Source organism: Flavobacterium sp. UBA7663 (assembly GCF_002483315.1).
Lineage (GTDB): Bacteria > Bacteroidota > Bacteroidia > Flavobacteriales > Flavobacteriaceae > Flavobacterium.
The window spans coordinates 1-57,671 of the sequence record NZ_DLHR01000028.1; the positions used below are offsets into that span (position 1 = coordinate 1).

Genomic DNA, 57,671 nt, shown 5'->3' on the forward strand with positions numbered 1-57,671 from the left:
GGACCAAGAGTTTTATGGAATACTGAACGCCTGCTTCTAAAAATTAATCGAAACGTATTGCTTTTACTGGAGAAATCTTAGTAATAATGTAAGATGGGATTAATAATACCAATAAACAAACGATTACTGTTCCTACATTTAATAGTGCGATGTGGAGTAAATTAATACTAACAGGCGCTTGATTTACGTAATAGTTTTCGGGATTGAGTTGGATTACTCCGAAGAATTTTTGGATTAATAATAAGGAAATAGCAATTAGATTACCCCAAAATAATCCGCGGGCGATTAAATAGAAAGCGTTGTAAAGGAAAATTTTTCTGACATTCCAATTGTTAGCACCCATGGCTTTTAGAATTCCAATCATTTGGGTGCGTTCTAAAATTAGGACTAACAATGCAACTACCATATTAATGGTAGCCACTACAATCATTACTATTAAAATTACTAAAATATTAAAATCGAATAATTTTAACCATTCGAAAATACTATAATACTTTTCTTCGATGGTGACACTATTATAAGTAGGCGGAATTTCTTTGTAGACTTCCTCGCCTTTTTCTTTGATTTTTGAGAAATCATCTACAAAAACTTCGAATGCACCGACTTCTGTTGGTTGCCATTTATTAATAAGTTGCACGTGGCGAATATCTCCTATTATATAGGTAGCATCGAATTCTTGAAAACCTGAGTTGAAAATTCCCGTTATTAGGAAGTTTCTTTTGTTCGGAAGTTTTCCGTTGTCTTTCATGAAAAAGGTTAGAAACTTATCGCCTACTTTTAATTGTAGTCGCTTAGCTAAGTATTCCGAAATCAAAACTTCGGTATTTAATTCGGATTTTAGATTTGGGATTTTACCATCAACCAAATATTCTTCTAAATTGGTGAAATTATAATCTTTTCCGACACCTTTATATATGATTCCTTCGAAAGCTTTTTCTGTACGTATGATTCCAGCTTTGCTTGCTACGGCTTGTACATGACTAATACCTTCTACATTTTTGAATTTGGGATAAAAACTTTGATTAATGGAAATAGGTTCAGTGGTGACTTGTGATTGATTGTCATCAAAATTAGAAATAATAATATGTCCGTTGAAAGCAGAAACTTTCTCTCGAATTTTATCTTGAAGTCCAACACCAGTAGCCACAGCCATAATCATCATAATAATTCCGATGGCAATTGCCGTAATCGCAATTTTTATAATTGGCGAAGAAATACTACTTTTATAACTTTTAGCAGCAATTAGTCTTTTGGCTATGAAATATTCTAAATTCAAAGTTTTTATGACATCTAAATTATTTTTCAAAAGTACATTATTATTTTTTTCTTTACTAATCGTTTCGTGTGGAAGTAGTAAAAAGGCTATTCCGCAGGTAAAACCGAGTACTGATAATGTGACTTTGACTTCCTCTTCAACAGATGTCACTTTTAAAACCGGTGCCGAAAACTTTGAAAGTTATTTACCTTTATTGAAAGACAAACGTGTTGGAATAGTTACGAATCAAACGGGAATTCTTTCGAAAGAGAAACATTTGGTGGATTTTTTAATCGAACAAAATATCAATCTTCAGAAAATTTATGCACCTGAACATGGTTTTAGAGGAACAGCTGATGCTGGTGAATTAATTGTAGATGGAAAAGATACTAAAACAAATTTGCCAATCATTTCCCTTTACGGAAACAACAAAAAGCCAAAACCTGAGCAATTAGAAGGAATTGATATCTTGGTTTTTGATTTGCAAGATGTGGGCGTGAGATTTTACACTTATATATCGTCGTTGCATTATGTGATGGAAGCTTGTGCGGAAAACAATATTCCGCTTTTGGTTTTAGACCGACCAAATCCGAATGGAACTATTATTGATGGTCCGATATTAGAAAAGGAACACAAGAGTTTTGTTGGGATGCATGAAATTCCAGTTTTGCACGGGATGACGATTGGTGAATATGCCAAAATGATTAATGGCGAAAATTGGCTAAAAGACAGTTTGCAGTGCGAATTAAAAGTAGCACCTTGTTTAAACTATTCGCATGAAATGAAATATATTTTACCTGTGAAGCCTTCGCCAAATTTACCTAATGATCAATCGATTAATTTATATGCTAGTTTGTGCTTTTTTGAAGGTACGAATGTTAGTTTAGGTCGCGGAACAGAGAAACAATTCCAAATTTATGGTTCGCCTTTCTTACCTGAAAGTGAGTTTGATTTTAGTTTTACTCCGAAACCCAATTTTGGCGCAAAAGATCCCGTTCATAATGGAAAGTTATGTTTTGGAGAAGATTTAACCGAAATTAGAAAAGTGCACCGATTGGAATTAAAATGGTTATTGAAAGCTTACGAAAACACTGCTGACAAGACTGTTTTCTTCAATGATTTCTTCACCAAATTAGCCGGAACCAAAAAACTCCGTGAACAAATTGAAGCCGGAATGACCGAAAAAGAAATTAGAAAAACCTGGCAAGAAGGTTTGGAGCTATTTAAGGAGGTTAGAAAGAAGTATTTGATTTATGAGTAAAGAGAATAGAAAAAAGATGAAAGAGAAAAGACTGAAAATTGACTCAATAAGAATAATCATTTTAAATATTGTTATTCTACTATCAATTGTTTCTTGCAAGAAAACAAATAAAAAAGAGGATGAGTTTTCAATTTCACCTAACGAGTCATTTATAGAAAAATTCGGAAATACTAATTTAACCAATAGTCTTAAGAGTAGAATTCATAAAGGAGATACGATTGCTTATGGTAATCTAAAAGAAATATACTACTTAAGTGGTTACAAAAAAGAATTCTTCTTCTATTCGTATTATATGGCAAAAAACTTCAAGTATATTGATGCATACGAAGACTGTTTCTCAAATTTAAAACATACAAAAAATGATAATTCAGATGCAGTTTTAAACAAATCAACGGAATATTTTTTACTAAAAGCTTACGAAAAAAATCCAAAATCTCTTGAGCATCTAGTTACAGAATTTTATGGAGAAAAAGAAAATATTCCAAAATCTGATTCAATCTTAGTAATCAAATAACTACAAAGGCAACTTCTCCTTCATTTTCTCCACAATATTAAACGCCGCTGGACAAATCGCAACATTTAGTAAAGTTAAATCGGTGATTTGATTGAATTTTTTTCTGTCCGTGTGAGGGAATTCTCGGCAGGCTTTTGGGCGGACATCGTAGATGAAACATTTGTTATCGCTATCTAAAAACGTACACGGCACACTTTTCAAAACATAATCTTTATCTTCATCAATGCGAAGATATTGCTCAATAAACTGCTGTGGTTTTTGACGAAAACTCTTTGAAATTCGTTCAATATCGGCCGAAGTAAACAACGGCCCAGTTGTTTTGCAACAATTAGCACACTCCAGACAATCCGTTTTTTTGAATTCGGCATCGTGTAAATCTTGCATTACATAATCCAAATTCTTGGGTGTTTTCTTTTTTAGCTTATCAAAATACTTTTTGGTTTCGATATGTGTATCTTTGGCAAGTTTTCCGAGTTCGTTTAAATTTGGCTTTAGCATGAATTAATTTGTTTCAAGTTTCAGGTTTCAAGTTAAGTCACTTTATGTTTTTTATATACGAAAACCCACTGAAGGCAAAGTTAACAACTTGAAACTAAATAAACCTGAAACTTTAAACAAAAAAAGATGAAAGACCTTTTCGGAAAAGCCATTTTAGATTACCAAACGAATAATTCTCCCGAAGATATAATCACAGAAACTTCTATTTCGGAAGCCGATGAAATGAGCGTTGCCTATTTGTTTCGTGATTTTAAAGAGATGCCAAAATTGGAGCAAAAAGCGTTACAATTGGCAAAAGGTAAAGTCTTAGACGTTGGTTGCGGCGCTGGAAGTCACGCACTATATTTACAAGATAAAGGTTTTGATGTTACGGCAATTGATATTTCAGAAAATGCAATTAAAGCTTGTGAATTAAGAGGTTTGAAAAACTGTAAAGTTTCGGATGTTTTGGATTTAGATACTTCTGAAAAATTCGACACTATTCTACTTTTAATGAACGGAACTGGAATTTTCGGAAAAATGAATCACATCCCGACCTTTTTACAAAAATTAAAATCGCTTTTAAACAAAGGAGGACAAATTTTAATTGATAGTTCGGATTTAATTTACATGTACGACCAAGACGAAGATGGCGCTTACGAAGTTCCTGCGAATGGTTATTATGGCGAATTAACGTTCACCATTCAATATAAAGGAGAAACCGAAGATACTTTTGATTGGTTATATTTGGATTATAACACACTTCAAAACGCAGCAATTGCCAATGGTTTACAATGCGAATTGATATTAGAAGGCGAGCATTTTGATTATTTGGCGAAGCTATCCATATAAAAACAAAAAATCCCAAAACTAACGATTTGGGATTTTTTATTTATTTAAATGTCAAAGGCATTTTTAAATTTATACTGACTGGCTTTCCTCCTCTTGAAGCGGGTTGCCATTTTGGAGCTTTTCGCAAAACTCGAATTAATTCTATTGCCGAATTAGAACCTAAATCTCTGACAACTTTGATGTTTTTTACTTCGCCATTTTCATTAACAGTAAATTCAAAAACGATTTGTCCTTTTTTCTCTACTGTTTGGGTGTCAAAATTTGCTATTATGTAATCGTAAAATTTATCAATCCCTCCATTTTGAAATTTGGCTTCGATAAATTCACCACCTAAATACACTTCATCTTCTCCTCCTAATTGCGAAAAACTTAAGTTAGAAAACAAAACAAATACTGCTAATACTAAAAACTTCTTCATATAATTAAGGAATATTCAAATATTTATGCGTTTGCAACGAAACTCTCCATTTTGGATTGTTCATCACATAATCAACTATTAAAGGTGTCATTTCTTCTTTTTTGCTCCACTCGGGTTGTAAAAATAAAATGGCGTTTGGATTTACTTTTGCAGCTTGTTCTTCCGCAAAAATGAAATCGTGTTTGTTGTAGATGATTACTTTTAATTCGTTTGCAATATCGTAAGCACTTTGAACAGGTAATTTATTTTTCTTTGGCGACAAACAAAACCAATCCCAAGTTCCCGAAACTTCGTAAGCTCCAGAAGTTTCAATATGCACTTTTAAATTTTGAGCTTTTAGTTTAGAAGTCAACAATGTCATATCCCAAGTCAAAGGCTCGCCACCAGTTACTACAACCGTGTCAGCGTATTTTTTGGCATTGGCAACAATAATATCAGTATTAGTCGGCGGATGCAATTCGGCATTCCAACTTTCTTTTACATCGCACCAATGGCAACCAACATCGCAACCGCCAATTCGAATAAAATAAGCTGCTGTTCCTGTATGATATCCTTCGCCTTGAATCGTGTAAAACTCCTCCATTAAAGGCAACATTTCGCCTTTTTCAACCGCTAACTGTGTTTCTTTTTGTAACATCTTAAAACTAAAATAGTCGGCAAAGATACAACTTGGAAGTTAGAATTTAAGAATATGAAGTTAGAAATTAATTTTCGAGTTGAAGTTGTTCTTGAAATTTCGTCCGATTTTACTACATTTGAAATTCAAAATACATCAAAATGAGCAAGACAGAAGATTTTATCAAACATATAACGGAAGGATATACTTGTAAAGGAGAATTCATCACATTAGGTGGAGGGATTTTAGATGGCGAAGCGGTTCCAAATACACACGTAAACATTCCATTAAAAACTTTAAACCGTCACGGATTAATTGCTGGAGCAACCGGAACCGGAAAAACCAAAACCATTCAAGTGCTTTCGGAACAATTATCGCAAAATGGTATTCCTGTTTTAATGATGGATATTAAAGGAGATTTCTCGGGAATTGCAATGCCTGGCGAAGAAAAATCGTTTATTACAGAACGTCATGCTAAAATTTCGATTCCATACGAAACGAAAGCTTTTCCGGTAGAATTAATGACAATTTCAGAACAAAATGGTGTTCGATTAAGAGCTACAGTTTCTGAATTTGGACCTGTTTTATTCTCTCGAATTTTAGATTTGAATGATACGCAATCAGGTGTGGTTTCAATCATTTTTAAATATTGTGATGATAATAGTTTGCCATTATTGGATTTAAAAGATTTCAAAAAAGTACTTAATTACGCAACCGAAGAAGGAAAAGCCGAATTTGAAGCCGAATACGGAAGAATTTCAACCAGTTCAACAGGTTCGATTTTGAGAAAAATCATCGAATTAGAACAACAAGGTGCAGAATTATTCTTTGGTGAAAAATCATTCGATATTCAAGATTTAATGCGAGTTGACGAAAATGGAAATGGTTATGTCAACATCATGCGATTAACCGATATTCAAGACAAACCGAAATTATTCTCAACTTTCATGTTGAGTTTGTTAGCCGAAATTTACAATACAATGCCCGAACAAGGCGACGCTGGACGACCAGAATTAGTAATTTTCATAGACGAAGCGCATTTGATTTTTGACGAAGCAAGTAAGGCGTTATTAAATCAAATTGAAACGATTGTGAAATTGATTCGTTCTAAAGGAATTGGAGTTTATTTCATAACGCAAAATCCGATGGATGTTCCAACAGGAGTTTTGGCGCAATTGGGTTTAAAAATTCAGCATGCTTTAAGAGCTTTCACAGCTAATGATAGAAAAGCTATCAAAATGACAGCTGAAAATTATCCTGATACCGATTTTTATGAAACCGATGAAGTGTTAACTTCGTTAGGAATTGGAGAAGCTTTCGTAACAGCATTAAGCGAAAAAGGAACACCAACTCCATTAGTGGCTACGATGATGCGAGCACCAATGAGTAGAATGGATGTTTTAACTGAAAGTGAAATTGAAGCAAGTATTGCAAAATCGAAATTAGCTAAGAAATATAATGAAGTAGTTGACAGAGATAGCGCTTACGAATTATTAAACAAAAAAATTGCCGAAGCACAAGAAGTTGCAGCCGAACAAGAAGCAGAAAAACCAACCCGAAAAGCAAAAGAAGAACCAAGCACAACAGAAGTCATTGGAAAATCGATTACCAAAGTAGTGACAAGTGCGAGTTTTATTCGAGGTGCTTTTGGTTTGCTGATGAAGATGTTTAAACGTTAATGAAAGGGATTGTTACCATAGGATTACTTATACTTTCTAATGTTTTTATGACATTAGCTTGGTATGGTCATCTAAAATTTAAAGAATTAAAGTGGTTTGAAAACGCAGGATTAATCACCATTGTTTTAATCAGTTGGGGATTAGCCTTGTTTGAATATTTCTTTCAAGTTCCTGCGAATAAAATTGGTTACCAAGGCAATGGTGGTCCGTTTTCATTAATGCAATTAAAAGTAATTCAAGAAGTAATCACTTTAGTAATCTTTGTGATTTTCTCGATGCTTTTCTTTAAGAACGAAACATTCAAATGGAATCACGCAGTAGGTTTTTGTTTTTTAGTATTAGCGGTTTATTTTATTTTTAAGAAGTAACAAAATGAAAAAATATTTTATCCAAAAAGCACCGTTCGTAGTTCCAACAACTGATGGTAAATTAATTGAAGAACATCACGGATTGGCAACCACAAATAATTCCGCAATTTCGATTGCACATATGATAGCACCACCAGGTTGGAGCGAACCTTTTCAAACACCTGAATTTGATGAATACACGTATATCATCAAAGGGAAAAAGCAATTCATTATTGAAGACGAAACAGTAGTTTTAGAAGCAGGTCAATCCATTAAAATTGAGAAAAATACTCGTGTTCAATATTCAAATCCATTTGATGAACCATGTGAATATTTGGCGATTTGTACACCAGCTTTTAGTATGGATGCTGTAAATAGAGAAGAATAAAAAGAGGCAATTGCCTCTTTTTATTTTAATAATTCTAATATCTTATTTTCTACTTCTTCTGAATTCCAATTTTCTTGAATATTCTCCATTTTCAAAACTTCTTGCATAATTTCATTTTGAAAATCACCAATCGCCATAGCTTCTGAATAAGGTTGTAAACTAAAAGTTACTCTACTGTATAATGGCATCCATTTTTCTGGATGTTTGTCGGAAAACCATTTTTCGATTTTCTTTTGCAATAAAAAATTAGCATCCGCAGTTTTCGCACTCATTTCTTCAAAATTTCTTCTGGAAAGTTCGGCAATGGCATCAGCGTTTGGTTTTCTTGAAATTTCGTATTCTTTGAAAATTCTATCCCAATCATCGCCATATTGTTGCATTAATTCATTCAGAATCGTAATATCTTCAAAACCTGCATTCATTCCGTGACCATAAAACGGCACAATTGCATGAGCTGAATCGCCAATTAAAGCAATTTTATCATTAAATGTCCAAGGAAAACATTTCATAATCGCCAAATAACTGTTTGGATTTCTGAAAAAATCACGCACTAAATCTGGGATTACATCTTTTGTGTCTGGAAAATAATTTGCAAAAAACGAAACTAATTTTTCTTCGTTGGTCAACGATTCGAAAGAATTTTCGCCTTCAATCGGCATAAACAAAGTACAAGTAAACGAGTTGTCTAAATTAGCCAATCCCATTAACATGAAATTCCCTCTCGGCCAAATATGTAAAGAATGAATATCAATTTTTGGAGAACCATCTGCATTAGCTGGAATGTGCAATTCTTTATAACCAATTTTCATGAACTCTTGCGAATAATCAAACATCGATTGACGTTGCATTCTGTGTCTAATTCTCGAAAAAGCACCATCTGCTCCGAAAACTTTATCGTATTTTAACTCAGTCCAATCACCTTGTTCCGTTTCGCCTTCCCACAAAGTTGCGGTGGCTAAGGTTACATCCCAAATTTTACGTTCAAAGAAAAATTCTACTCCTTCAGCTTCAGCTAAATCCACCATTTTTCTATTCAAAACGCCTCTTGATAGAGAAAAAATAGCTTCACCTTCTTTTCCGTAATATTGATAATTTAGTTTTCCATCTTGTAAATGGATGGCTCTTTTATCAACTGGAATTCCGATTTTTCGAATTTCTTCATCTAAACCCACATCTTCCAATGCTTTCCAACCGCGATTTGACATCACCAAATTAATGGAACGACCCGAAAACTCAACCGTTCTAATATCGGGACTTCTGTCGTAAACATGTACTATATGTCCGGCTCTTTTTAAATAGATTGCCAGTAAAGTTCCTACTAATCCAGAACCTACAACAGCAATTTTTTGTGGCGTTTGCATGAAGTTTTTGTAAAAATTTGGACTACAAAAATACGGAATAATAAATTTTAATACCTGACTTTTATCAGATTTTTCATTTTGAAATTTATTTTTGTTTAATTATTTTTAATATTAGTTAAACAAAATGTATCTTTGAATAAAAATTGCTATGATAAAGATTACAAAAGATGAATTATTTTATATGTCTAAAGTTCCTCGATTGAACTTGGTAAATTGTGTTACAGGTTATAAATCGGCTAACTTAATTGGAAGTGTTTCTGTAGAAGGTAATTTAAATGTTGCTATATTTAGTAGTGTTACCCATTTAGGAAGCGAACCACCTTTATTAGGATTTATTTTAAGACCTACAACGGTTCCAAGAGACACTTATAAAAACATAAAAGAATCCGGATTCTTTACTGTAAACCACATTACCGAAGAAATGATTGCTGATGCACATCATACGTCTTCAAGTTATGAAGAACACATTTCGGAATTTGATAAAACGAATTTAGAACCTGAATTCATCGATGACTTGAAAGTTCCATTTGTTAAAGGAAGTCCGGTACAATTACTTTGTAAATATGTGAACGAATACAAAATTGAAGAAAACGATTGTATTCATATCATCGCTTCGGTTGAGACTATTTATGCTGATGAAAAACTATTTCATGATGATAATTGGATGCAATTGGATAGGGGAAATGTGATTACAATTAATGGTTTAGATGGTTATGCTGTTCCAAAATTAGCAGACAGATTTCATTATGCACGACCAGATAAACCTTCAACTTCGATGTTATAATGGCGCATAAAAAAGTAAATCTTCCCGAAAAAATCTGTAAAACCTGTCAACGTCCTTTTTCTTGGCGAAAAAAATGGGAGAAAAACTGGGAAGAAGTAATGTATTGTAGTGATAAATGCAGAATGAATAAAATTTAAAAAATCAAGTTCAAGGGCAAAATCAATAATCAAACAAAAAATAAGGAACACAGATTTAAGAAATAAGAGAAATCTTTAAAATCTTTTATGAACTTTTTCACAAAGTTATTCCGTAAAGAAAACTTATGTGACTTATATGTTTAAAATTATGAACGGACTAATATGGTTTAGAAACGATTTGCGCACGATTGACAATCATTCGTTGTACAATGCTTGTAGAGAAAATAAAAAAGTAATTGGTATTTACTGTTTAGATCCAAGGCATTTCGAAACAACTCAATATGGTTTCAAGAAAACAGAAAAATTTAGAACTCAATTTCTTCTGGAAACCTTAACCGAATTACAAGAAAATTTAGCTGAGAAAAATATCACATTATTAGTTTATTACGGTTATCCCGAACAATTGATTCCAGAAATAGCGGCTAAATATCAAATTGAAACGATTTATATTCAAAACGAATGGACGCAAGAAGAAGTGGATGTAGCAACTGAAGTTCGCAATTTAATTCCAGCGGTAAATTGGAAAACGTATTACGACCAATTCTTATTTCATCCTGATGATGTTCCGTATGAAGATTGGGAGAAAATTCCAGAAGTTTTTACGGAGTTCAGAAAGCAATTGGAAAAGAAAATTCGAGTGCGACCAACCGTTTCCATCTCAGCAAAACCGATTTCTAATTTAATTGAAGAAAAAACTACAATTCCTAGGTTGGTAGATTTGGGATTTGAAGATTTCAAGCAACCGAATAAAACCGCTTTTCCTTTTAAAGGTGGTGAAAATCAGGCTAAAAAACGAATCAAAGAATACTTTTGGGATACTAAAAAACTAGCCGTTTACAAGAAAACTCGAAATGGTTTAGTGGGAAAAGATTACAGTACAAAACTTTCGGCTTGGTTGGCAAATGGTAGTATTTCGGCACGAATGATTTATTGGGAAGTACAACAATTTGAGAAAAAGATTGTCAAAAACGAAGATACATATTGGTTAATCTTCGAGTTGATTTGGCGCGATTATTTCAAATACATTTCGCTAAAACACGGCAACACAATTTTCCAATTGAACGGCATTTTACAAAAAGAATACCTTTGGAATCAAAACACAAAAGCTTTCAACCAATGGACAAATGGGACAACACCAGAACATTTTGTAAATGCCAACATGATTGAACTACAAAAAACAGGCTGGATGAGCAATCGCGGTCGTCAAAATGTGGCGAGTTATTGGGCAAAAGAATGGGAACAAGATTGGCGCATTGGTGCAACCTATTTTGAAAGTATCTTGATTGATTACGATGTGCATAGCAATTATGGCAATTGGATGTACAATGCTGGTGTTGGTAACGATCCAAGAGATAGAAAATTCAACATTAAACGCCAAGCGGAAATGTATGATGGCGACGGTAAATTTCAGAAAATGTGGTTAATTCCTGAATTATTTTAAATGAAAACACTTCGATTAGTATTAGGTGACCAACTTAATTCAGAACATTCATGGTTTGATGAAGTCAATCCTAATGTTGTATATGTGATGGCAGAAATGTGTCAGGAAACGGATTATGTGAAACATCACATTCAAAAAGTAGTGGCTTTTTTTCTTGCGATGCGAAATTTTTCAGATGAATTGATAAAACAAGATCATGAGGTGATTTATTACAAAATTTCGGATGCAAATAATCCTCATAATTTGGAACAATTGATTTTGGATTTGATAGAGAAGAATAAAATCGAGCAATTTGAATACCAATATCCTGATGAATATCGCTTGGACGAACAATTGAAATCCATCTGCGAAAAACTTTCCATTCCAACAAAAGCTGTAGATTCGGAACATTTTTATACTTTCAGAAATGAATTAACGGATTTTTTCAAAGGGAAAAAGCAACTTTTGATGGAAAGTTTCTATCGTATGATGCGCAAAAAGCACCATATTTTAATGGTTGGCGATCAACCATTAGACGGAAAATGGAACTTTGACCATAACAATCGCAATCAATATAAAAATGAAGTTCCGATTCCTTTTCCTTTGGAATTTCATAAAAATGTGAGTGAAATTGTTACCGAAATTGAAAGTCAAAATATTAACACTTTTGGAAGTATTGATAAAGAAAATTTCAATTGGCCGACTTCCAGAGACGAAAGTTTGCAATTGATTGACTATTTCTGTGAACAGTTGTTGGCGCATTTTGGAACGTATCAAGATTCGTTGTTTAGTGGACATAAATTTCTGTTTCACTCGCGTTTATCTTTTGCGATGAATTCCAAAATGATTAGTCCAAAAGAAGTAGTTGATGCTGTAATTTCGTATTATTATCAAAATCAAGAAACCATTGAATTGGCGCAAGTAGAAGGTTTTGTGCGACAAATTATTGGTTGGCGCGAATATGTTAGAGGAATTTACTGGAAACAAATGCCAAATTATGCCCAAATGAACGCTTTGGAAAATTACAATCCATTACCTGAATTCTTTTGGACAGGAAAAACAAAAATGAAGTGCATGCAACATTCGATTTCCCAAAGTTTATCGGAAGCGTATGCACATCATATTCAGCGATTAATGGTAATTGGTAATTTTTCTTTGTTAGCACAATTACATCCTGACGAAGTTGACGCTTGGTATTTAGGCGTTTATATCGATGCGATTGAATGGGTAGAAATGCCAAATACTCGTGGTATGAGTCAATATGCTGATGGTGGCATTGTGGCGACTAAACCTTATGTTTCTTCAGGAAGTTACATTAATAAAATGAGCAATTATTGCGGCAGTTGTCATTACAAAGTAAAAGACAAATTAGGCGAAAATGCGTGCCCGTTTAACAGTTTGTATTGGCATTTTTTAGATGAGAAAAAGCAGCATTTTGCCAATAATCAAAGAATGAGCATGATGCTAGCGCTATTGAAAAAAATGAAACCGGAAGAATTAGCCGCAACGAAAGAAAAAGCGATTTCGATTTTAGAAAAAATAGAAACTTTATAAAAAAACCGAAGCTTTTGAAACTTCGGTTTTGAATTTTATTTATTAAACTTAATCTTATTTCCAACATTCATTTTTTGAGATTTAGCAAAAACACCACACATGTGAAACAACATTCTTGCTCCTACATTTCCATCCCAATCGTCATCGCCTGGCGCTACTTCTACTAAATCAAATCCGATGATTTCTTTATTCGTTTCTGCTAAGCGACTGAACAAATAAGCAGCTTGCTCAAATGAAAATCCACCTGGAACTGGAGTTCCTGTGTTAGGACAATACCAAGGATACATCCCGTCAATATCGAAAGAAATACAAACTTTTTCTGGTAACGAAGCGATAATTTGGTCGCATTGTTGCTGCCATGTTTTGCCTTCGAATGCTTCTTGTTTTAAATCGCTATCAGTGTGAACTAAAACTCTATCTTTCAAAGCTACTTCTACTTCTTGCTCACAGAAATCGCGAATTCCTACTTGAACAATTTTGGAAACTTGAGGAATTTGTAACGTATTGTACATAATGGAAGCGTGAGAATATGTAAATCCTTCATAAGCAATACGTAAATCCATGTGCGCATCTAAATGTAAAATTCCGAAGTTCTCATATTTAGTTGCTAATGCTTGGTAATATCCTAATGGCGTAGAATGATCTCCACCTAAAAGTACTACTTTTTTGCCTTTATTCATCCAATTTAGCGTTTGCTCACGAACGGCTTCCACCATATCAGAACAAGCATAATTGATTTCTTCCAAATCTTTCATTAATGATGGATGATGGTCTAAAATCATTCCACTTTCTAAGGCTTTGATGATTGGAGCAGCTTGCTTCTTATATCTTTTTGATTTCTTTTTTAACTCTTTTGGGGCTTTATCTAAATAAATACCTAATTTCCATAATTCAGGAAATTCTTGGTGATTTAAATCTACTTGAAAAGAAGCATCTAAAACCGCATCAGGACCTTTTGAAGCTCCAGAACCATAACTCACCGTAACTTCCCAAGGCACTGGAATTACAATAATTTCACTTTGTTCTGCCGAAAATGGCAATCCAAAAATAGTAGCATCGGCTAACCCTGGTTGAGAAGGGTCAAAATTTTCTAAAATTTGCTCTTTAGTCATTATTTCATGTAATTCAGTTATACATTACAAAGATAATTCATTTTAACAAAAAAAGCCGAACAAGAATGCTCGGCTTTTAATTATTTATTTGAAATTAATTGTTTCAGAATTTGTCGTAATTAATGAATTCGATATGTAAAATAATGATTTAATGATAAAACTTCATCAATTAAACTTAATATTTACTCATTTGGAATTCATCAAGATAACTACTATTTTCAATTTCTAAAATATCCTCTTGAGAAGGTTTTATTTCATTCTCATTTATATCATAAAAAATCCAAGAGTTCGTGATGTAACCAAAATTTATTTCATCTCCTCCTTCACAACTTGTTTTTTTATGTTTTTTTCCCATTCTATATGTGCCTTTTGTCTTTAAATTTCCATTTTCATGATAGTATTTCCATTCTCCATATTTATAACTATAATAACCATTACAAATTCCACCTGTACAACATTGCTTGTAGGTATCTAGTTTATAATTACCTTCAGATTTTAAGTTCCCATTTTTATAAAATTCTCTCCAAAATCCTACTCTAAAATTATTAAACTCTTTGTGAAAATAATCTATTGCACCAATGCTTTTAATTTCTCCGTTATCGTAATATTCAGAAATTTCGGTTTTATTAAGATATTCAACTTCAGTTCTTGAAGTTCTACAACTTACGAAAAACAAAAAAGTTAACATATATAAAGGTAATCTCATTTTTTTAATAAAATTAAATTTACACTATTTCTCCAATATCAACCTCTTCAATATTTGTCCAAATTCGTACATATCTTCAAAAGAACAATAGAATGGTGCTGGAGCTAAACGAATAACATTTGGTTCTCTCCAATCGGTAATAACTCCATTTTTCATTAATTTATCAAATAATTCTCTCCCTTGTCCATGAAGATAAACAGATAATTGACAACCGCGTTCTTCTTGATTTGATGGTGTTAAAATTTCAAAATCGGCTCCTTCTAATTCTTTGTCGATTTCATGTAAAATAAATTCTAAATAAGCCGTGATTAAATTTCGTTTTGTAATTAATTTATCCATACCTACTTCAGCAAACATTTCTACAGAAGCTAAATAAGGCGCTAATGACAAAATAGGAAGATTACTAATTTGCCAACCATCAGCTCCGTGAACAGGATCAAAATCGGGTTCCATTTTAAAACGACGTTCTTTGTTGTGTCCGTACCAACCAGCAAAACGTTTTAACTCTTTATCATTATGATGCTTTTCGTGAACAAAAAATCCCGAAGCATTTCCTGGCCCAGAATTCATATATTTATAGCTACACCAAGCAGCGAAGTCTACATTCCAATCGTGTAAATCTAATTTGATATTTCCAGCAGCGTGAGCTAAATCCCATCCTACATAAGCGCCTTGTTTTTGCCCGGCTGCTGTTATGGTTTTCATATCGAAAACTTGTCCGGTATAATAATTTACTCCGCCAATTAAAACTAAAGCTAATTCGCTACCTACTTCCTCAATCTTAGCTAAAACATCTTCTAAACGAATATTAGCTTCTCCTTCTCTGCGCTTGATTTCAACAATAGCATCTTTTGGATCAAAACCATGAAACTTTACTTGACTTTGGAACATGTATTGATCACTTGGGAACGCCTTTTCTTCACAAATGATTTTATATTTATGTGGTGTTGGATTGTAAAACGAAACCATTAATAAGTGTAAATTGACTGTTAATGTATTCATTACCCCAACTTCGGTAGGCTTTGCCCCTACGATATCGCTCAAAGGAACTGCAAAACGTTCTTGATAATCCCACCAAGGCTTATCAGAATAAAAATGCCCTTCTACTGCTAAATTTGCCCAATCTGCCATTACCTCATCAACGTAAGTTTTAGTTCTTTTAGGCTGAAGTCCTAGAGAATTTCCAGTAAAGTAAATTACTTGTTTTCCGTTTACATGCGGAAAATGAAATTCATCTCTATATTTTCTCAATGCATCTTGAGCATCTAAGCTTTGTGCGAATTCGCGTGTATTTTGAAAAGTCATTGGTTTGGTTGTTTGAATAGCAAAAGTAGTTAAAAGTTACAACGTGTCAAAGTGATAAAAAATACGAAAATTGGATTTCAGATTTAGAAAAAACTGAAAATAAAAATCCCAACCTTTCGATTGGGATTTTAAAATTATATGATTAACATTGCGTCTCCGTAAGAGTAAAAACGATATTTTTCTTTAATTGCTTCTTCGTAAGCTTTCTTCATTAAATCGTGACCGCAAAAAGCAGAAATCATCATTAATAAAGTTGATTTTGGTGTATGAAAATTAGTAATCATACAATCTGCAAGACTAAAATCGTAAGGTGGGTAAATAAATTTATTGGTCCAACCTGTATAAGGATTTAAAGTTCTTTGAGAAGAAACCGAACTTTCCATAGCTCTCATTGCAGTAGTTCCTACACAACACACTCTTTTCTTTTTAGCTTTTGCGTTATTTACAATATCACAAGCTTCTTGAGAAATAATCATTTCTTCCGAATCCATTTTGTGTTTTGATAAATCTTCTACCTCAACTGGATTGAAAGTTCCTAAACCTACGTGTAATGTAACCTCAGCAAAATCAACACCTTTAATTTCTAAACGTTTTAATAAGTGTTTAGAAAAGTGTAAACCAGCTGTTGGTGCTGCTACTGCTCCTTCTACTTTTGCGTAAATGGTTTGGTAACGTTCTGCATCCTCTGGAGTAACTTCTCTTTCAATGTATTTAGGAATTGGAGTTTCTCCTAATTCAACTAATTTTTCTCTGAATTCTTCATAAGAACCATCGTATAAGAAACGCAATGTTCTACCACGAGAAGTTGTATTATCAATTACTTCAGCTACTAACGAATCGTCATCACCAAAGTATAATTTATTTCCGATACGAATTTTACGAGCTGGATCTACTAAAACATCCCATAAACGTTGTTCTGCATTTAATTCTCTTAGTAAGAAAACTTCAATACGAGCTCCCGTTTTTTCTTTATTTCCGTATAAACGTGCTGGAAAAACTTTTGTATTATTTAACACCATTACATCGCCATCATCAAAATAATCAATAACGTCTTTAAATAATTTGTGCTCGATAGTATTGGTTTTTCTGTTAACCACCATTAAACGAGATTCGTCACGGTTTTCCGTTGGAAACTCAGCTAATAATTCATTTGGTAAATTGAAACTGAAATGAGATAATTTCATTTGAAATTGTTTAAGTGTTTAAAAGTTTAAGTGTTTAAGAATTGTTTTTTATTAAACACAAAAAATTAGTATGCAAATATACGATTATGAAATAGGCGTTGTCAAGTAAAAAGCGGTTTATTTTACAAAACCTTTTGTTTACTGGACAACGCCTAAATTTAAAACAAAAAAACTAACTACTTAATTACAATTTTCTTCGTTGCAATATTGTTATTGATATCTTGAATTCTTACCATATACATTCCGGTAGCTAAATCAGCAACATTAATTTGTTTTTGATTAGACGAAAGTACTTTTTGCCCCTGAATATTGTAGATTTCTATTGATTGAATATCATTTTCGATTTCAATATTTAGGATATCACGAACTGGGTTTGGATATAAAGCAACTTCTAAATTGTTTTGAGTGAAGTTTGATGATGATAAGGTATTGTTTGTGTATAAACTTGTAATATCGGCTTGTTCTAAAGCATAATTGTAAATTTTTAAGTCATCAATTGCGCCCCAAAAAGAACCCGCACCAGCAAAACCAGCTCCAATTCTAAATAAATTATTATCATTTATAGTATTCCATAATTTAGCTTGAGAACCTAACAAAATGCCATCTTTATAAATTTTTGCAGTTGTTCCATCATAAACATACACATAATGATACCATGTTGAAAGAGTATTTGTAGTTGTGACTGTAAAATTATTGTTATAGCCATAAAAAGTAGCTTCTCCAGGTTCGACAGAACCTCCAAACATATTATCAATACTTAAAGTACCATATTGAAAAACTGGATTAATAAAAGAACCAGTATCATAACTATCTAATTTTACCCATAAAGATATAGTTCTCGGAGCATTGCTATATGGCAAATTAGGGATTGTAGCTGTAGTACCTAAGGAATTGCCCATAGATGTTAAATAAATTGCTGCATTTGCATTATTATGTCTATCTGTTGTAAAAGTAGTATTTATATTTGAAGCAAATGGAGCTGAACCTAATATGTTAGCATAGGTATTATCAAAACTATATTCTGCCAAAGCTCCTGTTGGTGCAGGACCTGTTTGAGTAGCAGAGAAATCATCAAAAAAGGCTTGTCTGTCGGGAACATTCATTTGCATTCTAAATCTAACTGAAGAACCATCTGGTATTACACTAGACGCAATAGTGCCAGAAAGTGGTGAACAAGTTGTTGTGATAACAGGGCTTGATGCTAGAAGAACCCATGTACCACTATTATTTAGTTCATAATATAGGTAAACATTTCCAGTACCAGAATATTGGTTAACTCTATAATTAAATGAAACACTAATACTATTTCCATTTGATGTATATCCTGAAGTATAAATAGTGGAAAATGGATTAGAAAAAGGCATAAAAGATGATACTAATTTGTAAGAACCATTGCAAGCCAAACCTGAAGTTGGAGTTGTAGTAATAGATCCTTCAGAAGTCCATCCAACTGGAGCAACTCCCGATTCAAATCCTTCAGTTACGTTAACTTGCGCATTTCCAAACGAAAATGCAAATAATAAAAATAATAGTAATCTTGTTTTCATAAGAGGTAATTTTAAAGTTTGGTTCAAAAGTATTCTCAATCCTACCTTAAATTTTGAACGAGTTTACCAAATCCCTTTTTCGGTTAACGAAAACAAAAAAGGAGTACCATTAATAGCACTCCCTTTTTTTAATAAAGTAAATTTAAAAACAATGTGAGTAAAAAAGTATACAATAGAACCAATAGCAATTCTAATTTATATTCTTCAAGTTTTGATTTTGAATACTTCATAAAACTTACTACTTAATTATGATTCTCTTGGTAGTCACATTGTTTTCAATATCCTGAATTCGAACCATGTACACTCCTATAGCTAAATCAGAAACATTAATTTGTTTTTGATTAGACGAAAGCACTTTTTGACCTTGACTATTGTAAATTTCAATAGATTTAATCTCAAAAGGTGTTTCAATGTTTAAAATATCATCAACTGGGTTTGGATAAACATTAATATTTGAATTTACTTCAATTTTATTACTGTTAGACATATTAGTAATATTTACAGTTACACCAAAAGGGGCACTCCTACAATTACCAATGACATTTACGGCATAATAGGTATTCCTACTTACTAATGATGTATTATTAGATAAAGGGTTTGTTCCAGAAACAGCATTACGTATACTTGAATACCAAACAACATTTGACGGATAAACAACAATATCAGCAAGTTTTTTAGCTTGAAAAACAGTATTTGTAAAATATTGAATAGCATTGCCTGTTGGTGTTACTGGCTGATCAACTTCGATTGTCATAGTAGTAGTTGTAGCATTCTGACCCGCAGCTGGTGTGAAAGTATAAGTGGTTGTTGCGGAATTATTTATAGCGGGTGACCACGTTCCAATAATTCCATTAGTTGATGTGTTAGGCAAAACAAAAGTTGCTCCTAAACATTGGGTAGCTATTTGGTTGAATGTTGGTACTGCTCCTTGAGAAATAACTATATTATCAAGAAAAGCAGATGAAACAGTAATTGACGGTGCACCAACTCGAATTAACACACTAACAAGGCTTCCAGAAGGAATTGATCCCGAAGGAATTGAAAATGTATTTGTTGCTACTGTAGATGAAGCCTGACGAGCCATTAAACCTAAAGAAAACATAGATGAATTATTGACTATATAAATTACCTCATAGCCAATAGTCCCTGAGCCCGACTCTTTAGATAAAAAAGAAATATTTATGGGATTTCCATTTGAGGTATAATTTGATGTAGTTACATTTTGAACACCACTAATAGTTGAAGTGTTTAGCCTTAATGAATAAGAACCAACTATTGGGGAAGTTGAACTTATAGAAACCCCAACTCCATATGTAGTCCATCCAGAAGGCAACGAGCCCGATTCAAAACCCATGTTAACATTGATTTGAGCATTTCCAAGAAAAGAAATAAACAATAATAATAATCTTGTTTTCATAAAAAGGTAATTTAAAAGTTTGGTTCAAAATTATCCTTAATCACATCTTAAATTTTCATTGAGTTTACCAAACTACTTTTTCAGTTAACGAAAAGTAAAGCCTAAAAAAGAATAAAAATTGGTTTCGTTAATTAAAAAAGGGGTTTCATTAACTGAATTTATTCTATATTCCTTTATTTCCTATATTTGTTATAAATCAAACTAATTGAAATTTCTAAAAATCATATTATTACTACTTTTCTCCCAATTAACTTTTGGGCAAAACCCTTATTATTATAGTATAGACAGAACTAATGGATTACCTTCAAATAGTGTTTATGATATTTTTCAAGACAGCAAAGGCTTTATGTGGTTTGCTACTGGTAAAGGATTGTGCCGTTATGACGGAAGCGTTTTTAAAACCTTTATATCTGACGCTCAAACATCAAAATCGGGTTCGTGTATAAACGAAGATAGCTTTGGAAGAATATGGTACAGTAACTTTGATGGTTACTTGTATTATGTAGAAAATGGCGAGTTAAAAAACTTACCTCAAAAAGAATCAATAGGTTATGTGAAATATGGAATAATTAAAGACAAGTTATATTTAATGCAGTCAAAAAGTGTAGCTGTTTATGATTTAAAAAAAGTGCAACTTATTTACACCTATCCTCTTAAAGATAAAAACATTAGAGCCACTTATACTTCAAATTCAAAATTTTATTTTATTGGAGACGATATTTACGAAATTGACTATCCTAATAAAATAAAAACCTATCCTTTAACAGAAGATTTCAGAAAAACTCTTGAAGTGCCAATTGTTCAAGAATTAAATAATGAATTTTTTGTCGTTTCGAAATTTTCAAATTATTATTACACATACAAGGAAAATCAGCTTTCAAAAAAGAAGTTCAATAGTACTTTTGATTTCATACAAAATTTGGTAATAATTGATAATGCTCCGTGGTTATGTACTCCAAACGGAATTATAAAATATGAAAATGAAAAAGCAACAACTTACTTTTCCGATTTTAATGTATCTTATATTTTTAAAGACAAACAAAAAAATTATTGGATTTCAACCGTAAACAGTGGTTTGTTATTTATTCAAGATTTTAAAAATAATTTTATCCCTTTATCTCCTAAACCTACCGTTTTTTCCCCTTACGAAAACCAACTTTTAATAGGAACTGAAAACGATCTTATTTTTGGTTTACAACTGAAAGATTTATCAGTAAATACTGTTTACAAAAACAATAGCAACCATCCTATTAATCAAATTATTGGTAATGAAAAAGATAAAAACATTTATTTTACTTCATCCAAATTTAAAATTTTAGACAAAAATAATTCCGTTTTAAAAGAAGAGTCAATAGCAATTAAAGACATTAAAAAAATTGATGACACCTATTACTCATTTGCCGCTAGTGGCTTATGTGGCTTATTTAAAATAAGTGATAAAAAAAGTAAATGGGATGCAATATATGAGAAAAGTAAAAACACATATGGCGGCTTTAATGAAAGTGCTTTAATAAAATCTAACGGAAAGTCAACCGCATTTAATCCTGAAAATAATTACATTTATTATGCCACTAATATGGGTTTAAAGTTCGTGAATTCAAACGGAGTTAACGAAATAAAATTCCAAAACAAAACACTTTATGTTACCAACTTACAATCCTATAAAAATGTTGTTTATGCATTATCTACTAGCGAAGAATTATATAAAATTGATTCCAAAAACAGCGTAACAAAAGTTTCTATATTTGAAAAACATCTGAAAGAACGCTTTACCAAATTTAAAATTCAGGAAAATTCTATTTTCATTTTTACCACAAACGGCATAATTGAATACAACTTAATTAAAAACAATTATCGCAAAATTTTACCTTTAACAAGCGATTTAGAAGTTACTGATGTTGCCATAGTTAAAGACAAAATTTATTTCGCAACTTCAAAAGGAATTATTGTTAAAAATAAATTCAAAAATAAAGAGTTTGCAAAACCTGAATTAATCATTAATGAAATTAAAGTCAACGGAATTCTCCACAAAGAAAACAATCTAAGCGAGTTAGAATACAATCAAAATGATATAACCGTAAACTTTTCTGTTCTTTCTTTTATTCCAAACGAAAAAAAGAGCGTCTTATACAAAATAAATGATGGCAATTGGAATCGTTTAGATGCCGATAATAAAAATCTTATTTTATCATCGCTTTCGCCAGGAAATTACAAATTGTTTTTAAAAATTGATGCCAATTATGAGACTAAAATAAAGCAAATCGATTTTAAAATCAATAAGCCTTTTTGGCTGAATACCTTTTTCTTGATTTACATGAGTTTGATTATCATAGCGCTATTGTATACTCTTTATAAATATCAAATTCAAAAAATCGAAAAGAAAAATCAGCTTTTATTAGACAAAGTTAATTTAGAAAAGAATTTGAACCAATCGAAATTAAAAGCAATCAAGTCGCAAATGAATCCGCATTTCTTTTACAATGCGTTAAATACGATTCAATCCTATATTTTATCTAATGATAAGAAGCAGGCTGTTTCTTATTTGTCAAAATTTTCAACATTGACCCGAACTATTTTGGAAATGAGTGAAAAAGAAAACATTACGCTTTCCGAAGAAATTAAAACTCTAGGTTTGTATTTAGATATTGAAAAAGCACGTTTTGATGAAGATTTTAGCTACGAAATTAACATCGCCTATGGTATTGACATTGAAAACATTAAAATTCCTTCGATGCTGTTGCAACCTTATGTAGAAAATGCCGTTAAGCATGGCTTGCTACATAAAAAAGGAGAAAAAAAGCTGACTATAGATTTTGAACGCATATTAGATTCTTTAAAAATCACAATTGATGATAACGGGATTGGACGTCAAAAAAGTGCAGAATTAAATGCCATAAAAAACAAAGATCATTTGTCTTTTGCTACCGAAGCCATGCAAAATCGAATTGCCTTACTGAATCAATACAAGCAAAAAAATATTGCCATTAATTTTGAAGATAAATTCAATAAAAATGAGCAATCTTTAGGTACAAAAGTAATTATAGAAATTCCTATTACGTATTAAAATGAAAGCCATTATTATAGACGACGAAAAAAGAGCTAGAGTTTCCTTATCGTTACTTTTACAAGAATATTGCCCAGAAGTTAGTATAGTTGCTGAATGCGAAAATTTACCCGAAGGCGTAAAAGCCATCAGAAAACACCAACCCGATATTGTTCTATTAGACATTGAAATGCCTGGCCATAGTGGTTTAGAATTATTAGATTTTTTTGATGAAAACGAAGTAAATTTCTCTATTATTTTTACCACAGCCTATAATGAATATGCCTTAAAAGCATTTAAATTTTCTGCTGTTGACTACTTATTAAAACCTATAATTCCAGAAGAATTAGCAGAAGCCGTTGAACGCGTTGCCAAACAAAAACAACGTTTTGAAAATTTTAGAGCTTTCAAAGAAAACTTGCAACAAGAAACCTTAACAAAAATAGCTGTCCCATCTGGAAATACATTGTTATTTTTAGATACCGATAAAATCATGTACATCAAAGGAGAAGGTGCTTATTCAGAAGTATTTTGTAGCGATGGAAACAAACAATTGGTTAGCCGAAACTTAAAGAATTTTGAAGATATCTTGTGCTCCGATTCTCGTTTTTTGCGCATTCATAAATCGTATATCGTGAACTTTAACTTTGTAACAGCTTTCAATAAATCAGATGGTGGAAGTATCGAATTAGAGAATAAAGCACAAATCCCAGTTTCTCCTGATAAAGCACAACAAATCTTAGATCAAATTCAGATTATAAAACGTTAGTTCACCTATGAACTTACAATTCCTACAAGTGCTAAATCTTTCCAAAAATTAGGATACGATTTTGAAACAACTTCAGCATCTTCAATTACAATTGGAACCTTTAAAGCTAATGGCGCAAATGCCATTGCCATTCTGTGGTCTTGGTAGGTTGAGATTGAAATGTTTTCTTTAATTTCAGAAGAGAATTTCAAATGCAAAGAATCATTAGTTACTGAAATTTCAGCACCCAGTTTTGTTAGTTCGGTTTTTAAAGCTTCTAATCTGTCAGTTTCTTTGATTTTTAGAGTATGTAATCCCGTTAAATCACAACCCATTCCCTGTCCAAAGCAAGTTACTGCAATGGTTTGAGCAATATCAGGACAATTATTTAATTGATAGTTAACAATTGATAATTGATGATTTTTTGTTTTGGAAATAGTAACAGAATTGTCTTCATTGAAAACTGTTTCAACTCCAAAATCTTTGTAAATATTTGCCAAAGCGCTATCGCCTTGTAAACTATTTTTTTTATAACTAGAAAGTGTAACTTGAAAACCTATTTCAGACAAAGCAACAATGGAATACCAATATGAAGCCGAACTCCAATCGGACTCTACAGTTAGAAGTTGGGAGTTAGAAGTTGGGAGTGAACCAACCATGATTTTATTTCCAACAAATGAAGTCTTTACTTCTATTTCATTCAACAAAGTCAAAGTCATTTTTATGTACGGAACAGATGTAATTTCACCTTCAAGAGTTAATTCTAAACCATTTTCTAATTTAGGCGCAATCAACAACAAGGCTGAAACATATTGGCTACTAACATTCGCTGGAAGCGAAACTTTGTTTTGACTCAGTTTTTTCCCTTTGATTCGAATGGGCGGGAAACCTTCACTCTCTTCATAGCTAATATCGGCTCCTAACTGATTTAAAGCTTCAACTAAAATTTTAATTGGGCGCTCTTTCATTCGAGTTGAACCAGTCAGCACCACTTCTTTTCCTTCTTGGATGGAAAAATAAGCAGTTAAAAATCGCATGGCTGTTCCTGCGTGATGAACATTGAAGATTTGAGATTGCTGATTTTGGATTTTTGATTGCTGAAGTATAGAAGACATCACTTCTGAATCATCAGAATTTGATGTGTTTCCTAAAATTAAATTTGGGAATAAAGCCTGTAAAAGCAATAATCTGTTAGTCTCTGATTTACTACCAGTGATTTTTACTTTTGCCTTTTGCCCTTTATCTTTTGCCTTTTCTAAATGTAGATTCATTATTTCGTAACCATTTTTAATCCAACGATGGATAAAATTAATGTAGTAATGAAAAATACACGCCAAAAAGTAGCGGGTTCTTTAAAAACAATAATTCCAACTAATACACTTCCTACAGCACCAATACCTGTCCAAACCGCATAAGCAGTCCCAATAGGCAATTCTTTTGTCGCTTTTACTAATAATAGCATGCTAATAGAAAGACACACCAAAAAACCTCCGTACCAAAGTAAAGAAGTGTTTCCTGTTGATTCTTTTGCTTTTCCGAGGCAAGTAGCAAAACCTACTTCGAATAAACCTGCTATTATGAGTAAAATCCAGTTCAATTTATTTCAATTTATCGTTATTATGATGTCTATCGTGATCGCGTTTGGTTTTTAAATCCATTTTTTTATCAAAAGCCGCTTGTAAATCTACTCCTGTTTGATTGGCTAAACACAAAACCACAAAAACTACATCGGCTAATTCTTCTCCTAAGTCTTTGTTTTTATCAGATTCTTTTTCCGATTGTTCGCCGTAACGACGCGCAATAATTCGGGCTACTTCTCCTACTTCTTCAGTAAGTTGGGCCATATTGGTTAATTCATTGAAATAACGAACTCCGTGTTCTTTAATCCAATTATCAACTTCTTGTTGGGAGTTTTTTAGGTTCATTTATTCTTTATTTTTCGTATCAATTATAATAGTTACTGGTCCATCATTAACCAAACCGACTTTCATATCAGCTCCAAATTGACCAGTTTGTACTTTTTTACCTAATTCTATTTCCATTTGTTGTACGAAAGATTCGTAAACCGGAATGGCAATTTCAGGTTTTGAGGCTTTAATATAACTTGGGCGATTTCCTTTTTTTGTTAAGGCATGTAATGTGAACTGACTCACAACAATCATTTCACCATCAATGTCTTTTAAAGACAAATTCATTACTTGGTTTTCGTCTTCAAAAATTCTTAAATTGGCTATTTTAGGGGTTAACCAATTGATATCTTCTTGATTATCGGCATCTTCAATTCCTATCAAAACTAATAAACCTTTTTGAATTTGAGCTACAATTTCATTATTTATTGTAACTGATGATTCTGAAACTCGTTGAATTACTGCTTTCATTTTAATGTATAAACACAAAAATATAAAAAAATATCAGAAAAGATTTACGGAAATCCGTAAAAACAAATTATTTTCTCGTTTCGTCACTTGCTCTTCGTTCAGCATCGTAAATGTCGGCACGATATTGCTCTTCGTCTCCTTCTAAAATTTGGGTATAACTTTTATAGCGCGACCACGAAATTTCATCGTTTTCTAACGCTTTTTTAATAGCGCAATGTGGCTCGTCTTTATGCAAGCAGTTATTGAATTTGCATTGGTCTTTCAAAGCAAAAAATTCTGGAAAATAATCTCCTATCTCTTGTTTTTCCATGTCAACAATTCCAAAACCACGAATTCCTGGCGTATCTATAATTTGTGCTCCAAAAGACAAATCAAACATTTCGGCAAAAGTTGTAGTGTGTTTCCCTTGTGCGTGTGATTCCGAAATTTGTTTGGTTTTTAAATTTAAAGATGGTTCTAACGTGTTTACCAATGTAGATTTTCCAACACCAGAATGTCCTGAAAACATAGAAACCCTGCCTTTCATTAACGCTTTTAGTTCGTCAATTCCTTTTCCATCTTTTGCAGAAACTCGTAAACATTTATAACCGATTGAAGAATAAACATGCTGCAAATATAATTGCTCATCTAATGTAGGGTCATCAAACGTATCAATTTTATTAAAAACGATGACAGCTTCAATTCCGTAGGCTTCTGCTGTAACTAAAAATCGGTCAATAAAACTGGTTGTTGTTGGTGGATTATTGATGGTTACCAATAAAAAAACGACATCAATATTAGAAGCAATAATATGCATTTGATGCGATAAGTTTACTGATTTTCTAACAATGTAATTTTTTCTGTCGTGGATTGCTGTGATTACTCCAGTCGTTTCATCTGTGGTGTTTTCAATATCATAATCTACGATATCTCCAACAGCAATAGGATTGGTACTTTTGATACCTTTCATTCTAAACTTACCTTTTATACGGCATTCCAAAAAGTCACCATTTTCAGTTTTAATAGTGTACCAACTTCCGGTAGATTTATAAACGATTCCTGTCATTCAAAGTTAGAAATTAGAAGTTTAATTCAACTTCGTTATATATTGCAAAGATAGCTTTTCTATTCAAAATTTAGGTAATAAAAAAAGGCTACTTTACAGCAGCCTTTTAAGTTTTTAATCTTCTAAAATCATTCTTCCTAACTTATCTTTACTTTTTCTTGAAGAATAAACAATAAACTCTTTATCTGATTTTCTATAGTAAACACCAGGGCGTAATACTAATTCATTTTTAATAACTTCTTCAGGATCTTTTCGCGTCATATTTCCATTTGAGTCGAAGATAAATAAAGCCGGAACTGCATTGTTATAATTACCTAATGATCTAATATCGTCAATATTAGTAATTCCTTTATTTTTAACATTGTCATTAAATAGTAAATTAAGTACTCCGTTTTTGTAAATTGGAATTGCACCTAAATATTCAGGTCCTTTCCCTAATTGTGTTAATGGAATTTGAATTGATCCACCAACAGCAAAACTACCATTTCCACCTACCATTCCAAATCCAATTGACAATGTAGTTACAGTGGCAGATTGTTCTTTTGGTAAAACATTACCCCATTCAAATGTACCGTCAGCTTTTAAACTTGTGATGATAATTTCGTTTTTAGTGTATGTTACAGGTGTTGCCGCTAATGGTCCAATACCTGAACTTTGACCTACATAAACAAATTGAAATTCAGACAAAACAATTAAACCACCATCATTTTTCTCAATAATAGTTGTAATATTATAATAAGGCTTAACGTCTTTTCCTTTTTTCGCTCTTCTTTCACCTAAAAGCTTAACTTTTGTTGCATAATCAAACTCGTTAAACTTTACTGCGTTAGTTGAATTAGTATTTAAATCAATAGTTGCATTATAAACTCCTTTAAGTTCTTTATTTGCCTTTCCGTTTTCTCTTACACTAGAATAAAAACCAACAATTTTTAAAGTGTTTTTATTTGTAGAAATCATTTTACAGTTGATAATCTCTTTTCCTTTGATATCAATATTTACGATTTCTTTTTTGTATCCATTATTTCTTTTAAAAGCATGGATTTCAAATTTTTCAATTTGTTCTTTCTTTTTTGAATCTCTGTAACTTTCATTAACAACTAAAAAAACATCATCTTGAAAATTAACTTCAAAATCAGAAATTGTAAATTCATAATCTTTTTTACTGTCATCAAACTTAACTTTTTCAGTATTTGAGAACAAAGTTCCCATTTTGTCATCAAACAATTTTACTTCATATTTAACAGCATCTTCTTTTGAAAATAATGAAGTATGCATAACTAACAAAGCTCCTTCATCTGGAGATAATTTAAAATAAAAATCACCTCTACTAGATTTTTTTGCAACTTCAGCATCAAATAATACTACAGGAGATTTACTTAAAACACCTTTATCTGACACTTGTGTAGCTACTAAATTAAAAATTTTATCTTTTTTGTTATATACACTACCAATTACATACAAGTTATCATTCAAGAGAAAAATTTCTTCAAAATCAACTTCTTTATCACTAATTTGAGGTATTACAATTGGGTTAGACGAAACAAGTTTCATTGAACCCGATTCAAATATTTTTATAAAATAATCATCTTTTCCTTTTATAGCTAAAGCAAAAATTTTGTTATTAGACTCTCCAACGATTTTAACGATTTTTTGTTTATCGTCTGCTAACTCTTCTCCATAAGTTAAAGACAATTTATCAATTTTGTTTTGAGCAACTAAAAATTGAATCCCAAGAACAAAAGCAAACAAAAACAGATTAATTTTTTTCATTATTTAGTATTAAAGATTTGTGGCGCGATATTACAAAAAATGTAAGAATATTTTTTATAAAAATTTATTTATTAATCACATTTTCCTGGTGATTAATACTTTCCTGGTGTATCGCCTTAAACAAATGCATTACAAATTCGTTACTTAATCCTTTTTCTTCGCCTTCTAAAATCATTTTACCTAAAATTTCATTCCAACGTTGATTTTGCAATATGGCAACGTTTTTTTCTTTCTTCAACAGCCCTATTTTATCGGCAACTTTCATTCGGTTACCCAAAATTTCTAACAACTTTCCATCAAATTCATCAATTTGCATACGAAGTTTTGCCATTTTTTGGTTGTATTCGCTTTCATCATCCGTTACTTTTCTAACGCGTAAATTGATGAACATTTGCTTTAATGTTTCTGGCGTTACTTGTTGGGCTGCATCACTCCACGCATTATCAGGATCAATGTGTGTTTCAATAATTAATCCGTCATAATTCAAATCTAAAGCTTGTTGCGACACTTCTTGAATCATATCGCGCTTTCCTGTAATGTGCGAAGGGTCGCAAATTAAAGGCAAATCGGGAAAACGATTTTGTAAATCAATTGCTATTTGCCACTCAGGATTATTACGGTATTTTGTTTTTTCGTAAGTTGAAAATCCTCTGTGAATTACTCCTAACTTTTTGATGTTTGCATTGTATAAACGCTCTAAACCACCAATCCATAAAGATAAATCGGGATTTACTGGGTTTTTTAATAAAACGATTTTATCGGTTCCTTGCAAAGCATCGGCAATTTCTTGAACTGCAAATGGATTTACGGTGGTTCTTGCACCAATCCATAACACATCAATATCGTGTTCCAATGCTAATTTTACGTGAGCCGCCGTTGCTACTTCGGTTGCCATTAACAAACCAGTTTCTGCTTTAGCTTTTTGTAACCATTTCAACCCAATTTCTCCCACACCTTCAAATCCACCTGGACGCGTGCGAGGTTTCCAAATTCCAGCACGAAAAATAGAAACGTCCGAATTTTTCAATTCGTGTGCTATTTTTAAAACTTGTTCTTCGGTTTCTGCGCTGCATGGTCCTGCAATAACTAACGGATGATTCAATTGGAAATCATCTAACCATGTGCGTAATTCTTTTTTATTTTCCATAACCATTATTTCACTGTAAAATTACTATTTATTCTTAAATTATTATTGCTTACTTCTTTCATATTCGCCCAAAACCTTGAAATGAGTTGTCATAATTTCCATTACTTTCTTCGCTTTTTCAAAATGTTTGTATTTTTCGAAAACCACATCCACAAAAAAAGCATAGGTAAAAGGCATTTCAATTATCGGAAGCGATTGAATTTTCGTTAGATTTAATTTGCAATTATTCATCACATTTAAAACCGTTGCCAATGAACCCGGTATATCATCTAATTCAAATTTTATCGAAGCTTTATTGATGAGTTCTTTTGGAATTTCCTTATTGGTAGCTTTTAAAACCACAAATCTTGTTTTATTACTTTTTACGGTATGAATTCCGTCAGCAATAATCTTTAAATTGTAAATTTGGGCAGCAACTGGTCCAGCCAAAGCACCAATTCCTTTCAGTTGATTTTCTTGAATTCGCTTAGCTGTAATCGCCGTATCAGAACTTTCCACCAATTTAATATGAGGATATTGACTGAAGAAATTTGCACATTGCAACAAGGCAATGGGATGCGAATGTACTTCCTGAATCTCTTCAATAGTTTGCCCTGGAAAAACCATCAAATTCATGTGAATATCCAAAAAATATTCGCCAATAATGTGCAAATCATTTGAATCAATTAATGCATAATTTGGTAATATTGAACCCGCGATAGAGTTTTCTAACGCCATTATTGCTTTGTCAGATTGATTGTTTTTTAAACTGGTGACCACATCTCTAAATGAACCACATTCATCTAAACCAATTGCTTCACCAAAATAATGATGAGCAACTTGGTGATGAAAAGACCCCTGAATTCCCTGAATTGCGACTTTAATATCCATAATTATGAGCCAAAAAAAATCCCGATTTGCATCGGGATTGTATGTTTATAAAATAAATTTCTTTTATTTATATAATAGCACAACAATCCCTCATCTGTCTCCAGAAGAAATAAAAAGAATTGTTATAAAAAAATGTGCTATTGGTAAGCATTGTTACTTTGTTATTATATTTGGCTAAAGTAATAAAAAAATGAAAACGAAATACTTTTTTAAATAAATTTGAGTTCTTTTAAAAAAAGTTACTTTTGCTAAAATTTACATCATATGTCGATAGAAGTTCAAAATATTTCAAAAAATTACGGAGACCAAAAAGCGCTAGACAACATTAGTTTTTCTGTAAAAAAAGGAGAAATCGTAGGTTTTTTAGGTCCAAATGGTGCCGGAAAATCAACTTTGATGAAAATTTTGACCACTTATTTAACCGCAGATAGCGGAACTGCTGTTGTAAATGAACACGATGTAACTTCAGCACAAAAAGAAGTACAAAAATCAGTTGGATATTTACCAGAACACAATCCATTGTATTTGGATTTGTATGTGAGAGAATATTTGGCTTTTAATGCCGATTTACATAAAGTTGCGAAATCGAGAATCGATGAAGTAATTGCTTTGACTGGATTAACTCCTGAAAGTCATAAGAAAATAGGTGAACTTTCTAAAGGATATCGTCAACGTGTAGGATTAGCGACGGCTTTATTACACAATCCTGATGTAATGATTTTAGACGAACCAACAACGGGTTTAGATCCAAATCAATTAGTTGAGATTCGTGATTTGATTAAAAACATTGGAAAAGACAAAACGGTTTTTCTGTCAACACATATTATGCAAGAAGTAGAAGCTATTTGCGATAGAATCATCATTATCGACAAAGGAAAAATCGTTACCGATAAAAAACTAAACAATCTAGCAGCAGAAGAAGCAGAACAAATTATCGAAGTAGAATTTGATAAAAAAGTTTCTGAATCTGATTTTGTGGCTTTACCAAATTTGAAATCGGCAAAAAATACACATGATTTAGTTTGGGAACTTACTTTTACTACATCAACAGATATGCGACCAGCTTTATTTGATTTTGCTCAAGCAAACAATTTGAGAACTTTGCAAATTGTATTGAAAAGCAAAAACTTGGAGCAAATTTTTAGAGAGAAAACAGCTAAGAATAAATAAAAAAATCTCCTTACAAATAAACCTGTAAGGAGATTTCAAAAAGCTTTGGATTAAATAAACTAATTCAATGTTGCCAAATACTTTTTTCTTAACTTGAAATAATCGTCATAAACTACAGAAAGCGCGTAAGATGACAATTTTTCATCTAAAATAGAACTGTAAATAAAATCCTCTTCGGTAAAGCCATACTTTGAAATGGCATCTTTTATATAATTTACAGCAGTTTCTTTTTTATTTTGATAGAAATAACAATTGGCTACTTCTATATAAACATCTTTTAAATTTTCACCTTTTGACAATTTAATGTAATTTTCATACTCTTTAATTGCTTCAGAATAATTTTTCTTCTCGGTCAGTGATCTAGCTTTTGTTAAGATAGAATCTAATTCATTTGCGAAGGTTAACTGGGAAATGAATAAAATTACGAATGAACAGATAATTTTTTTCATGAGTTTTGTTTTTTGTTATTATAAATTTACAATTCTTTTTTGAATAAAAAAATATATATTTATCAATCACACTTATTTTAAGTAGAACACAATATATAAATTTAACATTTTTATTAAATTATAATCAATTTTAACTGATAAATATCAGAAGAAATCAAATTAAAAACTTCAAAATCGACGAAATACAGAAAAATTCAGAAAAATGCATTTTTTAAAAACAGTAAAATGCCGTTAATCGAATTTTATAAACTTTTCGTCGATAAATTTATTACTAAATAGTCAATTAAAAATCATATCTCAATTAAGATAACAATTTATTAATTTAAAATTTTATTGGTTACAATTTAATAAACAATACTTTTTCAAACACTTACTTTATCTACGAACAAAAACCCTTTGTAGTTTTAAAAAAAAATCTCCTAAATACAAAATACTTAGGAGATTCAACTTTAAAACAATTATAATTAAAAAATTTCTTTTGCTATAGCTTTAACATTTTCCGCTTTTCCCATAGAATAGTAATGCAAAACCGGAATTCCCGCTGCTACTAATTCTTTGCTTTGTTGTGTACACCATTCTATTCCAATCTGCTTCACAGCATCATTATCTTTAGCTTTTACAACCGCCATAATCAAATCATCAGGCAATTCAACACTAAAACGATGCGGAATTAAGTTTAACTGTTTTTTAGTAGCAATAGGCTTTAATCCAGGAATAATTGGAACCGTAATTCCTGCTGCTCTGCATTTTGCTACAAAATCGAAGAATTTTTTATTATCAAAAAACATTTGTGTAATGATATAATCAGCTCCGTTTTTAATTTTTTGCTTTACAAAATGAATATCGCTATCTAAACTTGGTGCTTCCATGTGTTTTTCCGGATAACCTGCAACTCCGATGCAAAAATCGGTTTTTGTTGAATTCTGCAAATCTTCGTCTAAATAAATTCCCTTATTCAAATTGCTGATTTGTGTTACCAATTCAGAAGCATAAGCATGTCCTTCTTTTTCAGGTTTGAAGTAAATTTCGCTTTTAACTGCATCGCCACGAAGCGCTACGACATTATCAATTCCTAAGAAATCTAAATCAATCAACAGATTTTCAGTATCTTCTTTCGTAAAACCGCCACATAAAATATGCGGAATAGCATCTACTTGATATTTATTCTGAATTCCAGCACAAATTCCAACCGTTCCTGGACGCTTTTTAACTACTTTTTTCTGCAGTAAGCCATTTTCTAACTCTTTGAATTCATATTCCTCACGATGATAGGTTACATCAATAAATGGCGGATTGAATTCCATCAATGGATCAATGCTATCAAAAATAGATTGAATATTTTGCCCTTTTAAAGGCGGTAAAATCTCGAAGGAGAACAAAGGTTTTCCGTTGGCGTTTTGTATATGTTCAGTTACTTTCATGTTTTTTAGTTTCAGGTTTCAGGTTTCAAGTTTCAGGTTAGTTGAGCAACTTGAAACTTTAAACTTGAAACAAATATTTAATCTGCTAAATTGGGTGAGAGCCATTTTTCGGCTTGTTCAACACTTATGTTTCTTCTTTTGGCGTAATCTTCTAATTGGTCTTTTTTAATTTTTCCTAAACCAAAATATTTACTTTCTGGATTCGCAAAATAATACCCTGAAACGGATGACGCTGGCCACATTGCCATGCTTTCAGTAAGCTTTACTCCTATTTCTTGTTCTACATTTAATAATTTCCAAATTGTTGGTTTTTCCAAATGGTCAGGACAAGCAGGATAGCCTGGCGCGGGACGAATTCCTTTGTATTTTTCTTTGATTAATTCCTCATTTGACAACACCTCATCAGAAGCGTAACCCCAAATTTCTTTACGCACTTTTAAATGCAAATATTCTGCAAAAGCTTCTGCTAATCTATCTCCCAAAGCTTTTACCAAAATCGAATTGTAATCATCTAATTGCTTTTCAAATTCAGAAGCTTTTTCATCAACACCAAAACCAGTTGAAACACAGAAACATCCAATATAATCTTGTTTACCAATTTCTTTTGGAGCAATAAAATCCGCCAATGCGATATTTGGAGCTCCAACTGTTTTTTGTGATTGTTGTCTTAAAGTTAGAAGTTGGAAGCTGGAAGCTGGAAGATTTACTTCGATATCGTCATCATTGATTGTATTGGCTGGAAAAATTCCCAAAATCCCTTTTGCAGTGAACCATTTTTCTAAAACAATTTGAGAAAGCATTTTTTGTGCATCTTCAAAAAGATGAGTGGCTTGTTCCCCTACAATTTCGTCAGTTAAAATCGCTGGAAATTTTCCATACAATTCCCACGATTGAAAAAAGGGTGTCCAATCGATGAAATCTACTAATTCTGAAAGTTCAACTTCAATAGTTTTTGTTCCAATGAAATTTGGCTTTACTGGTTCGAACGTATTCCAATCGATTTTGAATTTATTTTTACGCGCTTCTTCAATCGATAAGAAATTTTTCTCACGACTTCTATTTAGATAACCTTCACGAAGTATATCATATTCTTCACGAAGTGATTTTGCATAAGTAATTTTAGTATCGGGTTGTAATAAATTGGTTGCTACTGTTACCGCACGAGACGCATCATTAACATGAACCACGGTTTCTTTATATTCAGGAGCAATTTTTACAGCTGTATGCGCACGAGAAGTCGTTGCACCACCAATCATTACTGGAATTTTGATATTCAATTTATCCATTTCTTTGGCCAAATACACCATTTCATCTAGAGAAGGTGTAATCAAACCGCTCAAACCGATAATATCTACATTTTCTTTAACCGCAACTTCAATGATTTTTTCAGGCGGAACCATCACACCTAAATCGATGATTTCAAAATTATTACAAGCTAAAACTACTGAAACAATATTTTTACCAATATCGTGTACGTCGCCTTTTACAGTCGCCATCAATACTTTTCCAGCACTTGACGAAGTAGAACCATCTTTTGAAGCTTCGATATACGGGAGGAGATAAGCCACCGCTTTTTTCATCACACGAGCGGATTTAACAACTTGTGGCAAGAACATTTTTCCTGAACCAAACAAATCACCCACCACATTCATTCCAGCCATCAAATTGATTTCGATCACTTCGATTGGTTTTTTGGCCAACTGACGCGCTTCTTCAATATCAATTTCGATAAATTCGTCGATTCCTTTTACTAATGAATGTGTTAATCGCTCTTGAACCGAGCCATTTCGCCATTCGGCAATAGCTTTTTCATTCGATTTTATATCGCCTTTGAAACTTTCGGCTAAATCCAATAAACGTTCGGTAGCATCTTCACGTCTATTTAATAAAACGTCTTCAACGTGTTCTAATAAAATGGGATCAATTTCATCATAAATCTCTAACATTTCAGGATTTACGATTCCCATTGTCATTCCATTTTGGATGGCATGATATAAGAATGCGGAATGCATGGCTTCTCGTACTTTATCGTTTCCACGGAAAGAAAAAGACACGTTACTCACACCACCAGAAATATTTGCATACGGAAGATTTTCGCGAATCCATTTTGTCGCTCGGAAAAAATCTAAGGCATTTAATTTATGCTCTTCCATTCCGGTTGCTACTGGAAAAATATTGGGATCGAAAATGATATCTTCAGCAGGAAAACCAACTTGGTTAACTAAAATATCATAACTTCTTTTACAGATTTCAATACGTCTTTCGTAAGTATCGGCTTGACCATTTTCATCAAAAGCCATAACAATTACAGCTGCTCCGTATCGTTTAATTAATTTAGCATGATGAATAAAAGTAGCTTCTCCTTCTTTTAGAGAAATCGAATTCACCACACCTTTCCCTTGAATGACTTTCAAACCCGCTTCTATAATTTCCCATTTGGAACTATCAATCATTACAGGAACTCTTGCAATATCTGGTTCCGCGGCGATTAGATTAAGAAATTTGGTCATCGCATAAACGCCATCTAACATCCCTTCATCCATATTGACGTCGATGATTTGCGCTCCTCCTTCCACTTGTTCACGTGCAACCGAAAGCGCTTCGTTGTACTTTTCTTCTTTAATTAAACGAAGAAATTTACGCGAACCCGTTACATTTGTTCGTTCTCCAACATTTACAAAATTGGTTTCTGGAGTTACAATCAAAGGTTCTAAACCTGATAATTTTAAATATTTATCGGAATTATAACTCATTACTTATTCTTTTATAGTGTTTTGCAACATCCTTCCAAAATATTTTACTATCACTAACATATTGACAAACCCAACATCGTTGTGAATTTAAAAATGATTCGAAATTTATTTTTATTGTTCTGTTCTTCATTGTTTTATTTTAAATAATTGATAAATCAATTATTGAGACAACGCATGCGTTTTCTCTACGGTGCGTGGTTTGAATTCTTTTGCAACCTCAGCAATTAATTTGATGTGTTCTGGTGTTGTTCCGCAACATCCACCTATTATATTCACTAAATTTTCTTGTAAATATTCCCGAATTAATTGTTGCATTTCCTCTGGTGTTTGGTCGTATTGTCCGAAGGCATTTGGCAAACCAGCGTTTGGATGTGCTGAAATATTTAACGATGTATTATTTCCTAGTCTTTTTAAATATGGTTTCAATTGGTCAGCACCTAAAGCGCAATTAAAACCTACACTTAACAATGGAATATGTGAAATCGAAATTAAAAAAGCTTCAACCGTTTGTCCTGAAAGTGTTCTTCCAGAAGCATCGGTGATTGTTCCTGAAACCATTACTGGAATATCAACATTTCGTTCCTCTTTCACTTCTTCAATTGCAAACAAAGCGGCTTTCGCATTTAAGGTATCGAAAATTGTTTCTACCAAAAGTAAATCGCAACCACCATCAATTAAAGCTTCAACTTGTTGTTTGTAAGCGATTTTTAAATCGTCAAAACTCACCGCACGGAATCCTGGGTCATTTACATCAGGTGACATAGATGCTGTTCTGTTTGTTGGACCGATGGAACCTGCTACGAATCTTGGTTTATCAGCAAATTCATCAGCTACTTCACGAGCGATTTTTGCCGATTGAAAATTCAATTCGTAGACTAAATCTTCCAAATAATAATCGGCCATTCCAATAGTTGTTCCCGAAAAAGTATTGGTTTCTACAATATCAGCACCGGCTTCAAAATAAGCACGATGAACTGATTTTACAGCTTCTGGTTGGGTAATGGAAAGCAAATCGTTGTTTCCTTTTAAAGGATGCGGAAAGTCTTTGAAGCGTTCGCCTCTGAAATCTTCTTCTTCAAATTTATAACGTTGTAACATCGTTCCCATAGCTCCATCGAGCACGAGAATTCGTTTTTTGATTTCTTCTTGAATTTTTGACATATTTTTTTGTTACACAGAGTTACGCTAAGTTTTCACAGAGTTTCACAAAGTTTATATTATTAATATGTTATCAAGAAATTGGAAAAAAATTTCCTTAGGTTATCTGCTTCCGATAAAATCGAAATAGAATGTAGCACCTTCTACAAGTGTAGGGTTGCTAAGCTTTCGCAGGGTCTATTCCCTCCAGCTTTCGTGATAACAAACAGTATGTTTATGAACTCTGCAAATGTAGTGACAAAATTGAAATAATGAAATATTTTCTAAAATTTCATTTAAAATATATTTTTTATAGATTTATACTCTAAATTTAAAACAAAATTAAGAATATAAATCTACAAAATGATTTAAAAAGTCTTATTTTCTAACGCCTGATTCAAATCATTAATTACATCTTGAACGGTTTCCAAACCAACAGAAACGCGTACTAAACCATCTGTAATACTTACCGCTAAACGTTCTTCCTCTGTTAATTTACTATGCGTTGTTGAAGCTGGATGTGTAACAATCGAACGTGTGTCTCCTAAATTCGCAGACAACGAACATAGTTTGATTTTATCTAAAAACTTTCTCCCAGATTCAATTCCGCCTTTGATTTCAAACGCTACAATATTTCCGCCTAATTTCATTTGCTTTTTTGCGACATCATATTGCGGATGCGATTTCAAAAATGGATATTTCACAGAAGCCACATTTGGATGATTTTCTAAAAATTCGGCTACTTTTAAAGCGTTTTCGCAATGTTTTTCGATACGAACTGGCAACGTTTCTAAACTTTTTGACAATACCCAAGCATTAAAAGGTGACAGAGCGGGTCCAGTATTTCGAGAAAACAAATAAATTTCACGGATTAAATCAGAACGTCCAACGGTTACTCCACCTAAAACACGACCTTGACCATCGATTAATTTGGTTGCAGAATGAATCACTAAATCGGCACCGAATTGAATAGGATTTTGAATGTATGGCGTTGCAAAACAATTATCGATAATTAAAATCAGATTGTGCTTTTTTGCAATTTTACCCAACAATTCTAAATCTAGAATATCAACTGCTGGATTGGTTGGTGATTCCGCATAAAGAATTTTCGTATTTGGTTGGATAAAATTTTCAATTGTTTTTGGTTTATTGACATCGAAATAACTTGTTGTAATATTCCATTTTGGAAAATATTTGGTAAACAACGTATGCGTGGAACCAAAAACACTACTTGCTGAAACGATATGATCTCCTGAATTCAATAAAGCAGCAAAAGTTGAATACACCGCTGCCATTCCTGTTGCAAAAGCGTAGCCGTCTTCTGCTCCTTCCATTAAACAAATTTTCTCTACAAATTCGGATGTGTTGGGATTGGAAAATCGGCTGTAAATATTGCGTTCTTTCTCTTCTGCAAAGGAAGCTCGCATGTCTTCAGCGTCTTCAAAAATAAAACTCGAAGTTAAATATAGCGGAACAGAATGTTCTAAATATTGTGTGCGTTCTAATTGCGTTCTGATGGCTTGGGTTTCTAATCCTAAATTTTGGTTACTCATGGTTGGTTTATTTTTAACATATAAGTTATGTAAGTTTAACTTGACTTATAAAGAATAGTTTAAGTTCATTTAAGGATAAAACCCACAAGACTTTTAAAATCTTGCAGGTTTTGAGTTTGGGTGGTTATAATTTTTTTTCGGATAAGCGTAAAATATCGCCAAAAACACCTCTTGCAGTAACAGATGCTCCTGCTCCAGCACCTTGAATTACGATAGGTTGTTCGCCATACGACTCTGTATAAATTTCGAAAATAGAATCCGAACCTTTTAAGGAACCTAAAGCAGAATTGGCTGGAACAGAGATTAATTTCACTTCCAATTTTCCTTTGTCTTGTTGTAAATCACCAGATAATTCGCCGATGTAACGCAACACTTCATTTGGTCCTTGAGCATCTTTGATGTTTTGGTAAATTCCATCTAATTCGGATAAGCGTTTTAAAAAATCAGTTGCGCTTCCTTCTCGTAAAGGTTCTGGAATTAAATTTTGGATTTGGATTTCTTCGAATTCGTTTTGTAAATCTAATTCGCGGGCTAAGATTAATAATTTTCGACCCACATCGTTTCCGTTTAAATCTTCTCTTGGATCGGGTTCTGTAAAACCTTTGTCGATGGCTTCTTGTAATACTTCGCTGAATTTCTTTTCTTCCACTGAAAAATTATTGAATAAATAACTCAATGTTCCTGAAAAAACGCCTTTTATTTTTGTGATATTTTCACCTGATAAATGCAGTAATTTTATTGTATCAATTAAAGGTAATCCTGCACCTACATTGGTTTCGTATAGATATTCTTTTTGGTTGTCTTTCAACACTTTTCGTAGTTTTTTATAGAAATCATAACTTACTGTATTCGCGACTTTGTTAGACGAAATCAAATCAAAACTATTTTCGGCTAGCGAAATGTAATTTTCAATGAAAGTCGAACTTGCAGTATTGTCTATTGCGATTAAATTTTCCAAATGATGTTCTTTTGCATAAGCGATAATATCTTCCACTTTATAATCTTGACCTTTGTCTTCTAAAGTTGCTTTCCAATTTTCGCTAATTCCGAATTTATTCAACAACACTTTATTTGAATTCGCAATCGCAAATACATTTAGCTTAATACCTTTTCGTTTTTCGATGTTTTTTGCCGATTCTAAAATTTGAGAAATCAAAGTTCCGCCAACCGTTCCGTGACCGAAAATAGCGATGTTGATTTTTTTTGCCACACCAAAAATTTCGCCGTGAATTACATTTAAAGCTCGCTTGAATTCATCTTGACTGATAACCAAACTAATGTTTCTTCCTGTAACAGTATTATTCAACAAAATTGGTGTGATTTTATTTCGAATTAAAGCCGTGTATGGTTTATGAAAATTCGTTAAATCTTGTCCAATAATCGAAATCACAGCAATGTTATCATTTACCGAAATCTTATTGACATCTTTCGTGTAAAAATCGGTTTCAAATTCTTTTTCCAAACCAACTAATGCTTTGGAAGCCTTATCAGAACTCACTACTAAACCAATTCCTCTTTCCGAAGAACCTTGCGAAATAATACTCACGCTAATATCATTTTCAGCCATCACACGGAAAATTCGTGCATCAACTCCTGTTTTCCCTAACAAACCTCTTCCTTCTAAATTTATCAACGACACATTGGTTAAAACCGAAAGCGATTTGATGCCTTCATTGGTTTGTTCCGAAGTAATTAACGTTCCGTCATTTTCAGAATTGAACGTATTTAGAATTCGCAACGGAATATTCTTTTCTACTAATGGAATAATGGTTTTGGCATGTAAAATTTGTGCTCCAAAATTTGCTAACTCATTCGCTTCGTTAAACGATAATCGCTCGATTTTTTTTGCATCAGCAACTAAATCTGGGTTGGCGGTGAAAATTCCGTCAACGTGTGTGAAATTTTGAAATTCTTCAGCGTTTAAGTAATTCGCTAATAATGAAGCGGTGTAATTACTACCATTTCTTCCTAAAGTAGTGGTTTCGTTGTGTAACGTTGAACCTATAAAACCGGTTACTATATTTACTTTGTCAGCATTTTTTTCGAAATAATCTAATACGTTTCGCTTTGAAACAGCATCAATTGGTTGTGCATTTCCAAAATTTATATCCGTTTTTATCAATTGGCGTGCATCTGAAAATTGTGCTTTGATGCTGTTTTCGTTCAAGACATAAGCCACGTATTTTGCCGAAAGAATTTCGCCATACGCAATGACTTGATCTTTAATTTTTTCGCTGTAATCTCCTAAAAGCGAAACGCCTTCTAACAATTTCTGTAAAACAGAGAATTCTTCTTCGAAGATATTTTCTTTCAAACCTTCTAATTGGTATTTTTTGAATTGTTCAAAATCCGCTTGAAAATTGATGTTGGCTTGTGCTTTTTTTAGTAAAATTACCAATTCGTCTGTAGCGTTTCCTCTTGCCGAAACTACGACTGCGATGGGTTCGTTATTGAAATATTTTTGAGCAATGGTTTGAATTACTTTTTGTAATCCTTCTCCGTTTGCTAATGATTTTCCTCCAAATTTTAATATTTTCATTTTTTCTAATTAAATATAGGTTTAAGTATGTTGTTTAGTTGTTCAAATTCAATCAAGAAAGCATCGTGTCCGTGAATGGATTTGATTTCGTGATAAAATGCGTTGTTTTTGTAGTTTTTTATTTCCAGAAATGCGGTTTTAATTTCGTTTGCCGAAAAAAAGTAATCGGTATTCACGCTGATTAGATGAATGTTTGACGAGATATTTTTTATGACATCTGATTTATTGTTGTTTTTAAAAATATCCGTAGTTTTCAATAAATGATTCATGAGTTTGTAAGCCGAAAGTTGAAATCGATTTTGCAATTTTTCTCCGTGATGCAACAACCAACTTTCCACTTGAAATAATCCTTCCGAATTTTGCAATTGGGTGTGGAATTTTTCTTGCAATGATTCCGGTGTTCGATACAATAACATAGCATGAATTCTGGCATCGTGAATTGGATTTTTGGAATTATTCAGAATTAAATCTTGAATTAACAGATTTCCAACCAACCAATCAGAAGCTTTCCAATTTGTTGCTACCGGAATTAAATTTGCAATTGCTTTTGGTCGAATCGCAGCCATTTCCCAAGCAATTGCTCCGCCTAAACTCCCACCAATCACTGCAAAAACTTGATTGACTTTAAACGAATCGATTCCTTTCCAAAATAAATTAGCGACATCGTGAGTGGTGAAATCTTGATAATTTTGAATCAAATTTTCTGCATCTTGGTAACCGTTTCCAGGAATATTGAAAGCTAAAACTGCATATTTTTTGGTATCGATAATTTTATCATCACCAATTAATGATTTCCACCAACCGTTTTCACCAATTACTTCCGAATTTCCAGTTAAAGCATGATTCACCACTACCAAAGGTGCAGAACCAACTGGTTGCCCGAACAATTGATAGGACAAAATCACTTTTGCTTGCACAACTCCATTTTGCAATGGAACATTTTGAAACACTATTTTTTGAATTTTACTCATCTTTCTTTTAAAAAAAAGACTGCCTTTAGGTAGGTCTATCGGCAGCCTTCAAACAAACAAAAACCTAAACTAAATTTTGAACTGGCAATTTTTCGAAAACACTCTGTAAATCGGCTTTCAAATCTTCAATATCTTCTAATCCAACTGATAAACGAATTAAATCTTTCGTTACTCCGGTTGCAATTTGTTGTTCTTCTGACAATTGTTGGTGCGTTGTACTTGCAGGATGAATAATCAATGATTTTGTATCGCCAATATTTGCCAATAAAGAGAAAAATTGAGTCTCATCAGCTACTTTTTTAGCAGCTTCATAACCACCTTTTAATCCAAAAGTTACGATTCCACTTTGTCCTTCTGGCAAATATTCTTGGGCTAAATCATAATATTTTGAAGAAATTAAACCAGGATAATTTACCCAAGCCACTTCTGGACGTTTTTGCAACCATTTGGCTAATTCCAAGGCATTTTCACTATGTTTTTTAATTCGGATAGCCAATGTTTCTAAACCTTGAATAATTTGAAATGCGTTGAATGGACTCAAAGAAGCACCTAAATCACGTAAACCTTCGATTCTAACTTTTGCGATGAACGAAGCTGCTCCTAACACTTCATAATATTTTAATCCGTGATAACCTGCTGAAGGTACAGTAAATTCTGGGAATTTTCCGTTGCTCCAATCGAAATTTCCTGCATCGATGATGACTCCTCCAAGAGAAGTTCCGTTTCCACCGATGTATTTGGTTAAAGAATGAATTACGATATTGGCTCCGTGTTCTATTGGGTTTAGCAAAAAGGGTGTTGCCACTGTGTTATCCACAATAAAAGGCACTTTGTAGGTTTGTGCTGCTTTTGAAATGGCTTTTAAATCGAGTATATCTAATTTTGGATTTCCTAAACTTTCGGCGAAGAACACTCTAGTATTTTCTTGAGCTGCATTTAAGAAATTTTCTGGATTTGATGGATCAACAAATGTTGTGGTGATGCCTAATCTTGGCAAAGTCACATTTAATAAATTATATGTTCCGCCATATAAACTGTTAGAAGCTACAATGTGGTCTCCAGCTTTTAATAAAGTTAACAAAGCGGTTGAGATAGCAGCGGATCCTGAAGCGGTTACGACAGCTCCAATTCCGCCTTCTAATTTAGCTAAACGTTGTTCTAAGATATCGTTTGTTGGATTATTTAATCTTGTATAAATAAAACCAGCTTCGGCTAAACCAAAAAGATTGGCAGCGTGGTCTGAGTTATTGAACACGTAGGAAGTAGTTTGGTAAATTGGAACAGCTCTTGTCCCTGCGTTTTTAGTTAAGTCGTGTCCTGCGTGTAATGCGTTTGTTGCAAATTTATTTGTGCTCATGATATTTTTATTTTTGATGTTATTGTATTTTTTAAATGTATTTTTTTGATTTTACTGAGTTTGATTCAGCTACACATTCGACAACATCGTCTTGGATTATAAATGGCTATTTTCATTATTTTGTTGATTTTTAGAAATAAAAAAACCTCTGCTTTCGACAGAGGTTATATTGAATTAATTTACTTTTAAAATTATGCAATAGGTTTCCTCTGCGGATTGTTCCACATCATCATACACATATTGCACATTGTAAAGTTCATTTTCTATTTCTTTTAGTTCGATAGGGCAAAATTAGATTTATTTTCTACAATAAAAAAATAAATAGATTATTTTTCTAAATTTTGTTATTTTATTTTTATATTATAGATTTTTAATCTAAAAACAACGTGAACCATAAAAACAAAATCTAAAATAAACAAAAAAAGAGGCTTTTGCCTCTTTTAAAATCTATTATTTGAAATAAAATTAATTTTTCACAAACTTAGATGTTCCTTTCCCTTCATATGTTTCAATAGAAATGAAATAAACCCCAGGAGATAAATTTGAAACATCAATTGAAGTACTTGAATCACTTGAAGACACCACTCTACCATTTAAATCGGTAATTGACAAATTATTGATTATCATTTCATTTTTCATAGAAATATTCAACACATTAGTAACCGGATTTGGGTAAACCGAAAAATTATTTTTAAAGAAAGAATCAGAACTTAATGTTCTATCTACAGAGAATGTATCAATTCCAATAATATCAGAATTAGCTCCTGAAGGCCCTCCATTAGTAACAAAATATCTAAATGCAAATTTTACAGATGTTGGTCCCGCTAATCCCGAAACAGTATACGAATATTGTGTCCATGCTTTTGGATATACAAAGCCTCCTAATAAAGATGGATTAACTGTAGTACAAACTGTTGTAAAAGACCCCAAACCAGACGAACCACCTGAAGGAATTACTGTAGTAGTTGCTGTACTCATTCTTAACTCCAATCTATCAGGATAATCAATTGTTCCATCGGTACCTTTACGAGAATAAAACGTAACAACATCTCCATTTTGAACTGTAATATCTGGCGTAATCAACCAATTACTAATTGTTCCTGCTCCTGTAGTACTTGTATAATTTACCAAAGCAAAAGAATTATTTCCACCGGCCTGTCCTACCGGAACCGTCGTTGTATTACCACTACCAAATAACGGATTTGTTAAAGGCGTGGTATACGAAGCAATTGTCCATAAAGAAGTCGTTGAAGGCGAGCTCTGATTCGTAGACTGCCATCCCGCTGAAAGCATTGCTGCCGTAGTGCCGTCAAATCCAAAAGAGAATTGATTTTGTGAAATTCCAAAAAAAGGAACTAACAACAAAGAAAGTAATGTTTTTTTCATAAAATATGCTTTTTATAGTTTTAATAAATATAAAAATATGCATAACACTTTATTAAAAAATTAATCTTCGATAAAATGTAAAAAAGTATCGACAAAAGAACTATTTTAAAAAAAATAGCAAGAAAAATTAAAGTTTCAATTTCATTTCATACATTTGCAAACGAAAACAAAGAGGAAAAATTTGAACTGATTGCAACCTCATTAAAAAAATGCTAAAGCAGTGTTACTACTCCTTTACGCAATCTCTGCAATTATTTTTCCTCGCTAAATTTTAAAAATAATTTATTATGGCTTATTTATTTACGTCAGAATCAGTGAGTGAAGGACATCCTGACAAAGTTGCGGATCAAATTTCAGACGCATTAATTGATAACTTTTTAGCATTTGACCCTGAATCAAAAGTAGCTTGTGAAACATTAGTTACAACAGGTCAGGTAATTTTAGCTGGAGAAGTAAAATCAAACACTTATTTAGATGTACAAACTATCGCAAGAGATGTAATCAAAAAAATTGGTTACACAAAAAGCGAATACATGTTTGAAGCAAATTCTTGTGGTGTTTTATCTGCAATTCACGAACAATCTGCCGATATTAACCAAGGAGTTGACAGAGCAAGTAAAGAAGAGCAAGGTGCTGGCGACCAAGGAATGATGTTTGGTTATGCTACAAATGAAACTGCTGAGTTCATGCCGTTAGCATTGAAATTATCTCATCAATTATTACAAGATTTAGCCGATTTAAGAAGAGAAAACAACGAAATCACTTACTTACGTCCAGATGCTAAATCTCAGGTTACTTTAGAATATTCTGATGATAACAAACCTGTTCGTATTGATGCTATTGTAGTTTCAACTCAACATGATGATTTTGCTGATGAACCAACAATGTTAGCAAAAATTAAAAAAGATATTATTGAGATTTTGATTCCAAGAGTAATCGCTAAAAATCCTCAATACGCTCATTTATTTAATGATGCAATTAAATACCACATTAACCCAACAGGAAAATTCGTAATTGGAGGACCTCACGGAGATACTGGTTTAACAGGAAGAAAAATTATCGTAGATACTTATGGTGGTAAAGGAGCACACGGAGGTGGAGCATTCTCTGGAAAAGACCCATCTAAAGTAGACCGTTCTGCTGCTTATGCGACACGCCATATTGCTAAAAACTTAGTCGCTGCCGGTGTAGCTGATGAAATTTTAGTACAAGTTTCTTATGCAATTGGAGTTGCTGAACCAACATCTATCAACGTAAATACGTATGGAACTGCAAAAGTAAGCTTAACTGATGGAGAAATCAGCAAAGTAGTAGAAAGCATTTTTGATATGCGTCCTTACTTTATTGAACAACGTTTAAAACTTAGAAATCCAATCTATAGCGAAACTGCTGCATACGGACACATGGGAAGAACTCCAGAAACCGTAACCAAAACATTCTCTGCTCCAGGTGGTTTAACAAAAACTGTTTCTGTTGAATTGTTTACTTGGGAAAAATTAGATTTCGTAGATAAAGTAAAAGCTGCTTTTAAGATTTAACAAAATCAAAACTACAGAAAATGCCTGATTATTAATTTAATCAGGCATTTTTGTATATTGCAAAAAAAATTCTCACTCTTATGAAAAACAAAATTACTCTTATTTCCATCTTCTATTGTATTCTTGGAACTTTAATTTATTTCATTGATTTTGAATTCTTAATCAAAAACAATTCTGAATATGTGATACATATTTTTAATTTTTTCAGCTCAATTAGATTTGATTTTCTTCTTTTTGAAAATGAATTAGAAATTCCGTTAGCCGAAGAAGGAAGTTACAGAATTATCCCACTTAATAGTATCATTTTTACATTCGTTTTATTAATTGGAAGTTTATTATACTTTATCAGTAACGAAAAGAAAACCCGTTTACTGCGTTTGGCCATGTTGTTTTTCTTTATTGCAAAATCTGTTCACTTGTTTTTTTTACTATTTAATATTACAGAATCAATCAAAACCTATACTTTTTTAACTCTTTACTATATTTTCATAGATATCTTTTGGCTTTTCTTAGCCTATAAAGCACTTGTATATTTGAATTCACTAAAAGAATTAATGCCTGTGGAAATAGAAGTGCCAAAACCAGAGATTAAAACAAATTCAACCGAAAGAGTTAGTGCTAGAGAAATAATGAATCAATCTCTCGAAAAAAAAGCAATACAATTGCCATTTGAAAAAGCTAGCATAGGAGATCGATTATTAAATTACTTGTTTGATACTTTTTTTGTTATTTTAATTTTTTCTCCTTACATCTTTGGATTGGCAAAAAGTAAAGAATACAGAGACTCAATTAATGAATTAGGCTCTGAAATTGGCGAAAATGTTCTTTTTCTACTTTTTATAGCGCTCGGAAGAATTATTTATTATTTATTGAGCGAAGGAATATTTCATATTTCTCCGGCAAAAGCTTTAACAGAAACACAAGTTTATGCTACATCTGAAAATAAACTTAATTTCACTACAATAACTGGAAGAACATTTATTAGATTAATACCTTTTGAAGCTTTTAGTTTTTTTGGTAAAAATGGCTGGCACGACGAACTATCTAACACCACTGTTTTGAAGAACAAACAAAACTTAAACACAAAAATTTACTCCATTTTATTTTTATTAGTCATTTTTATAGCATCTATCATAAATGGAATTTGGGATAAATTTTAATTTTCAAAAAAAGACCATAACTTAGTTATGGTCTTTTTCTTGAATTACTATAAAGTATACTTCAAACTCAGAATAACAAATCTCGGCTGAACTCTATAACTTGAAAAAGTACTTGTTCCTCCTAATTGACTAAAACTATTAGTATCTAAAGATTTAGTATCTAATAAATTGGTTCCTGATAGTTTCCATTCCCATTTACTATTTTTCTTTTGATACATTAAGCTTGCTGTTAAGAAATCATATTCACTATCAATTGTTTTGGCTTTATTTCTATTATGAAAATAAGAATACTCCGAAACAAATGAAAATGCATCTAAGAAGAAATACTCCAAAGTAACCGTTGGACTATCCACATAAATTATATCCGAAAAGTTATCATTAATTGAATAATTATACCCCAACGTTAAGTTTGGTAATGTTTTATAATTCGTTGAAAAGCTCAAACCATAACTTTGAGAATAGGATTCGATGGTTTGCACTTCAGATGGATTGTTATTTGGATCGGTGTCAGCGTCAGGATAAACACGAATATTGTTCGATTTAGACCAATTTACTCCAACTCTTAAATTTGCTTTGTAATATTTTGCAAAAGAACGACCATAATTTCCAGCTGCAGACAAACTCTCATCTGGAAAATTAGAATTCATATTTTCTGATGATGAAATTTGATTTACGCCTACTAATAATGCTCTATTTTTAATAGCTTCAAGCTGTCTCGTGTACGAAATATTAGCAAAAATATTCTCAAAATTAAACATGTTGTATTTAAAATAACGCAAAGAATGAACTTGAGATGTAGAATTTTCTAAAAATCTATTTCCACTGAATAAGCTGTTGTAGTTCGAAAACACATAACCTTGTGCCAACTTATTAATATCTGTAAAATTGTTGGTTAACGAATAATTATAAGTTAACGTTTCCGATTTTTTAATCTGCCATAATGCGTACACATCAGGTAAAATTCTATTAAAAGATTGCTTGTTCGATGTTCCAAGTTGTTCATCATTCATATTATATTGATGTACACTAAATCCTGGATTAAAAGTAAATTTACCTAGCATAAATTTATAGTGTACACCTAAAAACACATCATTAAACGCATAATTTACATCATTTACTGAAGTTGCATCTGTTAGATTATTTTGTGTTCCATTGTTTAATATCTGGAAAATTGAAGAGTCAAAATTTTGATATGAATAGGTGTTTCCTAAAGTCAAATTGATATTGCTTTTTGGAGTCAACATATAATAATAATCAAACTTTGTGTCCACTTTGTTTGTTTGCACAAAACGATTTTGTGTTATATCGTCTCTTACTCCTGCACCTTCATCAACATATCCTGTTAATAGTGGTGCAAAAGGTAACATTTCTAAATTAGCATTATAAAACGGATCTTCTTTTTGATATAAATGCTGCATTTCAAAAGCAAAAACATGCTTATCACTTAACGTGTAATAATAGTTAAGATTTTGATTTATCGAAAAAGGATTTTGCTCTTTTCCTGTATAAATATCAGATAACAAACTTGAAAACACACTTGTATTTTCTTTTTGGTCAGAAAACTTAACTAACGCATCATAATCAAAATGTACTTTCTCTGATGGCACATAACTCGAACTCAATTTAAACAATACTTGTTTACTATCTTGTCTCGTAAAATCTTCGCGATTTTCTATTATAGTTTCGGTTGTTCCGTCAGGTAAATTATCTGTACGATTTGAAATCGTTGTAGTTTCAATTTCTGTTTTATTTCCTAATAAAATTCCAAAACCACTTAAAGTCCAAGCTTTCGAGGGATTAAAACTAAAGTTAGCCGCTCCAAAGGTAGATTCAATATTAGCTGCTTGATTGTTACGAAGTCCCATAATTCCTAAGTCATTAGATGCCACATTGAAAGATGAACCACCTTTACGCATCATATTTTTAAAACCACCCGTAAACTTGAAATAGTCTTGAGCCGTCAATGGTAATTCTCCAATATTATTCACATTAGCAATTACATTTAAACTGTATTTCGGACTATAGAAAAACAACTTCGGATTAACTATAAATCGAGTGTCTTCCATTCCAACACCAATTCCGGCCGTCATATCTCCAAACCAGAAATTCTTTTTCCCTTCTTTAAGTTTTATGTTTATGGCGATACTTTCTTCGTTATTTTCTAATCCTTTTAAATTAGAAACCTCGTTATAATTACGTAAAACTTGAATTTTATCTAAAGCGTCTGCTGGAATATTTTTGGTAGCTAACTTCGTGTCACCATCAAAGAAATCTTTTCCTTCCACCATTACTTTTTGAACCTTTTTACCTTCGACTTCAATTTCACCGTCTTTATTTACTTCAACACCTGGAAGCTTTTTCAATACATCTTCCAACTTTCGTTCGGTGCCATTAGTAAACGAATCCGAATTATAAATAATTGTATCACCTGAAACACTCACTGGCATTTCATGTACAATTTCTACTTCATTTAACTGCGTCCCTTCTTTTAAAACCACTGGATAATTCATTGTAGTTGTTCCAGTTGTAACCGATTTTTCAAATGTTTGAAAACCAATATAGCTTACTTTAAGTGTATAAGCCGTGCTCGCTTTTAAATTTAGGATAAATTTTCCCGCTTCGTTTGTAATAGCATAAGCATCCATGGCTTTTGTTTGTTGGTTAATCGCCATAATATTAGCCATTTCCAAACCTACTCCTGTAGTATCTTTAACAGTACCTTCGAAACGTATATTTTGAGAAAAGGCACTTGTAGTAAGTGCCATTATAAAGATAAAAAATATTTTTTTCATGTGATTTTTTTGAAAATTAACGTCCGCCACCCATTCTAAATCCACCTCGTTGACCGCCTGGACCTGAATTCATTTCACGCATTTCTTCCATTTTCTTTTTCACGGTTTCGTCATATTCTTTTTGAGTTACCACTTTTCCTTTAGAAGCAGGTTTTATTTCAACTTTTTCTTTAGAATTTAAAACTAATTTAGAACACAATATCACTGTTTTCCCATCGTTAACTTCTAAGATTAAACCTGGCAATCCCCAATAATTTTCTGGACCTTGATTCACAGGAATTTCAGGACAATACCAAGCTGTAATAGTATTCTCTTTAGGCATTTCCCAATCATCTGTAAAATTGGTCTTTTTAGCTTTTGCAGTATCTTTTACTGTTTCTGCTTTTTTATCACCTTCTTTTTCATTATTCCTGTTTCTAAATCTGAAATTTCTAAAATCAGACTCACTCACTTTCACTACTGCTGTTGCTTTAAAACAAGTATAATTACCAATTTGTTTTGACTCCCCTTCTAATTTCCAATCGTATTTTGGTAACGAATCTTTAATTAAAAACTCTTTCCCAAAGAACTCCTTGTCTACAATATATTGCTTGTCTTTTGCATTTTTGTAGTGTGTTCCACCACCTCCCATCATGGACATCATCATTCTTCCTCCTCCTTGTTGACCTGGTGCATCTAATTTTTCTTCTTCTTTGTAAATAGAAGCGGTTTTATCAAAATTTAAAATAAATGTTTTTTCAAACATTTTTTTCATACGCTCTTCTATTTGTTTTTGCATTTCGGGAGTAATCTCACGGTTTCCACCCATTCCTTTCATGAAATCAGCCGTACTCGTTTTAGATTCGTAAACCGCCATTCCTTGAAAATTCTGAGCATTTAGAAACCCAGAAATCATAAAAATCGAAGCAATAATAATTTTTTTCATTCTTTTCAGATGTTATAGATGTATATATAGACTACAAAAAGTGCATTTTGTTACACAATTTAACTTCTATTTTTGTGTTTAAGTAGTATATTAGACCCTGATTTTCAGAAATAGTTTAACGATGCTGGTAAAAAAAACACTATTTATATTAATTTTAAATTTGTTCTGCTTTTCAATGAAAAGTCAAGAACTAATTTCTACCACAAAACAAAATAGTATAAAAATAGAATGTGATGTTTTTTTAGGTTTTGATAATCAACAGAATAATTACAGCATCAAAAACAATATTTTAATCAAGAATAGCGAATCCACAACCTATCAATACAATAATTTGGGCTTTGGAAAAATTACTCGAGTTGATATTCAAAATCCGCTACAAATTGTAGTTTTCTATAAAAATTTCAACATGGTAGTGCTTTTAGACAATCAATTAAACGAAATCAAAAAAATAGATTTTAATTTAAAATCAACTCCTGTTACTTTAGAATCAGTGGCGTTGTCTTCCCAAAATCAAATTTGGATTTACGATGGTATTTCATCAAAAATAGGCTTATACAATGTAAATACAGATACATTTAAGTGGATTTCTACTATGCTTGAAAATCCAATTTTGTATTACGAATCCGATTATACGCATTTTTATTGGACAGATGCTAATTTGAATTTATATCGCATTTCGATTTATGGTACGATTGAAAAATTAGGAAATCTACCAAAATTTGATTCGATTCAGCTAACAAAAAACGGCAATTCTATTTATCAATTGGAGAATCAATTGTTTTATTACAACCTAACTTCTAAGAGTAGCAGTAAAATAGCAATTGATAAAAAAATCATTTCAAAATTTTTCTTTAGAGATGGAATTTTGTCTATTTTTACCCAAAATGAAATTACTAATTACAAATTAATTTTACCATAATGCACATAGCAGTAGCAGGAAATATTGGAGCAGGAAAAACAACGTTAACTCGATTATTAGCCAAACATTTTAAATGGGAACCGCACTTTGAAGATGTGGTAGACAATCCCTATTTAGATGATTTTTATCACCAAATGGAACGTTGGAGTTTTAACCTTCAAATTTATTTCTTAAACAGTCGTTTTCGTCAAGTGTTGCAAATTCGTGAAAGTGGTAAAAACATTATTCAAGACCGAACCATTTATGAAGATGCACATATTTTTGCACCTAATCTTCACGCAATGGGATTAATGTCAAACAGAGATTTTAATAATTACACTTCGCTTTTCGAATTAATGGAAAGTTTAGTGGGTTCGCCAGACTTATTGATTTATTTAAGAAGTTCGATTCCGAATTTAGTAAGCCAAATTCACAAAAGAGGAAGAGATTATGAAAACTCGATTTCAATTGATTATTTGAGTCGTTTGAACGAAAGATACGAAGCATGGATTCAAACTTACGACAAAGGAAAATTAGTAATTATTGATGTAGACAATATTGATTTTGTTAACAATCCAGAAGATTTAGGAAACATCATCAACCGAATTGATGCCGAATTAAACGGATTATTTTAGATATATGAAACGCCTCAATTGAGGCGTTTTTTTTATTTCAATGTATCAAACAACGATTTCACTTTAATATTTTGAACTGGTTTCGATAATTTGATGATTCGCTTTTCATTAGGAAATAAATCGAAATAATTCTCTTCAAAAAAAGTATCATTTTCCGAATACAGAAAAACATCCTTCGCTAAAACATCGGTAGAAATTTCAATAGTTACTTCATCAATAGTTTTGATTTCGATATTTGGTTTTGATAATTTTAAATCTTTTGGTTTATCAAAAAAGAAAGCACTTTCAAAATGATTATCGCCTGAAATAAATTCTAATTTTATATATGAATTTTGTGTATCAATTTCCTTTAATGAAGGAAAAGGCAATAAAATAGCTGACACATTTGAACTAGCATCTGATTTACAATATGCCTTTTTCTCCCATAATAGTTGACCTTTAAAATTTCTGATTTCAACTTTTAATTCTCCAGCATAATTTTGCATTCCATCATTGATAACAAAAAACTTATAAATTCCACTATCCGTTACCTCGGCTGACAAAAGCACGTTCTCAAAACTTCGCTTCGCTTGATAATGAAACGCTTTCCAATTTCCATAATAATCCAACGAACTCCAAGACGTAACTGGCCAACAATCATTGAATTGCCAATATAGTGTTCCCATACAATATGATTTGGCTCTTCGGTGGGCTTCAATTGCGGTTTTCATTCCACGAGCTTGCAACAATTGGGAAACATATAAGTAATCTTCAAAATTTTTTGGAACCACATAATCGCGTTCCATGTACTCGTTTATGGTTTCGTAACCTGTTGGGTGTTTTTGATGATTTTTAAAAGCATCGGAAGAGAAATTCAAATCTTCTTTATCCATCACTTTTTGCAAGGTTTCCAAATTTGGCAAGCCTTGAAAACCATATTCACTCATAAAACGCCCCACTTTTTTCTCATAAATTTCAAACGGTTCTTTTCCCCACCAAACGCCCCAATAATGCGAATCACCTTGCAACAAACTTTCTTTTCTTCCCCAACCAATCGAAGGTGACGAAGACCAATAAATGTTTTTTTCTTTCGGAAGTAAACTATCTAATGTCTGCGGAATCATTCCGTGAAATACTTTTTTGTAATCGTTCCAAATTTGGGTGGAATCTGCTTTGGAATAGTTGAATTGTTTTTGCCAACCCCAATTGTGCCAACCTTCGTCGTTTTCATTATTGCCACACCAAATCGCAATACTTGGATGATTTTGTAAACGATTCACGTTATCAATTACTTCTTGTTTTACATTTTCAACAAATTTTTCATCGCCCGGATACATCGAACAAGCAAACATAAAATCTTGCCAAACTAAAATTCCGTTAGCATCACAAGCTTCATAAAACGCATCATCAAAATAAACGCCACCGCCCCAAACACGAAGCATGTTCATATTCGCTTTTTTAGCATTTTCGACTAAAGAAAAATAAGTGGAATCAGAAACTCGTGGTAAAAAACTATCTGGCGGAACCACATTAGCACCTTTTATGAAAACCGATTTCCCATTTAATTTGAAATAAAAACTTTTTCCATGTTGGTCATTTTCCTGAATTAATTCGATAGTTCGCAAACCAATATTTAATTTTTTTGAATCCAATAACTGGTTTTTCTGACTGATTTCAACAGCAAAAGGATACAAATTTGCTTCGCCTAATCCATTACACCACCACAATTTTGGATTCGCAATTTCATATGGCATTTTGATTTTATTCTTTCCTTTTTTAAGATTGAAAGTTTGAGATTTGTCATTGATTTTTAGCTGAATCGTTTTTGCTTTGGAAACGTAAATTTCGGTTGTGAATTCTAAAATCGCTTTTTTGTCATTCAATTCAACTTGACTGAATTTTATGTTTTCAATTTTAGCCGAATTCCAAAATTTCAATTGTACTTTCTTCCAAATTCCTGCCGTAACGAATCGTGGTCCCCAATCCCAACCGAATTGATATTGCGCTTTTCGAACAAAAACACGTTTTTTTTCAGGTAAAGTATAAGATAATTTTTTCGCTTCTTCTTTCCCTTTTTGGACTGCCGAATGAAAAACAACTTTTAAATGATTGGTTCCCACTTTCAAATGTGATCTGGCAGAAATAGTCCATTTTCGGAACATATTATTGGCTTCTAAAACTACTTTTCCGTTCAAAAAAATGGTTGCATACGTGTCCAAACCCTCAAATTCCAAATCGATATTTTGATTTTTTAGTTCTGATTCTGATAGTGTAAAATGTGTTTCGTATTCCCAATTCTCATTTTCAATCCATTGCAATTTTTTTTCGTTGGCTCCGAAAAACGGATCAGGAATTAATTGGTTTTGAAATAAATCGGTGTGAACAGTTCCGGGAATGGTTGCCTTGTATTTTTTTGCTTCGTTTTGTTTGTAGAATGTCCAGTTTTCTGTTGACAAATTTCGATAGGAAGTTTGTCCAAAAATGGAATAGCAAATGAAAATTAGAAATAATGTTATTTTTTTAAACATATAAGTCACATAGGTTTTGAAAGTGAAAGCATCAAATTAAAGAAGTTCATTTAAGTTCATTTAAGATTGCAACTTTTTCTTTAATTGTATTATTTCATCAGGGTTTGCGGTTTCACTTACATCGGTAATGGCGGATGAATGGTACCAATTGGCATTTACCATTTCATTTAATTCCAAAATATTGATTGAACGCAATCCGCCACCGGGCATTATTTCGATGCGATTATTGGCTTGAATGACTAATTGTTTTAAAACTTCTTTTCCTTCCATGACATTTGGAAAAGTTCCAGAAGTTAGAATGGTTGAAAATCCGCACGAGATGACATCTTCCAATGCTTGTTCGTAATTCGAAACGGCATCAAAAGCTCTGTGAAATGTACATGGAAATGGTTTTGCTAATTCCACTAAGACTTTATTTTGTTCGAGATTAATTGTTTTATCGTCCTTCAAATTCCCGAAAACAAATCCGTTGACTCCTAACTTTTTGATGATTTCGATTTCGGATTTCATATGTTTAAATTCTGCTTCTGAGTAAACGAAATTTCCTCCTCTTGGGCGAATCATCACATATAAATCGATGCTTAGATTTTCGCGAGCTTGTTGTATTATTTCTATTGTTGGAGTTGTACCACCAACCGACATGTCTGCACATAATTCCACTCTATCCGCTCCAGCATTTTGAGCAATTAGAGCAGATTCAAGGTTAAAACAAGCGATTTCGATTTTTTTATTTTGGAACATAAGTCATGAATATTAGCCACGGATTACACAAATTCTCACGGATTAAATAATCCTTAAAATCCTTTAATCTGTGGCAAAAAATTATTTCAAAAAGTAATTCGCATCTATTAATTTATTTCCGGTTGCATCATGAACGGCATAATTGAAACCACCTTGCACACAATACGAACCGTATTCTCCTTTTTTGTTTAAGGCTATAAAGCCAACTTGTATGTCTTTTAGATTTTTTCCTCGATTTTGTGTCAGTTTTACAATTCGCATAACGGCTTCTTCACAAGCTTTTTGAGGTGATTTTCCTTGACGCATTAATTCCACTACCAAATGACAACCTGTAATTCGGATGACTTCTTCGCCGTGACCTGTTGCTGTTGCTGCTCCAATTTCATTATCCACATACAAACCTG

Annotated in this window: 50 protein-coding genes and 1 riboswitch (1 of these 51 running past the window's edge); of the genes, 17 read left to right on the forward strand and 33 right to left on the reverse strand. The window is 32.4% G+C overall.

Features of this window, described 5'->3' with window-relative positions; genetic code table 11:
* Positions 1-43: 43 nt before the first annotated feature.
* Positions 44-1,276 (reverse strand): ABC transporter permease, encoded by a 1,233-nt coding sequence (locus tag B2741_RS11880; RefSeq protein ID WP_291139669.1) that lies wholly within the window; start codon positions 1,274-1,276, stop codon positions 44-46.
* 7 nt (positions 1,277-1,283) lie between these two features.
* Here B2741_RS11880 and B2741_RS11885 point away from each other — a divergent pair, with 7 nt between their 5' ends.
* Both B2741_RS11885 and B2741_RS11890 read left to right on the forward strand, forming a co-directional pair.
* Positions 1,284-2,516, forward strand: a complete 1,233-nt coding sequence (locus tag B2741_RS11885; RefSeq protein ID WP_291139152.1) for an exo-beta-N-acetylmuramidase NamZ family protein — start codon at positions 1,284-1,286, stop codon at positions 2,514-2,516.
* Positions 2,509-3,030 (forward strand): hypothetical protein, encoded by a 522-nt coding sequence (locus tag B2741_RS11890; protein WP_291139155.1) that lies wholly within the window; start codon positions 2,509-2,511, stop codon positions 3,028-3,030. Before B2741_RS11885 ends, B2741_RS11890 begins: the two co-directional genes overlap by 8 nt.
* Here B2741_RS11890 and B2741_RS11895 read toward each other — a convergent pair whose 3' ends face one another.
* Positions 3,031-3,528, reverse strand: coding sequence for a YkgJ family cysteine cluster protein (locus B2741_RS11895; protein WP_291139157.1), 498 nt, complete (start codon positions 3,526-3,528; stop codon positions 3,031-3,033). It lies immediately after the preceding gene.
* Positions 3,529-3,654: 126 nt separating this feature from the next.
* On the opposite strand from B2741_RS11895, the gene B2741_RS11900 reads away from it, so the two are divergent.
* Positions 3,655-4,359, forward strand: a complete 705-nt coding sequence (locus tag B2741_RS11900; protein WP_291139160.1) for a class I SAM-dependent methyltransferase — start codon at positions 3,655-3,657, stop codon at positions 4,357-4,359.
* A gap of 40 nt (positions 4,360-4,399) precedes the next feature.
* Here the strand turns inward: B2741_RS11900 and B2741_RS11905 are convergent, their stop codons facing one another.
* Both B2741_RS11905 and B2741_RS11910 read right to left on the reverse strand, forming a co-directional pair.
* The gene (locus B2741_RS11905) at positions 4,400-4,777 is read right to left on the reverse strand and encodes an energy transducer TonB (protein ID WP_290819821.1); all 378 of its coding nucleotides are present in this window, start codon (positions 4,775-4,777) and stop codon (positions 4,400-4,402) included.
* 4 nt (positions 4,778-4,781) lie between these two features.
* Positions 4,782-5,414: a 7-carboxy-7-deazaguanine synthase QueE gene (locus B2741_RS11910; RefSeq protein WP_133610454.1), complete on the reverse strand. Its 633-nt coding sequence runs from the start codon at positions 5,412-5,414 to the stop codon at positions 4,782-4,784.
* 140 nt (positions 5,415-5,554) lie between these two features.
* Between B2741_RS11910 and B2741_RS11915 the strand changes: the two genes are divergently transcribed.
* The 3 genes from B2741_RS11915 to B2741_RS11925 are packed head-to-tail and all read left to right on the forward strand — an operon-like array spanning position 5,555 to position 7,807.
* Complete coding sequence (locus B2741_RS11915) at positions 5,555-7,072, forward strand: helicase HerA-like domain-containing protein (protein WP_291139163.1); 1,518 nt, start codon at positions 5,555-5,557, stop codon at positions 7,070-7,072.
* On the forward strand, positions 7,072-7,440 hold the full coding sequence (locus tag B2741_RS11920) for a DMT family protein (RefSeq protein ID WP_291139166.1): 369 nt from the start codon (positions 7,072-7,074) through the stop codon (positions 7,438-7,440). Before B2741_RS11915 ends, B2741_RS11920 begins: the two co-directional genes overlap by 1 nt.
* 4 nt (positions 7,441-7,444) lie before the next feature.
* Complete coding sequence (locus B2741_RS11925) at positions 7,445-7,807, forward strand: cupin domain-containing protein (protein ID WP_291139169.1); 363 nt, start codon at positions 7,445-7,447, stop codon at positions 7,805-7,807.
* Positions 7,808-7,827: 20 nt separating this feature from the next.
* Here B2741_RS11925 and B2741_RS11930 read toward each other — a convergent pair whose 3' ends face one another.
* On the reverse strand, positions 7,828-9,168 hold the full coding sequence (locus B2741_RS11930) for an FAD-dependent oxidoreductase (protein ID WP_291139173.1): 1,341 nt from the start codon (positions 9,166-9,168) through the stop codon (positions 7,828-7,830).
* A 148-nt stretch (positions 9,169-9,316) separates the two neighbouring features.
* Between B2741_RS11930 and B2741_RS11935 the strand changes: the two genes are divergently transcribed.
* The 4 genes from B2741_RS11935 to B2741_RS11950 all read left to right on the forward strand — a co-directional run bounded on the left by B2741_RS11935 (position 9,317) and on the right by B2741_RS11950 (position 13,063).
* Positions 9,317-9,952, forward strand: a complete 636-nt coding sequence (locus tag B2741_RS11935; protein ID WP_291139176.1) for a flavin reductase family protein — start codon at positions 9,317-9,319, stop codon at positions 9,950-9,952.
* Positions 9,952-10,089 carry a DUF2256 domain-containing protein gene (locus tag B2741_RS11940; RefSeq protein ID WP_291139179.1) on the forward strand — a complete coding sequence of 46 codons (138 nt, stop codon included), beginning with the start codon at positions 9,952-9,954 and terminating at the stop codon, positions 10,087-10,089. The genes B2741_RS11935 and B2741_RS11940 overlap by 1 nt, the downstream gene beginning before the upstream one ends.
* Positions 10,090-10,237: 148 nt before the next feature.
* Positions 10,238-11,530 (forward strand): DASH family cryptochrome, encoded by a 1,293-nt coding sequence (locus B2741_RS11945; RefSeq protein WP_291139182.1) that lies wholly within the window; start codon positions 10,238-10,240, stop codon positions 11,528-11,530.
* On the forward strand, positions 11,531-13,063 hold the full coding sequence (locus B2741_RS11950; RefSeq protein ID WP_291139185.1) for a cryptochrome/photolyase family protein: 1,533 nt from the start codon (positions 11,531-11,533) through the stop codon (positions 13,061-13,063). It begins immediately after the preceding gene.
* 35 nt (positions 13,064-13,098) lie between these two features.
* Here B2741_RS11950 and B2741_RS11955 read toward each other — a convergent pair whose 3' ends face one another.
* The 6 genes from B2741_RS11955 to B2741_RS11980 all read right to left on the reverse strand — a co-directional run bounded on the left by B2741_RS11955 (position 13,099) and on the right by B2741_RS11980 (position 20,334).
* Positions 13,099-14,175 carry an agmatinase family protein gene (locus B2741_RS11955; RefSeq protein WP_291139188.1) on the reverse strand — a complete coding sequence of 359 codons (1,077 nt, stop codon included), beginning with the start codon at positions 14,173-14,175 and terminating at the stop codon, positions 13,099-13,101.
* 175 nt (positions 14,176-14,350) lie between these two features.
* Entirely contained in the window at positions 14,351-14,881 is a 531-nt protein-coding gene (locus B2741_RS11960; protein WP_291139191.1) for a toxin-antitoxin system YwqK family antitoxin, read from the reverse strand.
* Positions 14,882-14,905: 24 nt separating this feature from the next.
* Positions 14,906-16,186, reverse strand: coding sequence for a kynureninase (kynU, locus tag B2741_RS11965; RefSeq protein ID WP_291139194.1), 1,281 nt, complete (start codon positions 16,184-16,186; stop codon positions 14,906-14,908).
* A 134-nt stretch (positions 16,187-16,320) separates the two neighbouring features.
* Positions 16,321-17,370: a tRNA preQ1(34) S-adenosylmethionine ribosyltransferase-isomerase QueA gene (gene queA / locus B2741_RS11970; RefSeq protein WP_291139197.1), complete on the reverse strand. Its 1,050-nt coding sequence runs from the start codon at positions 17,368-17,370 to the stop codon at positions 16,321-16,323.
* Between the two features lie 176 nt (positions 17,371-17,546).
* Positions 17,547-18,917: a LamG-like jellyroll fold domain-containing protein gene (locus B2741_RS11975; RefSeq protein ID WP_291139200.1), complete on the reverse strand. Its 1,371-nt coding sequence runs from the start codon at positions 18,915-18,917 to the stop codon at positions 17,547-17,549.
* Positions 18,918-19,155: 238 nt separating this feature from the next.
* Positions 19,156-20,334, reverse strand: coding sequence for a T9SS type A sorting domain-containing protein (locus B2741_RS11980; protein WP_291139203.1), 1,179 nt, complete (start codon positions 20,332-20,334; stop codon positions 19,156-19,158).
* A 205-nt stretch (positions 20,335-20,539) separates the two neighbouring features.
* On the opposite strand from B2741_RS11980, the gene B2741_RS11985 reads away from it, so the two are divergent.
* A complete protein-coding gene (locus B2741_RS11985; RefSeq protein WP_291139206.1) occupies positions 20,540-23,398 on the forward strand; it encodes a sensor histidine kinase in 2,859 nt (952 codons plus the stop codon).
* 1 nt (position 23,399) lies between these two features.
* Positions 23,400-24,146, forward strand: coding sequence for a LytR/AlgR family response regulator transcription factor (locus B2741_RS11990; protein ID WP_291139209.1), 747 nt, complete (start codon positions 23,400-23,402; stop codon positions 24,144-24,146).
* Positions 24,147-24,151: 5 nt separating this feature from the next.
* On the opposite strand, the gene aroA is transcribed toward B2741_RS11990, so the two are convergent.
* The 8 genes from aroA to B2741_RS12030 all read right to left on the reverse strand — a co-directional run bounded on the left by aroA (position 24,152) and on the right by B2741_RS12030 (position 31,335).
* A complete protein-coding gene (aroA, locus tag B2741_RS11995; protein ID WP_291139212.1) occupies positions 24,152-25,396 on the reverse strand; it encodes a 3-phosphoshikimate 1-carboxyvinyltransferase in 1,245 nt (414 codons plus the stop codon).
* Positions 25,396-25,722 carry a DMT family transporter gene (locus B2741_RS12000; RefSeq protein WP_290821940.1) on the reverse strand — a complete coding sequence of 109 codons (327 nt, stop codon included), beginning with the start codon at positions 25,720-25,722 and terminating at the stop codon, positions 25,396-25,398. Before B2741_RS12000 ends, aroA begins: the two co-directional genes overlap by 1 nt.
* Before the next feature lies 1 nt (position 25,723).
* Positions 25,724-26,050 carry a nucleotide pyrophosphohydrolase gene (locus B2741_RS12005; RefSeq protein WP_133610418.1) on the reverse strand — a complete coding sequence of 109 codons (327 nt, stop codon included), beginning with the start codon at positions 26,048-26,050 and terminating at the stop codon, positions 25,724-25,726.
* On the reverse strand, positions 26,051-26,503 hold the full coding sequence (gene dtd, locus B2741_RS12010) for a D-aminoacyl-tRNA deacylase (protein WP_291139217.1): 453 nt from the start codon (positions 26,501-26,503) through the stop codon (positions 26,051-26,053). It abuts the gene before it with no gap.
* 67 nt (positions 26,504-26,570) lie between these two features.
* The gene (gene rsgA, locus B2741_RS12015; RefSeq protein WP_291139221.1) at positions 26,571-27,548 is read right to left on the reverse strand and encodes a ribosome small subunit-dependent GTPase A; all 978 of its coding nucleotides are present in this window, start codon (positions 27,546-27,548) and stop codon (positions 26,571-26,573) included.
* Between the two features lie 114 nt (positions 27,549-27,662).
* Entirely contained in the window at positions 27,663-29,318 is a 1,656-nt protein-coding gene (locus B2741_RS12020) for a hypothetical protein (protein WP_291139224.1), read from the reverse strand.
* Between the two features lie 64 nt (positions 29,319-29,382).
* Entirely contained in the window at positions 29,383-30,465 is a 1,083-nt protein-coding gene (locus tag B2741_RS12025; protein ID WP_291139229.1) for a bifunctional 3-deoxy-7-phosphoheptulonate synthase/chorismate mutase type II, read from the reverse strand.
* Positions 30,466-30,507: 42 nt separating this feature from the next.
* Positions 30,508-31,335, reverse strand: coding sequence for a prephenate dehydratase (locus B2741_RS12030; protein WP_291139232.1), 828 nt, complete (start codon positions 31,333-31,335; stop codon positions 30,508-30,510).
* Between the two features lie 264 nt (positions 31,336-31,599).
* Between B2741_RS12030 and gldA the strand changes: the two genes are divergently transcribed.
* Positions 31,600-32,505 (forward strand): gliding motility-associated ABC transporter ATP-binding subunit GldA, encoded by a 906-nt coding sequence (gene gldA, locus B2741_RS12035; protein ID WP_291139235.1) that lies wholly within the window; start codon positions 31,600-31,602, stop codon positions 32,503-32,505.
* Between the two features lie 59 nt (positions 32,506-32,564).
* On the opposite strand, the gene B2741_RS12040 is transcribed toward gldA, so the two are convergent.
* From B2741_RS12040 to B2741_RS12080, 9 genes are all read right to left on the reverse strand, one after another.
* Positions 32,565-32,954, reverse strand: coding sequence for a hypothetical protein (locus B2741_RS12040; RefSeq protein ID WP_291139238.1), 390 nt, complete (start codon positions 32,952-32,954; stop codon positions 32,565-32,567).
* Positions 32,955-33,418: 464 nt separating this feature from the next.
* Complete coding sequence (gene metF / locus B2741_RS12045; RefSeq protein WP_133610399.1) at positions 33,419-34,375, reverse strand: methylenetetrahydrofolate reductase [NAD(P)H]; 957 nt, start codon at positions 34,373-34,375, stop codon at positions 33,419-33,421.
* 77 nt (positions 34,376-34,452) lie between these two features.
* Positions 34,453-37,128: a methionine synthase gene (gene metH, locus B2741_RS12050; protein WP_291139241.1), complete on the reverse strand. Its 2,676-nt coding sequence runs from the start codon at positions 37,126-37,128 to the stop codon at positions 34,453-34,455.
* A gap of 159 nt (positions 37,129-37,287) precedes the next feature.
* Positions 37,288-38,289, reverse strand: a complete 1,002-nt coding sequence (locus tag B2741_RS12055; RefSeq protein WP_291139244.1) for a homocysteine S-methyltransferase family protein — start codon at positions 38,287-38,289, stop codon at positions 37,288-37,290.
* A 96-nt stretch (positions 38,290-38,385) separates the two neighbouring features.
* Positions 38,386-38,491: riboswitch (SAM riboswitch) on the reverse strand.
* A gap of 142 nt (positions 38,492-38,633) precedes the next feature.
* Positions 38,634-39,818 (reverse strand): trans-sulfuration enzyme family protein, encoded by a 1,185-nt coding sequence (locus B2741_RS12060; RefSeq protein WP_291139247.1) that lies wholly within the window; start codon positions 39,816-39,818, stop codon positions 38,634-38,636.
* A gap of 124 nt (positions 39,819-39,942) precedes the next feature.
* Positions 39,943-42,357: a bifunctional aspartate kinase/homoserine dehydrogenase I gene (gene thrA / locus B2741_RS12065; protein WP_291139251.1), complete on the reverse strand. Its 2,415-nt coding sequence runs from the start codon at positions 42,355-42,357 to the stop codon at positions 39,943-39,945.
* Between the two features lie 5 nt (positions 42,358-42,362).
* Positions 42,363-43,328, reverse strand: a complete 966-nt coding sequence (locus tag B2741_RS12070; protein WP_291139254.1) for an alpha/beta fold hydrolase — start codon at positions 43,326-43,328, stop codon at positions 42,363-42,365.
* Positions 43,329-43,392: 64 nt separating this feature from the next.
* The gene (locus tag B2741_RS12075; protein WP_291139257.1) at positions 43,393-44,685 is read right to left on the reverse strand and encodes an O-acetylhomoserine aminocarboxypropyltransferase/cysteine synthase family protein; all 1,293 of its coding nucleotides are present in this window, start codon (positions 44,683-44,685) and stop codon (positions 43,393-43,395) included.
* A 465-nt stretch (positions 44,686-45,150) separates the two neighbouring features.
* Entirely contained in the window at positions 45,151-46,071 is a 921-nt protein-coding gene (locus B2741_RS12080; protein WP_291139259.1) for a T9SS-dependent choice-of-anchor J family protein, read from the reverse strand.
* Positions 46,072-46,358: 287 nt separating this feature from the next.
* On the opposite strand from B2741_RS12080, the gene metK reads away from it, so the two are divergent.
* Both metK and B2741_RS12090 read left to right on the forward strand, forming a co-directional pair.
* Positions 46,359-47,609 (forward strand): methionine adenosyltransferase, encoded by a 1,251-nt coding sequence (metK, locus tag B2741_RS12085; RefSeq protein ID WP_291139261.1) that lies wholly within the window; start codon positions 46,359-46,361, stop codon positions 47,607-47,609.
* 80 nt (positions 47,610-47,689) lie between these two features.
* Positions 47,690-48,769: an RDD family protein gene (locus B2741_RS12090; protein WP_291139263.1), complete on the forward strand. Its 1,080-nt coding sequence runs from the start codon at positions 47,690-47,692 to the stop codon at positions 48,767-48,769.
* A 47-nt stretch (positions 48,770-48,816) separates the two neighbouring features.
* Here the strand turns inward: B2741_RS12090 and B2741_RS12095 are convergent, their stop codons facing one another.
* Positions 48,817-51,561, reverse strand: a complete 2,745-nt coding sequence (locus B2741_RS12095; protein WP_291139264.1) for a TonB-dependent receptor — start codon at positions 51,559-51,561, stop codon at positions 48,817-48,819.
* Positions 51,562-51,577: 16 nt separating this feature from the next.
* Positions 51,578-52,486: a GLPGLI family protein gene (locus B2741_RS12100; RefSeq protein WP_291139266.1), complete on the reverse strand. Its 909-nt coding sequence runs from the start codon at positions 52,484-52,486 to the stop codon at positions 51,578-51,580.
* Positions 52,487-52,661: 175 nt separating this feature from the next.
* Between B2741_RS12100 and B2741_RS12105 the strand changes: the two genes are divergently transcribed.
* Together B2741_RS12105 and B2741_RS12110 are read left to right on the forward strand one after the other, a co-directional pair.
* Positions 52,662-53,405 carry a hypothetical protein gene (locus B2741_RS12105; protein ID WP_291139269.1) on the forward strand — a complete coding sequence of 248 codons (744 nt, stop codon included), beginning with the start codon at positions 52,662-52,664 and terminating at the stop codon, positions 53,403-53,405.
* Positions 53,405-54,019, forward strand: a complete 615-nt coding sequence (locus B2741_RS12110; RefSeq protein ID WP_291139272.1) for a deoxynucleoside kinase — start codon at positions 53,405-53,407, stop codon at positions 54,017-54,019. The genes B2741_RS12105 and B2741_RS12110 overlap by 1 nt, the downstream gene beginning before the upstream one ends.
* A 32-nt stretch (positions 54,020-54,051) precedes the next feature.
* Here B2741_RS12110 and B2741_RS12115 read toward each other — a convergent pair whose 3' ends face one another.
* The 3 genes from B2741_RS12115 to B2741_RS12125 all read right to left on the reverse strand — a co-directional run.
* On the reverse strand, positions 54,052-56,526 hold the full coding sequence (locus B2741_RS12115) for a beta-mannosidase (RefSeq protein WP_291139275.1): 2,475 nt from the start codon (positions 56,524-56,526) through the stop codon (positions 54,052-54,054).
* A gap of 60 nt (positions 56,527-56,586) precedes the next feature.
* Positions 56,587-57,267: a copper homeostasis protein CutC gene (locus B2741_RS12120; protein ID WP_291139278.1), complete on the reverse strand. Its 681-nt coding sequence runs from the start codon at positions 57,265-57,267 to the stop codon at positions 56,587-56,589.
* A gap of 81 nt (positions 57,268-57,348) precedes the next feature.
* Positions 57,349-57,671, reverse strand: partial view of an isoaspartyl peptidase/L-asparaginase family protein gene (locus B2741_RS12125; protein ID WP_291139281.1) — the 3' end only. 676 nt of this gene lie beyond the right edge of the window; 323 of the gene's 999 nt are visible here — the last part of the coding sequence; the start codon falls outside the window, past its right edge — the gene reads right to left on this strand; it ends in the stop codon at positions 57,349-57,351.

Coding starts and splice junctions, on each gene's coding strand:
- B2741_RS11950 (WP_291139185.1), top strand. CDS start 11,531: ATGAAAACACTTCGATTAGTATTAGGTGACCAACTTAATTCAGAACAT.
- B2741_RS12110 (WP_291139272.1), top strand. CDS start 53,405: ATGCACATAGCAGTAGCAGGAAATATTGGAGCAGGAAAAACAACGTTA.
- B2741_RS12025 (WP_291139229.1), bottom strand. CDS start 30,465: ATGGAAAATAAAAAAGAATTACGCACATGGTTAGATGATTTCCAATTG.
- B2741_RS12105 (WP_291139269.1), top strand. CDS start 52,662: ATGAAAAGTCAAGAACTAATTTCTACCACAAAACAAAATAGTATAAAA.
- B2741_RS12070 (WP_291139254.1), bottom strand. CDS start 43,328: ATGAGTAAAATTCAAAAAATAGTGTTTCAAAATGTTCCATTGCAAAAT.
- B2741_RS11930 (WP_291139173.1), bottom strand. CDS start 9,168: ATGCAAACGCCACAAAAAATTGCTGTTGTAGGTTCTGGATTAGTAGGA.
- B2741_RS12100 (WP_291139266.1), bottom strand. CDS start 52,486: ATGAAAAAAATTATTATTGCTTCGATTTTTATGATTTCTGGGTTTCTA.
- B2741_RS12115 (WP_291139275.1), bottom strand. CDS start 56,526: ATGTTTAAAAAAATAACATTATTTCTAATTTTCATTTGCTATTCCATT.
- B2741_RS11895 (WP_291139157.1), bottom strand. CDS start 3,528: ATGCTAAAGCCAAATTTAAACGAACTCGGAAAACTTGCCAAAGATACA.
- B2741_RS12020 (WP_291139224.1), bottom strand. CDS start 29,318: ATGAAAAAAATTAATCTGTTTTTGTTTGCTTTTGTTCTTGGGATTCAA.
- B2741_RS12075 (WP_291139257.1), bottom strand. CDS start 44,685: ATGAGCACAAATAAATTTGCAACAAACGCATTACACGCAGGACACGAC.
- aroA (WP_291139212.1), bottom strand. CDS start 25,396: ATGAATCTACATTTAGAAAAGGCAAAAGATAAAGGGCAAAAGGCAAAA.
- B2741_RS11890 (WP_291139155.1), top strand. CDS start 2,509: ATGAGTAAAGAGAATAGAAAAAAGATGAAAGAGAAAAGACTGAAAATT.
- B2741_RS12030 (WP_291139232.1), bottom strand. CDS start 31,335: ATGGATATTAAAGTCGCAATTCAGGGAATTCAGGGGTCTTTTCATCAC.
- B2741_RS11885 (WP_291139152.1), top strand. CDS start 1,284: ATGACATCTAAATTATTTTTCAAAAGTACATTATTATTTTTTTCTTTA.
- thrA (WP_291139251.1), bottom strand. CDS start 42,357: ATGAAAATATTAAAATTTGGAGGAAAATCATTAGCAAACGGAGAAGGA.
- rsgA (WP_291139221.1), bottom strand. CDS start 27,548: ATGACAGGAATCGTTTATAAATCTACCGGAAGTTGGTACACTATTAAA.
- B2741_RS11910 (WP_133610454.1), bottom strand. CDS start 5,414: ATGTTACAAAAAGAAACACAGTTAGCGGTTGAAAAAGGCGAAATGTTG.
- gldA (WP_291139235.1), top strand. CDS start 31,600: ATGTCGATAGAAGTTCAAAATATTTCAAAAAATTACGGAGACCAAAAA.
- B2741_RS11975 (WP_291139200.1), bottom strand. CDS start 18,917: ATGAAAACAAGATTACTATTATTTTTATTATTTGCATTTTCGTTTGGA.
- kynU (WP_291139194.1), bottom strand. CDS start 16,186: ATGACTTTTCAAAATACACGCGAATTCGCACAAAGCTTAGATGCTCAA.
- B2741_RS12040 (WP_291139238.1), bottom strand. CDS start 32,954: ATGAAAAAAATTATCTGTTCATTCGTAATTTTATTCATTTCCCAGTTA.
- B2741_RS11980 (WP_291139203.1), bottom strand. CDS start 20,334: ATGAAAACAAGATTATTATTATTGTTTATTTCTTTTCTTGGAAATGCT.
- B2741_RS12055 (WP_291139244.1), bottom strand. CDS start 38,289: ATGTCAAAAATTCAAGAAGAAATCAAAAAACGAATTCTCGTGCTCGAT.
- B2741_RS11955 (WP_291139188.1), bottom strand. CDS start 14,175: ATGACTAAAGAGCAAATTTTAGAAAATTTTGACCCTTCTCAACCAGGG.
- B2741_RS12095 (WP_291139264.1), bottom strand. CDS start 51,561: ATGAAAAAAATATTTTTTATCTTTATAATGGCACTTACTACAAGTGCC.
- metH (WP_291139241.1), bottom strand. CDS start 37,128: ATGAGTTATAATTCCGATAAATATTTAAAATTATCAGGTTTAGAACCT.
- B2741_RS11935 (WP_291139176.1), top strand. CDS start 9,317: ATGATAAAGATTACAAAAGATGAATTATTTTATATGTCTAAAGTTCCT.
- B2741_RS12120 (WP_291139278.1), bottom strand. CDS start 57,267: ATGTTCCAAAATAAAAAAATCGAAATCGCTTGTTTTAACCTTGAATCT.
- B2741_RS12080 (WP_291139259.1), bottom strand. CDS start 46,071: ATGAAAAAAACATTACTTTCTTTGTTGTTAGTTCCTTTTTTTGGAATT.
- B2741_RS12005 (WP_133610418.1), bottom strand. CDS start 26,050: ATGAACCTAAAAAACTCCCAACAAGAAGTTGATAATTGGATTAAAGAA.
- B2741_RS11915 (WP_291139163.1), top strand. CDS start 5,555: ATGAGCAAGACAGAAGATTTTATCAAACATATAACGGAAGGATATACT.
- B2741_RS12060 (WP_291139247.1), bottom strand. CDS start 39,818: ATGAGTAACCAAAATTTAGGATTAGAAACCCAAGCCATCAGAACGCAA.
- dtd (WP_291139217.1), bottom strand. CDS start 26,503: ATGAAAGCAGTAATTCAACGAGTTTCAGAATCATCAGTTACAATAAAT.
- B2741_RS11920 (WP_291139166.1), top strand. CDS start 7,072: ATGAAAGGGATTGTTACCATAGGATTACTTATACTTTCTAATGTTTTT.
- B2741_RS11990 (WP_291139209.1), top strand. CDS start 23,400: ATGAAAGCCATTATTATAGACGACGAAAAAAGAGCTAGAGTTTCCTTA.
- B2741_RS11945 (WP_291139182.1), top strand. CDS start 10,238: ATGAACGGACTAATATGGTTTAGAAACGATTTGCGCACGATTGACAAT.
- metK (WP_291139261.1), top strand. CDS start 46,359: ATGGCTTATTTATTTACGTCAGAATCAGTGAGTGAAGGACATCCTGAC.
- metF (WP_133610399.1), bottom strand. CDS start 34,375: ATGAAAGTAACTGAACATATACAAAACGCCAACGGAAAACCTTTGTTC.
- B2741_RS11940 (WP_291139179.1), top strand. CDS start 9,952: ATGGCGCATAAAAAAGTAAATCTTCCCGAAAAAATCTGTAAAACCTGT.
- B2741_RS12090 (WP_291139263.1), top strand. CDS start 47,690: ATGAAAAACAAAATTACTCTTATTTCCATCTTCTATTGTATTCTTGGA.
- queA (WP_291139197.1), bottom strand. CDS start 17,370: ATGAAATTATCTCATTTCAGTTTCAATTTACCAAATGAATTATTAGCT.
- B2741_RS11905 (WP_290819821.1), bottom strand. CDS start 4,777: ATGAAGAAGTTTTTAGTATTAGCAGTATTTGTTTTGTTTTCTAACTTA.
- B2741_RS11900 (WP_291139160.1), top strand. CDS start 3,655: ATGAAAGACCTTTTCGGAAAAGCCATTTTAGATTACCAAACGAATAAT.
- B2741_RS11925 (WP_291139169.1), top strand. CDS start 7,445: ATGAAAAAATATTTTATCCAAAAAGCACCGTTCGTAGTTCCAACAACT.
- B2741_RS11960 (WP_291139191.1), bottom strand. CDS start 14,881: ATGAGATTACCTTTATATATGTTAACTTTTTTGTTTTTCGTAAGTTGT.